This is a genomic window from Roseofilum reptotaenium CS-1145, from assembly GCF_028330985.1.
Lineage (GTDB): Bacteria > Cyanobacteriota > Cyanobacteriia > Cyanobacteriales > Desertifilaceae > Roseofilum > Roseofilum reptotaenium.
On sequence record NZ_JAQMUE010000070.1, the window covers coordinates 57,672 to 115,342 of the forward strand.

Annotated in this window: 48 protein-coding genes (2 of these 48 cut by a window edge); 27 read left to right on the forward strand and 21 right to left on the reverse strand. The window is 45.0% G+C overall.

Going from position 1 to position 57,671, the window contains the following annotated elements; translation table 11 throughout:
• The 9 genes from PN466_RS11600 to PN466_RS11640 form a co-directional block, all read left to right on the forward strand.
• A protein-coding gene (locus PN466_RS11600; RefSeq protein WP_271939796.1) for a GumC family protein crosses the window boundary here: on the forward strand, positions 1 to 1,222 show its 3' portion. 1,061 nt of this gene lie to the left of the window's left edge; only the last 1,222 of its 2,283 coding nucleotides appear in the window; the start codon falls outside the window, past its left edge; its stop codon occupies positions 1,220 to 1,222.
• A 153-nt stretch (positions 1,223 to 1,375) separates the two neighbouring features.
• Entirely contained in the window at positions 1,376 to 2,404 is a 1,029-nt protein-coding gene (locus PN466_RS11605; RefSeq protein WP_271939797.1) for a permease, read from the forward strand.
• A 9-nt stretch (positions 2,405 to 2,413) separates the two neighbouring features.
• Positions 2,414 to 3,196: a TIGR03943 family putative permease subunit gene (locus PN466_RS11610; protein ID WP_271939798.1), complete on the forward strand. Its 783-nt coding sequence runs from the start codon at positions 2,414 to 2,416 to the stop codon at positions 3,194 to 3,196.
• A gap of 19 nt (positions 3,197 to 3,215) precedes the next feature.
• Positions 3,216 to 4,721: a hypothetical protein gene (locus tag PN466_RS11615; RefSeq protein WP_271939799.1), complete on the forward strand. Its 1,506-nt coding sequence runs from the start codon at positions 3,216 to 3,218 to the stop codon at positions 4,719 to 4,721.
• Positions 4,722 to 4,856: 135 nt separating this feature from the next.
• A complete protein-coding gene (locus tag PN466_RS11620; protein WP_271939800.1) occupies positions 4,857 to 6,608 on the forward strand; it encodes a pentapeptide repeat-containing protein in 1,752 nt (583 codons plus the stop codon).
• Between the two features lie 151 nt (positions 6,609 to 6,759).
• Positions 6,760 to 7,218, forward strand: coding sequence for a hypothetical protein (locus PN466_RS11625; RefSeq protein ID WP_271939801.1), 459 nt, complete (start codon positions 6,760 to 6,762; stop codon positions 7,216 to 7,218).
• Between the two features lie 108 nt (positions 7,219 to 7,326).
• Entirely contained in the window at positions 7,327 to 11,205 is a 3,879-nt protein-coding gene (locus tag PN466_RS11630; RefSeq protein ID WP_271939802.1) for a hypothetical protein, read from the forward strand.
• Between the two features lie 78 nt (positions 11,206 to 11,283).
• Complete coding sequence (locus tag PN466_RS11635) at positions 11,284 to 12,030, forward strand: hypothetical protein (protein ID WP_271939803.1); 747 nt, start codon at positions 11,284 to 11,286, stop codon at positions 12,028 to 12,030.
• Between the two features lie 20 nt (positions 12,031 to 12,050).
• Positions 12,051 to 12,839 (forward strand): hypothetical protein, encoded by a 789-nt coding sequence (locus PN466_RS11640; RefSeq protein ID WP_271939804.1) that lies wholly within the window; start codon positions 12,051 to 12,053, stop codon positions 12,837 to 12,839.
• Positions 12,840 to 12,904: 65 nt separating this feature from the next.
• Here PN466_RS11640 and PN466_RS11645 read toward each other — a convergent pair whose 3' ends face one another.
• Entirely contained in the window at positions 12,905 to 13,390 is a 486-nt protein-coding gene (locus PN466_RS11645; RefSeq protein ID WP_271939805.1) for an ankyrin repeat domain-containing protein, read from the reverse strand.
• On the opposite strand from PN466_RS11645, the gene PN466_RS11650 reads away from it, so the two are divergent.
• The gene (locus tag PN466_RS11650) at positions 13,383 to 14,663 is read left to right on the forward strand and encodes a lipid-A-disaccharide synthase (protein ID WP_271939806.1); all 1,281 of its coding nucleotides are present in this window, start codon (positions 13,383 to 13,385) and stop codon (positions 14,661 to 14,663) included. The genes PN466_RS11645 and PN466_RS11650 overlap by 8 nt on opposite strands.
• Before the next feature lie 282 nt (positions 14,664 to 14,945).
• Here the strand turns inward: PN466_RS11650 and PN466_RS11655 are convergent, their stop codons facing one another.
• The 3 genes from PN466_RS11655 to mtnB form a co-directional block, all read right to left on the reverse strand.
• The gene (locus PN466_RS11655; RefSeq protein WP_271939807.1) at positions 14,946 to 15,503 is read right to left on the reverse strand and encodes a Uma2 family endonuclease; all 558 of its coding nucleotides are present in this window, start codon (positions 15,501 to 15,503) and stop codon (positions 14,946 to 14,948) included.
• A gap of 60 nt (positions 15,504 to 15,563) precedes the next feature.
• Positions 15,564 to 16,292, reverse strand: a complete 729-nt coding sequence (gene mtnC / locus PN466_RS11660; protein ID WP_271939808.1) for an acireductone synthase — start codon at positions 16,290 to 16,292, stop codon at positions 15,564 to 15,566.
• An 83-nt stretch (positions 16,293 to 16,375) separates the two neighbouring features.
• Positions 16,376 to 17,026 carry a methylthioribulose 1-phosphate dehydratase gene (gene mtnB, locus PN466_RS11665; protein ID WP_271939809.1) on the reverse strand — a complete coding sequence of 217 codons (651 nt, stop codon included), beginning with the start codon at positions 17,024 to 17,026 and terminating at the stop codon, positions 16,376 to 16,378.
• A 125-nt stretch (positions 17,027 to 17,151) separates the two neighbouring features.
• On the opposite strand from mtnB, the gene PN466_RS11670 reads away from it, so the two are divergent.
• Positions 17,152 to 17,652 (forward strand): hypothetical protein, encoded by a 501-nt coding sequence (locus tag PN466_RS11670; protein WP_271939810.1) that lies wholly within the window; start codon positions 17,152 to 17,154, stop codon positions 17,650 to 17,652.
• 221 nt (positions 17,653 to 17,873) lie between these two features.
• Complete coding sequence (gene leuS / locus PN466_RS11675; protein ID WP_271939842.1) at positions 17,874 to 20,432, forward strand: leucine--tRNA ligase; 2,559 nt, start codon at positions 17,874 to 17,876, stop codon at positions 20,430 to 20,432.
• A 107-nt stretch (positions 20,433 to 20,539) separates the two neighbouring features.
• Here leuS and PN466_RS11680 read toward each other — a convergent pair whose 3' ends face one another.
• Positions 20,540 to 21,226, reverse strand: a complete 687-nt coding sequence (locus PN466_RS11680; RefSeq protein ID WP_271939811.1) for an ankyrin repeat domain-containing protein — start codon at positions 21,224 to 21,226, stop codon at positions 20,540 to 20,542.
• A 354-nt stretch (positions 21,227 to 21,580) separates the two neighbouring features.
• Between PN466_RS11680 and PN466_RS11685 the strand changes: the two genes are divergently transcribed.
• Together PN466_RS11685 and PN466_RS11690 are read left to right on the forward strand one after the other, a co-directional pair.
• Positions 21,581 to 22,141 (forward strand): Uma2 family endonuclease, encoded by a 561-nt coding sequence (locus PN466_RS11685; protein WP_271939812.1) that lies wholly within the window; start codon positions 21,581 to 21,583, stop codon positions 22,139 to 22,141.
• A complete protein-coding gene (locus tag PN466_RS11690; protein ID WP_313898586.1) occupies positions 22,131 to 22,769 on the forward strand; it encodes a hypothetical protein in 639 nt (212 codons plus the stop codon). Before PN466_RS11685 ends, PN466_RS11690 begins: the two co-directional genes overlap by 11 nt.
• 9 nt (positions 22,770 to 22,778) lie before the next feature.
• On the opposite strand, the gene PN466_RS11695 is transcribed toward PN466_RS11690, so the two are convergent.
• From PN466_RS11695 to PN466_RS11705, 3 genes are all read right to left on the reverse strand, one after another.
• Positions 22,779 to 23,147, reverse strand: coding sequence for a hypothetical protein (locus tag PN466_RS11695; protein WP_271939813.1), 369 nt, complete (start codon positions 23,145 to 23,147; stop codon positions 22,779 to 22,781).
• A 153-nt stretch (positions 23,148 to 23,300) separates the two neighbouring features.
• Positions 23,301 to 25,100, reverse strand: coding sequence for a M61 family metallopeptidase (locus tag PN466_RS11700; RefSeq protein WP_271939814.1), 1,800 nt, complete (start codon positions 25,098 to 25,100; stop codon positions 23,301 to 23,303).
• 41 nt (positions 25,101 to 25,141) lie between these two features.
• A complete protein-coding gene (locus PN466_RS11705) occupies positions 25,142 to 25,825 on the reverse strand; it encodes a Crp/Fnr family transcriptional regulator (RefSeq protein ID WP_271939844.1) in 684 nt (227 codons plus the stop codon).
• 406 nt (positions 25,826 to 26,231) lie between these two features.
• Here PN466_RS11705 and rimO point away from each other — a divergent pair, with 406 nt between their 5' ends.
• The 3 genes from rimO to PN466_RS11720 all read left to right on the forward strand — a co-directional run bounded on the left by rimO (position 26,232) and on the right by PN466_RS11720 (position 29,580).
• Positions 26,232 to 27,554, forward strand: coding sequence for a 30S ribosomal protein S12 methylthiotransferase RimO (rimO, locus tag PN466_RS11710; protein ID WP_271939845.1), 1,323 nt, complete (start codon positions 26,232 to 26,234; stop codon positions 27,552 to 27,554).
• A gap of 94 nt (positions 27,555 to 27,648) precedes the next feature.
• Positions 27,649 to 29,085, forward strand: coding sequence for a DEAD/DEAH box helicase (locus PN466_RS11715; protein WP_271939815.1), 1,437 nt, complete (start codon positions 27,649 to 27,651; stop codon positions 29,083 to 29,085).
• Between the two features lie 42 nt (positions 29,086 to 29,127).
• Positions 29,128 to 29,580, forward strand: a complete 453-nt coding sequence (locus PN466_RS11720) for a hypothetical protein (protein WP_271939816.1) — start codon at positions 29,128 to 29,130, stop codon at positions 29,578 to 29,580.
• Between the two features lies 1 nt (position 29,581).
• Here the strand turns inward: PN466_RS11720 and PN466_RS11725 are convergent, their stop codons facing one another.
• From PN466_RS11725 to PN466_RS11735, 3 genes are all read right to left on the reverse strand, one after another.
• On the reverse strand, positions 29,582 to 29,917 hold the full coding sequence (locus PN466_RS11725) for a DUF4870 domain-containing protein (protein ID WP_271939817.1): 336 nt from the start codon (positions 29,915 to 29,917) through the stop codon (positions 29,582 to 29,584).
• 165 nt (positions 29,918 to 30,082) lie between these two features.
• Positions 30,083 to 32,050 carry a bifunctional serine/threonine-protein kinase/formylglycine-generating enzyme family protein gene (locus PN466_RS11730; RefSeq protein WP_271939818.1) on the reverse strand — a complete coding sequence of 656 codons (1,968 nt, stop codon included), beginning with the start codon at positions 32,048 to 32,050 and terminating at the stop codon, positions 30,083 to 30,085.
• Between the two features lie 41 nt (positions 32,051 to 32,091).
• The gene (locus PN466_RS11735; protein WP_271939819.1) at positions 32,092 to 33,648 is read right to left on the reverse strand and encodes a serine/threonine-protein kinase; all 1,557 of its coding nucleotides are present in this window, start codon (positions 33,646 to 33,648) and stop codon (positions 32,092 to 32,094) included.
• A 566-nt stretch (positions 33,649 to 34,214) separates the two neighbouring features.
• Here PN466_RS11735 and PN466_RS11740 point away from each other — a divergent pair.
• Complete coding sequence (locus tag PN466_RS11740; RefSeq protein WP_271939820.1) at positions 34,215 to 35,654, forward strand: RtcB family protein; 1,440 nt, start codon at positions 34,215 to 34,217, stop codon at positions 35,652 to 35,654.
• A 48-nt stretch (positions 35,655 to 35,702) separates the two neighbouring features.
• Here PN466_RS11740 and PN466_RS11745 read toward each other — a convergent pair whose 3' ends face one another.
• From PN466_RS11745 to PN466_RS11765, 5 genes are all read right to left on the reverse strand, one after another.
• Positions 35,703 to 36,401, reverse strand: coding sequence for a calcium-binding protein (locus tag PN466_RS11745; protein ID WP_271939821.1), 699 nt, complete (start codon positions 36,399 to 36,401; stop codon positions 35,703 to 35,705).
• A 150-nt stretch (positions 36,402 to 36,551) separates the two neighbouring features.
• Positions 36,552 to 37,034: a hypothetical protein gene (locus PN466_RS11750; RefSeq protein WP_271939822.1), complete on the reverse strand. Its 483-nt coding sequence runs from the start codon at positions 37,032 to 37,034 to the stop codon at positions 36,552 to 36,554.
• Between the two features lie 38 nt (positions 37,035 to 37,072).
• Positions 37,073 to 38,608 carry a circadian clock protein KaiC gene (gene kaiC / locus PN466_RS11755; protein ID WP_271939823.1) on the reverse strand — a complete coding sequence of 512 codons (1,536 nt, stop codon included), beginning with the start codon at positions 38,606 to 38,608 and terminating at the stop codon, positions 37,073 to 37,075.
• A 42-nt stretch (positions 38,609 to 38,650) separates the two neighbouring features.
• Entirely contained in the window at positions 38,651 to 38,953 is a 303-nt protein-coding gene (locus PN466_RS11760) for a circadian clock KaiB family protein (protein ID WP_271939824.1), read from the reverse strand.
• Entirely contained in the window at positions 38,953 to 39,831 is an 879-nt protein-coding gene (locus PN466_RS11765) for a response regulator (RefSeq protein ID WP_271939825.1), read from the reverse strand. Before PN466_RS11765 ends, PN466_RS11760 begins: the two co-directional genes overlap by 1 nt.
• A gap of 671 nt (positions 39,832 to 40,502) precedes the next feature.
• On the opposite strand from PN466_RS11765, the gene PN466_RS11770 reads away from it, so the two are divergent.
• Positions 40,503 to 40,703, forward strand: a complete 201-nt coding sequence (locus PN466_RS11770; protein ID WP_271939826.1) for a hypothetical protein — start codon at positions 40,503 to 40,505, stop codon at positions 40,701 to 40,703.
• On the opposite strand, the gene murG is transcribed toward PN466_RS11770, so the two are convergent.
• Positions 40,700 to 41,758, reverse strand: coding sequence for an undecaprenyldiphospho-muramoylpentapeptide beta-N-acetylglucosaminyltransferase (gene murG / locus PN466_RS11775; protein ID WP_271939827.1), 1,059 nt, complete (start codon positions 41,756 to 41,758; stop codon positions 40,700 to 40,702). The genes PN466_RS11770 and murG overlap by 4 nt on opposite strands.
• A 105-nt stretch (positions 41,759 to 41,863) precedes the next feature.
• On the opposite strand from murG, the gene PN466_RS11780 reads away from it, so the two are divergent.
• The 6 genes from PN466_RS11780 (at position 41,864) to PN466_RS11805 (ending at position 49,435) form a co-directional block, all read left to right on the forward strand.
• On the forward strand, positions 41,864 to 42,685 hold the full coding sequence (locus PN466_RS11780; protein ID WP_271939828.1) for a nuclear transport factor 2 family protein: 822 nt from the start codon (positions 41,864 to 41,866) through the stop codon (positions 42,683 to 42,685).
• A gap of 101 nt (positions 42,686 to 42,786) precedes the next feature.
• Positions 42,787 to 43,722 (forward strand): hypothetical protein, encoded by a 936-nt coding sequence (locus PN466_RS11785; protein ID WP_271939829.1) that lies wholly within the window; start codon positions 42,787 to 42,789, stop codon positions 43,720 to 43,722.
• 77 nt (positions 43,723 to 43,799) lie between these two features.
• Positions 43,800 to 44,660, forward strand: coding sequence for a prohibitin family protein (locus PN466_RS11790; protein ID WP_271939830.1), 861 nt, complete (start codon positions 43,800 to 43,802; stop codon positions 44,658 to 44,660).
• Between the two features lie 439 nt (positions 44,661 to 45,099).
• On the forward strand, positions 45,100 to 45,927 hold the full coding sequence (map, locus tag PN466_RS11795) for a type I methionyl aminopeptidase (RefSeq protein WP_271939831.1): 828 nt from the start codon (positions 45,100 to 45,102) through the stop codon (positions 45,925 to 45,927).
• Between the two features lie 310 nt (positions 45,928 to 46,237).
• A complete protein-coding gene (locus PN466_RS11800) occupies positions 46,238 to 47,647 on the forward strand; it encodes an amidase (RefSeq protein WP_271939832.1) in 1,410 nt (469 codons plus the stop codon).
• Positions 47,648 to 47,998: 351 nt separating this feature from the next.
• Positions 47,999 to 49,435: an alanine/glycine:cation symporter family protein gene (locus tag PN466_RS11805; protein ID WP_271939833.1), complete on the forward strand. Its 1,437-nt coding sequence runs from the start codon at positions 47,999 to 48,001 to the stop codon at positions 49,433 to 49,435.
• Positions 49,436 to 49,549: 114 nt separating this feature from the next.
• Here the strand turns inward: PN466_RS11805 and PN466_RS11810 are convergent, their stop codons facing one another.
• From PN466_RS11810 to PN466_RS11820, 3 genes are all read right to left on the reverse strand, one after another.
• Positions 49,550 to 52,045: an HD family phosphohydrolase gene (locus PN466_RS11810; RefSeq protein WP_271939834.1), complete on the reverse strand. Its 2,496-nt coding sequence runs from the start codon at positions 52,043 to 52,045 to the stop codon at positions 49,550 to 49,552.
• A gap of 290 nt (positions 52,046 to 52,335) precedes the next feature.
• On the reverse strand, positions 52,336 to 53,061 hold the full coding sequence (locus PN466_RS11815) for a hypothetical protein (RefSeq protein ID WP_271939835.1): 726 nt from the start codon (positions 53,059 to 53,061) through the stop codon (positions 52,336 to 52,338).
• 89 nt (positions 53,062 to 53,150) lie between these two features.
• The gene (locus tag PN466_RS11820) at positions 53,151 to 53,387 is read right to left on the reverse strand and encodes a Calvin cycle protein CP12 (protein ID WP_271939836.1); all 237 of its coding nucleotides are present in this window, start codon (positions 53,385 to 53,387) and stop codon (positions 53,151 to 53,153) included.
• 166 nt (positions 53,388 to 53,553) lie between these two features.
• On the opposite strand from PN466_RS11820, the gene PN466_RS11825 reads away from it, so the two are divergent.
• Positions 53,554 to 54,816: an FIST signal transduction protein gene (locus tag PN466_RS11825; RefSeq protein ID WP_271939837.1), complete on the forward strand. Its 1,263-nt coding sequence runs from the start codon at positions 53,554 to 53,556 to the stop codon at positions 54,814 to 54,816.
• Between the two features lie 20 nt (positions 54,817 to 54,836).
• On the opposite strand, the gene PN466_RS11830 is transcribed toward PN466_RS11825, so the two are convergent.
• Positions 54,837 to 55,895 (reverse strand): GGDEF domain-containing response regulator, encoded by a 1,059-nt coding sequence (locus tag PN466_RS11830; protein ID WP_271939838.1) that lies wholly within the window; start codon positions 55,893 to 55,895, stop codon positions 54,837 to 54,839.
• Positions 55,896 to 56,278: 383 nt separating this feature from the next.
• On the opposite strand from PN466_RS11830, the gene PN466_RS11835 reads away from it, so the two are divergent.
• Positions 56,279 to 57,671, forward strand: the 5' portion of a protein-coding gene (locus PN466_RS11835; RefSeq protein WP_271939839.1) for a PAS domain S-box protein. Its footprint extends 914 nt past the window's final position; 1,393 of the gene's 2,307 nt are visible here — the first part of the coding sequence; it begins with the start codon at positions 56,279 to 56,281; the stop codon falls past the right edge of the window.

Here is a 57,671-nt window from a genome sequence, read left to right on the forward strand (position 1 = left end):
ATTGATCCAGGAATATGCTGGGTTGCCCAACACGCAAGCAGAACGGGCGAGATTAGAACAACAGGTGATCTTGACCAAACAGTTTTATGACACGATTCAAGCCAAACTGATTGATGCTCAAACGGCTGAAGCGGAAACTGTGGGCAATTTAAATATTGCTCAACCTCCCAGACTAGGCGAAAAGATTACCCCTCCAGCCCCTTTACCCATTATGCTGCTCCTACCAGCAGGGGCAGTCGGGGGTATGATTTTGGGTGCAGGAGCCATCTTTGGCTTGGGTATGGTTTTAGCCAGCACTATGCAAACGCTGGAAGATATTCAAGCCTTTGTTACCGAGCGAGAAGTGCAAATTTTGGGGATTTTACCCTTTGTGGAAGAGTGGGATGGTTCTGGGGGAGAAGTTCCCATGATGCTCTCTCGCCATTCTCCCTATTTGGATAGTTATGAACGGTTCCGCTCTACCCTGCGGCAAGTGGAAGAAAAACCGAAAGTAGTGTTAGTCACCAGTTGCGATCGCCAGGAAGGAAAAAGTGTGACCGCCTACAATTTGGCGATCGCCTCCGCTAGAGCCGGAAAACGTACCCTCCTCATCGAAGCCGACTTACGCAACCCGTCCAATGCCGAAATCCTCAAAATTGTTCCCGATTCCAACTCCACCCTTGAACCTCTGCGCTACTATAGCCAAATTAGTGACTGTATTCGCCTGGTTCCCAATATTGAAAACCTCTACATGGTTCCCAGTTTTGGCCCCTATGAATATGCAGCCGCTGTGGTGGAATCAGCAGAAATGCGTCTTCTCCTCGAAGATGCCCGTAAACGGTTTGACTTTGTCGTCGTTGATGCTTCTGCCCTCAACCTCTGTAACGATCCTCTAATTCTAGAGCGCTATACCGATGGCATAATCCTCGTCACCCGTGCCGGTTATACCGTCAGTAACGATTTAGCCGACAAAATTGACCTCCTAGAAGATTCGGAAGACTACCGTTTATTGGGCGTTGTCATTAATGCAGAGGAAATGAATATTCAGCCCCTTCCTCCACCTCCAATCATCGAAACGCCTGACCTCAATAAAGAGGCTGACTCTGAACCGATCCTCAATGGTTATAAGGGAAGTTATCACTCTTATAGTAATGGTCATAACGGCCATAACGGTCGTAACGGTCATAATGGTAATGGCAAGACTCCCACATCACGACCTGGAGAAAAAAGCACAAAACCATAACCTCACCGAACCGGATGCAGGAACTCATTGGAGAAAGGATCAACAGGGGTTTGATATTCTATGAAGAATTTTCAGATACAATAACTGGGCAAACCCTTTCCTCCCATTTGATCCTGAAGGAGCGCTCTTCACCCATTTGAACCTTTGAACCCAATGACTCAGTTCAAAACTGCCTTTACGATTTTTTTAAGCCTCATTGTTGAAGCTTTTCCTTTTCTCTTACTGGGAGTCATCCTCTCTAGTGCGCTCCTGTTTTTTGTCGATGAGCGCAAACTGCTACAATTGATTCCCAAACAACCCTTACTCGGAGCGTTAGCAGGAAGTGCGATTGGCTTTCTGTTTCCGGTATGTGAATGTGGTAATGTACCCGTTGCTCGCCGATTCTTGCTTCAGGGCTTTCCCCCTTCAGTGGCAGTAGGCTTTTTGCTGGCTGCACCGACCATTAATCCGGTGGTGATTTGGTCAACTTGGACCGCCTTTCGAGACCAACCGGAGTTGGTCGTATTTCGGGTCATCTTTTCGTTGATCATTGCGACAGGAATTGCTTGGATCTTCAGTTCACAAGCTGATTTACGCCCTTTGTTGCAGCCGGGTATGGTGCGTTTAATGCCGGCTTGCGATCTTAAAGGCTCTGACTGGGATGAACAAAAAGATGAATCCTTGTCCCTCTTGGCATCGGGAACCTATATTATTGGCGAGCAAGGCAAACGGCTAAAGCTGGATGAGTCGAGTTGGGAAATGACCCAATTATCTCAGGATTTAGTCAAGCAGCCTTGGTCTTATCGCTGGCGCTTGTTTATGGATAATGCTCTACAGGAATTACGGGAGCTGGGGGGAGTATTAGTGATTGGCAGTGCGATCGCCGCTTTGATTCAAGTAGGAATGCCTCGCGATCTCATCCTAGCGGTAGGTACCGGACCTGTAACCTCAATTGTTGCCATGATGATTTTAGGGGCAGTGGTCTCGATTTGTTCTACTGTTGATGCCTTTTTTGCCCTCTCCTTTGCCTCCACATTTACCAGCGCTTCATTATTAGCTTTTCTGGTCTTTGGACCGATGATTGATATCAAAAGTGTAGGCTTGATGTTATCGATGTTCAAACCCAGGGCGATTATCTATTTATTGGTTTTAGCAGCCCAGTTAACTTTTGTGTTGACCTTTCTCTATCACATGGTTGATTAATTTTTAAGAATGATGAATCAATTCCGTTTGCCTCAGCGTTGGCTTCCCACCTTAGATGTGGTCACCACCGGATTATGGGGATTTTTATTAATCAAATTATGGGTCAGTGGAGAATTGAATTTACTGATTCACCCAGCCTACCATTGGCTGATCATTATTGCTGGAGTCTGTTTACTTGGACTCAGTGGAGTGAAGGGATGGCAACTGTGGAAGCATTACCAAAAAAGTTTGGTTGACCGTCCTCGAAATGCCGCCAATGTGAGAGAGCATGTGAGCTTATTACCCCAGAGCTTAAGCTGCTATCTGTTATTATTTACCGCCATTGTTGGTCTAACGGTTAGACCTCAAGCGTTTACTTCAGAAACGGCTTTGAAGCGGGGAGTTAATGATTTTATCCCGATTACTGAAATCACACCTCAGTCATTTACAAATGTGACTAAACCAGAGGATAGATCTTTGGTGGAATGGGTGAGAACATTGAATGTGTATCCTGAACCCGATGCCTATACAGGGCAAAATGTGCAGGTGAGTGGATTTGTGATTCACCCTCCAGATTTTCCGCCGGAATATGGATTAGTTTCTCGATTTATTATTACGTGTTGCGCCGCAGATGCTTATCCTATTGGTTTACCGGTCAAGTTTCCAGAATCTCGCGAAACCTATGCTCAAGATAGTTGGGTGGAAATTAAGGGAGCAATGGCGACTGAAGTTTTGAATGATAATCGCAAGTTGGTGATTGTCGCTCAGGAGGTGCAACCAATTCCAGAACCCAAAAATCCTTATAACTATTAATTAAAACATTGATGAAAGAATGAATATTCCCAACTATTTAATGGATTTTTACGTTGATAAAATCCAGCCAAAAGTCAAGGATTGGCAACCGCTCGATCGAGTTGTGGTCAGTGTAGTCAGTGTTCTTTTTGTCATCATGTTGCTTTTGATTATTACAGGCAGCAATGCGGCTCCTAGAGTGAGAGCTTTCACGTGGAATGATCAAGTCATTACAGCAAAAGACAAGGCATTTATCCTGCAATTTAGCCATCCGATGGATCGGGAAAGCGTAGAGAATAATCTTAAAATTGAACCTTCGTTATCGGGTAAAACGAGTTGGGCGGGTCGGCGGATGGCTTATACATTAAATAAACCTGCGCCCTATGGCACTCAATTCAAGATACAAATTGAAGGGGCAAAAGATCAATATTCTGATGTGAGAAAAGGGACCATAATTCAACCCTTTGTTGGTGAATTTAGAACTCGCGATCGCGTGTTTGTCTATATTGGCAATGAAAATGAAGAGTCTGGGCGCTTAATTCTGTATAACCTGACTCAGAATCATCTAGAGATTCTCACTCCTCCTAATCTAGTCGTGATGGACTTTAAGCCTTATCCCGATCGCCATCGCATCCTATTTTCCGCGCGAGATACTGAAGAAGCGGCTGATGAAATTATTGAGCAAAAACTCTACACAACTACTACAGGCTTAAAATCCGGGGAAAATGCGGGTATTGTGGATGAAGTTTTAAACAACGAAACCCATCAAAACCTGGCCTTTGATCTGTCTCCTGACGGTCAAACTATTGTGGTACAACGGGTGAATCGTGAAGATCCGAGCGACTTTGGACTATGGCTGATTCCAGAACAAGGAGACCCCTATCCCCTTGAAAATCAACCGGGAGGAGAGTTTTTAATTACTCCCGATTCCCAGGCGATTGCCCTGCTCCAAGGAGAAGGGGTTGCTCTCCTTCCCCTCTATCCGGATCAATCTGAATCGACGAACCAACCGTTAAATTTTCTGCCTAAATTTGGTCAAGTGCTCAGTTTTGCGCCAGATGGTTCAGCCGCTACAATGATCAAATTTAATCCCGATTATACGCGATCGCTCTATCTAATTACCAACCAAGGAACTGAAAAAGAACTGCTCAAAACCAATGGCTCAATTCGAGAATGCGAATTTGACCCTACCCAAACCACACTCTACTGTCTACTCTCCAAACTATTACCTGGAGAACTCTACCAAGAACTGCCCTATATTACTGCCATTAATCTAGAAACCACTGAGCAAATTCCCTTAATTGGTCTACCGAATCAACGGGACATCCAGATGAGTTTATCCCCTGATGGAGTGGCTCTTCTATTCGATCATAATCAAGCTGATATCCTAGAAGAATCACCTCCGCCTACCCCAGATAACTCACAGAACAATAACAGTAATCTTTGGATATTACCGATTATCGATGCTCAAAAACTAATGGAAGACCCCCAAATTAAGCCTGAAGTTCTGCCCTTAAAAGGCTTCTATCCCCAATGGTTACCTTAAGAAACTGATCCAATTGGGTTCTAATTTCCTCCTATGGTAAACCGGTTGAAAGTACACTAAGGGGGATTGGAGTAAAAGCTCCGGTCAATTCTAACCCGATTGTATTCCACTTCAGGGAACCCATCACCAGTTTTCATGGAAACACAAGAGCTACTCAATCGCTATCGACAAGGAGAACGGGATTTTGCCCATGTAGATCTCAGTGGAGCTAACCTCAGTGGTATGAATCTGCGTCAAATTGATTTGACTGGAGCAGATTTAACTGGAGCCAATTTAACTTGGATATCCCTTAACGAAGCTAATCTTACCGGTGCTTGTTTTCGACATGCTGACTTAAGTAATGCCGTTTTAACCAGTAGTCAGTTAAAGGGTTGTAATTGCAGTGGCGCTAATTTAACGAAGGCAGATTTACGGTTATCTCGAATGCAAGAGGCAGAACTCAATTGGGCAATCCTCACAGAAGCAGATTTAACGAGCGCAGATTTACAAAATTCCACCCTAGATCAAATTAATCTAGAGCGGGCAAAAATGACGAGTGTCAATTTAAGTAAAACTGAGTTAATGGAAGCGAATCTCCGTTATGCGAATTTAACGGGGGCGAATTTAACGGGGGCGAATTTACGGGAGAGTCACTTAGAGGAAGCGAATTTACGCAATGCCATTTTAGTTGAGGTGAATTTAACGGAGGCGAATTTACTCAACTGTTGTTTGCGATCGACTAATTTAACTGGGGCGGATTTACATCGAGTGATTCTGACGGGGGCAGATTTAAGTGATGCCATTTTGGATCAAGCAGATTTGAGTCGGGCAGATTTAGCGGGAGCTTATTTGCTGAAAACAAGTTTCAAGAATGCCCATTTATTGCGGACTAATTTAGAAGATGTTTATTTATTACAGGGTAATTTGAGTCATGCCAATTTACGCGGCTCTAATCTCAGAAGGGCGGATTTAAGTGGCTCTTATTTGAGTGATGCCAATTTGGGTGAAACTGATATGACGGATACGTTGTTACTAGAAACTCGATTAATCCGGACGATTTTAGATGGTGCAAATTTAAACGGTGCTTGTATTCAAAATTGGAAAATTGAGGGCGTTGATTTATCTAAGGTTGTTTGTCATTATTTGTGGAGACGGTTTAATTTTACGACCAAAAGTCCAGCTAGTCGCTATCCAGTCGATCGCAACTTTGAGCCGGGAGAACTGGGTCAAGAATATCAAGAAAGTAGCACCACGATTGAAGTATGGTTTAGTGAACCGCCCAATTGGGAGGTTTTGATCCTAACTTTGGCGGAGTTGCAACAGGAGAATTTGGAGTTGCACTTAACGATTGAGTCCTATGTCCCGATGGATCATCAGTATTTACTGCGATTATTGGCCAATCATGTAGTCAATGCCAAAATTATTTCTGAACAAATCCTAAATTTATATCCAGAAGTTAAAGAACGGTTTACGTTGTGTCGCCATCAATTGTTGGCGATGCTTAAGCATCCAAATTTACCGGTGTCTCGGCCAGTTGTGAATCAGAGTCCGCCCCCACCCCCTCCTCCTAAGCCGATGGCCGATCGCCAGCAGCAGTTGTATCAGGAAACCTCGAAGCAAATTAAGTCCATCCTGTTTTCACAAATGCCGGATCAGTTTGTGGATAATATCCAGCGGCTATTGAATTATTTGAAACAGGAAGGGATTGCCCTGGAGCAGCTCCAAAAAAAGGTGATTGTGTCAGCTATTGTGCAACGATCGCAGCAAGATGAAGCCTTTCGAGAGAGTTTGATTCAATGGGAAAAGAAGGCTTCTCCAGAAATGCGGGTTTCCATGATGGGGAAGTCGGTACGGGTGGCGATCGCGATTTTGTGGAAAAAGCAGAAACAAGACAATTCCTCCGAGTAGAAAGGCATCAAGGCGATCGCTCGATCGCCCCTCTATTCCCTGCCGATTGACGAGCCACCCCCTTGATCATTGATACTCAATCGCGGATAATTATTATAAAGCGGGCTAAAAAGCCTAATCAGAGACACAAAATCGATAGGGGGATTGAGTCATGGCAGCCAGTGATGACTTCAAAGCCGCGCTCAAAGCCGGAAAGATCAAAGATGCTCTACAAATCGCTCTGAGCGAAGCGATCGAACTCGATATTAAAACCTGGGTTGCCGATGGCGTTCACTATGAACGTACTGCTCAATCTCATCCCACTGACTCAACTACTCCAGAGCCTTCAACATCGGGTTATCGGATGCGTACTCGCATTAATATTGTTGAAGGCAAAATCGATACAGAAGTCGGGAGCCACTTTGTGGGTAATGGTCCTTATACCGAGCTAAAAGACTTTCACATGAGTCAAATAGACGAAAGCCGGGATATTCTGGAACAAAACTTAGATAATCTAGAGCAACTCTTTGCTATCTTGGCAGCAAGCATGAAGAAAATCTCTTCTGCTCAAGCCGCCCAACTCTCTAGCTCGAAATCATCTAACCTACTCAAGGGTCAGATGGATTCGTAAGAAGGGTATCAAACCTGTGCAAATTCAGATAGCATAGACAGAGGTTCAGGTTTGCTCAAGTGGGGTCGAGTATCGGCTTCCGGCATCGATTAACGAGGAACTATCATCATGGCAGCCACTGACGACTTTCGGGAAGCGATTAAAGCTGGGGAACTCCTTGAGGCTTTGAAAACCGCCTTAAGTGAATCAATAGAACTGGAAATCACTACGTGGATATCCTTAGCCGATCCTTATGGTGCCAACCCAGATGAGCAACCCGAAGCCCAGCCCGGTTATCGGATGCATAGCCGAATTAATATCGTTGATGGTGAAATCGATACAGAAGTCGGTAGCCATTTTGTTGGGAATGGGCCATTTACGGAATTACGAGAATTCCATATTAATCAGATTCGCTCCAGTCGGCAAATTATTAAACGCAATCTCAACAGTATTCAAAAACTCTTTGGCTTGTGGGCGGAGATGCAACAACAAGAGTTTGAGACGGTGGTTACTCATCTCGAAAGCGTAGCGGCTCAAGACACAGAGAGTAGTTCTTCCTCTTTAGAAGAAGTGGCAGAAGTGGAGTGGGAGGTAGCAGTCCCTCCAGTGGCAGAAACAGTAGAGGAAACCATCGAGGAAAAAGGCGATCGCCACCCAGAAACCTCCCCACCTCCATTAGAAGAACTAGAAGATGACTTTTTTGACTCCTTCGATACCCAGCCCACGGAAACCAAGCCCCAACCTCCCTCAGACCCCCTGGATGATATTTTTGGGGAAAATGAACCCGAATCGCCATCAGAGAGCCAAAAACAAACGGATCTCAGCCTAGAAACCATTGCTGCTGCTGCCGGATTTACAGCCGCCGCCGTTGCTATCACCTCATCCGCAGAAGCCTCTGAACCCGAAGAGCCACTCGCGCCAAAACCGCCCAATGAAGAGAGTAATCTTCTAGACATCGAATCTGAAGAACCTCTAGACGATGAAGAACAGGAGATCATGAGTGCCTTTGATGCCACCTACTCAGATTCTGTTGTATCAAATCTAGAAACAACTGAAGAAATCATTGATGCTGGGGCGATCGAAGAGCCTCCCTTAATTCCCATTGAAGACTCTCCCGAAATTGCCGAACTCGACACAGACTTATCCACTCCAACCCTAGATTCCGAAGAATCAGCAACCGATTCATCTTTCTCCAGTTTTGATACCGAAGAAGATGAAATTATGGCAGCCTTTGATTCTGACATAGATACTCAAGAATTAAGTACAGAAACTAACGACACAGTAGAAGAATCCGCTAATCTAACTCACTCAGAATTAGAAACTTTTCCAGTTATTGATGCAATACCATCAGAAATGGAAAGTTCCGATCTACCTATCTCGGAAATATCTGAAATCACTGAGTCCAACGATCAAGATTTCATCGGTATATTGGACGCAGATTCCGAAGGTACTGATTCTTCAAGCAATTTAGGACTAACCGGCCTGCAAGAATCCTCTGTTGAAAGTTTAGAACAACCCGAAGAAAGCTTATCGAATTTTGAATTTTCTGACGAAGATAATATTATGGCAGAATTTGATGCTCAATATGGAGCATCAATAGAAATCCCCACTGAATCTGCTGATGAAACCCCTTCTGAAGAATCCTTAGAAGAAGCGATTCTAGAAGAAATAGTTACTGAAAGCCAAGACCAAGAACAAGAGGAACCCTTTCCTACCTCAGAGGAATCATCCATAGGGAACGAAGAATTAGTGGAAACAGAAGAGATTTCAGAAACTCCTGCATTAGAGGAGTTTTTAGAAATGGAAGAACCTCCTTTGGCTAGTTTAGAAACGGAAGAACGGGTGGAAACGGAAGACAATCCATTTGCCAGTTCAGAGACAGAACAAACTTCAGAGGCTTCCCTATTGGAGGAATCTTTAGAAACGGAAGAACGGGTGGAAGTGGAAGAAGATCCATTTGCGAGTTCAGAAACAGAAGAATTGTGGGAAACAGAAGAGCTGTCAGAAACTCCCGTATTAGAAGAATCTTTAGAAATGGAAGAATTGGTGGCAACGGAAGACAATTCTTTTGCCAGTTCAGAGACAGAAGAATTGTGGGAAACAGAAGAACTGTCAGAAACTCCCGTATTAGAAGAATCCTTAGAAGAAGAACTGGTGGAAATGGAAGACGATCCATTCGCGAGTTCAGAGACAGAAGAACTGTGGGAGACAGAACAAACTTCAGAGACTTCCCTATTGGAGGAATCCTTAGAAACGGAAGAACGGGTGGAAGTGGAAGAAGATCCATTCGCGAGTTCAGAAACAGAAGAATTGTGGGAAACAGAAGAGCTGTCAGAAACTCCCGTATTAGATGAAGAATCTTTAGAAATGGAAGAATTGGTGGAAACAGAAGAAGATCCATTCGCGAGTTCAGAGACAGAAGAACTGTGGGAGACAGAAGAACTGTCAGAAACTCCCGTATTAGAAGAATCTTTAGAAGAAGAATTGGTGGAAGTGGAAGACGATCCATTTGCGAGTTCAGAAGAGGAGTTGTGGGAAGAAGAAACATCAGAGCCTTCTGCATTAGAGGAATCTTTAGAAGAAGAACTGGTGGAAATGGAAGACGATCCATTTGCGAGTTCAGAGACAGAAGAATTGTGGGAAACAGAAGAGCTGTCAGAAACTCCCGTATTAGAAGAATCTTTAGAAGAAGAATTAGTGGAAATGGAAGAAGAGCCGTTTGCTAGTTCAGAGGCAGAAGAATTGTGGGAAGAAGAAACATCAGAGCCTTCTGCATTAGAGGAATCTTTAGAAGAAGAACTGGTAGGAATGGAAGACGATCCATTTGCGAGTTCAGAAGAGGAGTTGTGGGAAGAAGAAAGATCAATGCCTCCGGCATTAGAGGAATCTTTAGAAACGGAAGGACTGGTGGAAATGGAAGAAGATCCCTTTCCTATGGCAGAAACAGAGGAATTATGGGAAGAAATTGAGGAATCTGAGTCTGCTACGTTCACGAGTTCTGAAGAGGATTCATCAACTGAAGATTTATGGCAAGAAGAAACAGAAACTGCTCCAGCTCAATGGGCTGAATCTTTGGAAGAGGGTTTAGGAGTAGGGGATGATCCATTTTCGAGTTCAGAAGAAGAGTTGCTATTAGATGAATCCCAAGAATCTTTATGGGAAAAAATCGAAGAAGCAGAGGGAGATCCGTTTTCGAGTGCGGATCAACAGCCTTTGGGAATTCCCGAAGCATCGGAGGAAGAAGAAGCAGAAATTTTAAGTGCGTTTGAAATGGATACGATGTCGGAGACGATTTGGAATGATATGAGTTCTTCTGAAGAAACTTCTGTAGAAACAGAAGCATTACTAGATGTGTTTGAGCCAGAGGAAGAAGAAGTACAAATTCCTTTAGATCTCCCCGACTTTTCTTCAGAGATGACTGAGGAGTATGGTGAAGCAGAAGAGACGGATGCTGATTTGTTAGATGTGTTTGGAGATACAGAGGAGCTAGATTTTCCACTAGGCGATCAGAGTAATGCGATCGCTGAAGATCGGGCAAGCGCTCAAGCTCTGAGCGATGCGAAGGCAATAGAGGAAATTGGAGCAGATATGGGCGATCTCTGGGAGGATTCGCCAGTGAGTCATACAGCACCGACAGTGGTGGAACCAGAGTTAGAAGGAATGATTGACGAATTTGCCCAAGAGGAGTTAGATTCCTTTGGTGAGTCAGTTCAAGATTCGATCTTGGATCACTCTGATGGATTAGAGGCGCTTTTATCTGAAGACTGGGAGAAGGAAGAGGAGATTACCCCTCCAGCTATCACAGAAGAACTGATGCTGGAGGAGGATGATGAGGTTGACCCCTTAGCTGATTTGTTTGCTGAGGAGGATGATGCTACTGATCCTTTTGCTGAGTCTCTAGACTTATCAGAGGGATCAACTCAACAAGAAGAGTCAGAACTCTTTGATGCTTTGGGAGACGATCCTTTTGCCGACTTAGAAGATCCTTTTGAGGAAAAGAAATCTTAGACTAAAGATTCTCTTTACTGCTCAGATCAAACCCAACCGAGTTAATCAACAACTTTATTCAATAGGAGTACAATGGTCATGCCTGATTCAACAGAAATAACACCTACCCAGAATGGGCAGTTGGGACAAGTGTCTAGTCTTCAACGCCGGTTTAGCGATTTTGTTGTCGGGTTAGGTGAAGTTCTCACCGATATGACTGCCCTAGAAGTCAATACGATGATAGTGTCACAAATTACGGGGAGCAAATTTGTGCCCCAGGAAGCCTATCGTTATATCTATGACATTCCAGAGAATGAAGGGGATGAACAGTATTTTTATCAGCGTCAAATTCCTCCAGCACTTTACCATCGCTATCATGGATTGCGTCGCAAATTGCTGATGGAGTATCGACAAGTCCTCAGTAATCCGACGAATGATTTATTTGATCCTCAAGAGCGACTGCCGAACCCAGATGATCCGAGTGATGAAGACAAACTACAGAATTTGCTCTCGAATGGTCGTTTTTTGCGAGGTTTGCGCAAACTGCAAGAACTGAAGTCAGCTTTAGATAGTCAAGATCTCAAGTCTGAATCAACAGATATTATCTATGCCCAAACAGTCATGCAACTTGATGGGGATATTATTAATCGATACCATGAGAAGTTACTCGATTTTGATCAGAAGGAATTGTTGATCCAAATCCATAATGAAGGGGTAAATTCTGGGGAACGGCAATGGCGCGGTTTGCTGGAGTTTATGGTCGAGATTGTGCAAAATATTCTGGAAAAAAGTACGGATGGACGGTTTAGATTACCGGCTGCCACGTTTGTTAATCCTAATCGGTAGATGAAACTCCAAAGGAGAGTGTGTTTAAGTTTATCCGAAATACGGTAGAGCAGGTTCGATCGCTGGTCAACCCGCCGCAAACTCCAGGAAGCTTGATTGCACCTTGTATTCGAGCGGAAGATGGGGAATTTGTGTTTTATCTGAATCCGTTGATGCTCCAACACATTGAGGGGGTGAGGTTGGGGGGCGATCGCCTGATCATCCCCCCTCGTCAATTGGCTCGCCTCTTGGTCGATCTTCGGGAGATGGTGGTTATTGATACGACATCTCAGGGAACCATTCAATCGGCCTTGACATTTAGAACCTTTTATGTAGGAAATAACACGAAAGAAGGCAAGTTTCTATTACGGACTGTGTTATCTCCAGATGGAGATCTGATCAACCAAGTCGGCCGAGAATTATTGGATAGACCAGAATGCTTGAGGGTGGTTCAAAGTCACAATTGGTTGATCAATGAACTGCTGAATTTCTTGCAATTGAGAACGACTCAATTGGTCGATCGCATTGCCTGGGCGATCGCCATGCTCACGATTTGGATGCCCAGTGCTATCTTGAGTATCAGAAACCTGCTCGTTGTTCTTCAAGATCCTGGGGTTCTCCAACAACTGCTGATCTCTGTGCTAATTTGGGTTGTTTTACCCGCAGTCATTGGGACATTGCTGGGTTTCCTTTTCCGGGAGTGGTTAATTCGGCGGATGATAAGTCTCCTTCCCCGGTTAAGTTCTTGGGCATTGCGAGAACTATTTACCTCGAAACCGACGTTAACCAAACGCATTGCTCAACAAATTTGGGGACAATTTGGGGTTTAGTGGGAATTAGGGAATGGGCAAGAGAGAAAAGGCAAAACTAGGTTTGACCTTTTCATGACCCAATTCTACTCCCCACCCTTAGAACGCAAGGTTTGCAGTAAGTTAACCATGTCGGTCTGCTTTTCCGCCGAAGCCCAAATCAGAGCGGTCCAACTATTCTTATCCTTAGCTTTTAAGTCAGCACCTTGTTCAACCAAGAGCGTCACAACTTCAGTGTGGCCTTTAGCAGCGGCAGCCATCAAAGGGGTGATACCCTCATTACTTGGAGTATTGGCATTAGCACCAGCAGTGAGTAATTGTTTTACCAGGTCTACATGACCCCCAGCACTCGCTTCCATTAACGGGGTCCATCCATCCTCATCTCCTTGATTGACATTGAGGTTGGCCTCAATTAACAGGTGTAAAATCCCCGTATCTCCCTGTTCAGCAGCAGTAATTAAAACAACGCTTCCTTGGTCATTTAATTCGGTTTGATCCCAGGTTTGAGTTAAAGTCTGTACTGTAGCGCGATCGCCGGCTTGGATCGCTTCAATTAATGAGGTTATGTCCATATCTGTGTCTGAATCTACGATCGATATTCTGATTCTCTCAAATGGGCCGGGAGAATTAACCACTTGGGTACGTCCGGTGGTCAAAGAAATTCGCCAGGCTCTAGGCGCGAACAACGAAAGGGTTCGCCTCTCTGTGGTGTTGTCCCCTTGTCCCCATGCCAGTGGTTCCGAAACCGAGATGGCAGCCTCTTTGCCAGAGGTGAATCGAGTTCAGGGGCCAGAAGATTTTATCCCCTTTTTATTGTGGGGGAAAACGGCCCAAAATTGGCAATGGAGCGATCGCGGTTTGGTGTTGTTTCTGGGAGGCGATCAATTTTTTACTCTCATGTTGGGCAAGCGGTTGGGCTATCGAACCCTGGTATACGCAGAATGGGAAGCCCGATGGCAGCCTTGGATTGACCGATTCGCGGTGATGAATCGCCAAATTTTAGACAAAGCACAACCCAATTTAGTCCATAAATTCACTGTAGTGGGGGATTTAATGGCAGACTCAGCCCAGTCGGTTTCGACATCCAAAAATCCGGTTGATGGGGAGTTGATTGCGGTATTACCGGGGTCAAAACCGGATAAATTACGGCCGGGATTACCGTTCTCATTGGCGATCGCCCAATTGATCCATCAACAGCGCCCTCAAACCCAATTTATCATTCCCGTTGCCCCAACCCTCGATATCGAAACTTTAGCCCTGTTTGGCGATCCTCAATTCAATCAGACCCTGCACTATTGGCCCACAGGAGAAGCTGAGTTAATTGAAAACAGGTCTCAACCGCGCCTAAAAACCCCTAGCGGTTTAGAAATCGATTTGTGGACTTCCTTTCCCGCGTATGAAATGCTCACCCAATGTCAATTTTGTATAACGACAGTCGGGGCAAATACGGCAGAATTGGGGTCTTTGTGCCTACCAATGATTGTATTATTGCCCACCCAACAGCTCGATGCGATGCGGAGTTGGGATGGTATTTGGGGAATGTTAGCCCATTTACCGGCTGTGGGTTCGAGTATTGCTAAGGTAATCAATAAAGTGATTCTGTTCTGGAAACAACGGCGAGGGGAATTATTTGCTTGGCCCAATATTTGGGCAAAAGAGATGATTGTTCCAGAATGGGTGGGACATTTAGAAGCCGAAGAAGTAGCCCAGCAAGTGATTGAGTATTTAGACCATCCCGAGCAATTACAGAAAATGCGCGATCGCCTAGCAAGAGTGCGCGGAGAGACGGGAGCGGCTGCACAGTTGGCTCAGATGGTTGTTGAGGAAGTGGATATAGAGCGCTAGGGAAGAAGTCATAGGCAAACAGCAGGCGATCTTCCTTCGCCTGTTTCTAGACGATCGCTGCGATCGTGCTATACAGCGCTTTGCTTGCATTATGGAGTACAAGACCGAATTCCCACAGCCATATCCTACAATCCTATTCCCCATTTCCTAGCGCAAAGCGCTATATAGCCATAAAAATCCCACAGAACGCGCCGACACCCGCCAGGACGTATGAGAACATTGGCTAAATGAAGGCCGAATTCCAGCGCTTAGGACTCTCCTACGACTGGAGTCGGGAGCTTGTCACAGAATTAACCAACTTAAAATTTCGGATACGGTTAACTCTAGATCAATTCCTTCTAGAACAGGCAGTTGTGCGTCAGTGGTAAACACCTCAATGCGTTGGTTTTCTCCGATTGCCCAAATACTTTCTTCTGCGGGATTAATTAACCATCCCAAACTTGTGCCGGATTGGGAACCATACAATAATTTATCTAAGGCTTGAGAGCTACTTTGGTTAGGGGATAAAATTGCGATCGCCCAATCGGGGTGAAGTTCAAAACGATTGGCAATTTTTCCGGTATCAGTTCGGGGGATTCTTTCCCAGCGAAACACGGCAATGTCGGAAACCATGGAACGTCTCCCAAAGGTACAGCGCAATTCGGGAAAAGCTCTAGCAATTTTAGGCGATCTCGCAACTCGGTTAATGACTTCGCACAATTCACCTTGGAGGAGGCTATGTTCACCTTGGGGCATGTTTTTTTCTACAATATTTCCATTAATATATTCTAGAGCAGGTTTAGTTTCTGGACGCTCTAGAAATTCTTCTAAGGTTAGCGATGGAGCGAGCGTTTGAGTCATCTGGGGTTAGGGTAGGGATGTTTTTTTATTGTAGCAAGTTAGCGTATTTTCTAAGTCCCGTTAGATGCCGTCGAAGGTTTGAATTGAAGTAAATTCTTGAGGATCGGTACTATAATTGCCAGGTCTTGAAGAGAATAGAGACTTCATACCGCTAGCACTAGCAGCTTGTAATTCAGCAACCATATCAGAAATAAAGAGAATTTTTTGGGGAGCGAGTTCAATGGTTTTGGCAATCTTTTTATAACTTTGAGATTCCATTTTTGATCCCGTTCGAGTATCAAAATAGCCACTTAAAAAAGGCGTTAAGTTTCCAATTTCTGAATAACGAAATAGGAGTTTTTGTGCCTGTACGCTCCCCGACGAGAAAATATAGAGTTTTTTGCCAGCAGCCAACCAACGTTCAAAAGCGGGTTTTACATCTGGGAAAATCTGCGCTCTAAGGGTTCCATTTCTATATCCCTGCTCCCAGATTTTACCCTGAAGAGACTTGAGAGCAGTAGACTTACGATCTGTAGCAATCAGGTAATAAATGTAAGGAACGGCAGCAATAGCTTCGGTACCAGTCCACTCTAGTATAGTATCTCCTTTTGCGCGATCGCTTTCATATTCCTGACGTAGCAGATTGAGGTCACCTTGCACTTCCGGTTCGCCACCGCGTTCTTTGAGAAAAACTTCTGCGTTATCTCTTGCAAAGGGAAATAAAACCTCAAAAACAAAATTCACAGGTGTTATTGTTCCCTCAATATCTAACAGCAACACCCTAACATTATCTCTAGCATTTTGTACCATATAGCATTTCCAAATGATTCCTTGAAACAACAGCGATCGGCTTCGTGAATATTACTAGCTGCAATTTTATTCCTATTGCTAAATTAAATCCCCAAGACAAGTTTGCGGTAAGTCACCTCGAACAAAAATTCTAAAATTTCCAGATGTCGTCGAGCGTGAAACAGAGTTTTTCCCCAAGTATACACCCCGTGGCCGGCTAAGAGAAATCCATAAGTACGAGGAAAGGAGGTTCCCTTCTTTCCATAGTGAGCATTAAGCTGGAGGTGAGAACCAACTATTTGGCTTAGTTGTTCCATATCTTGAGAGTTTGGCCAGATGGGGATACTAACAGTCGTTTCATGAGTAAGAATCCCCTCTAAACCCTTGAGCATTTCGTAACCCGTTAAGATTAGTTTCCCTTCAGACAAAAAGTGTTGTGACAAGATAGTATTAAAGACTGAATGGGCATGTATAACGGCTCCCGTTCCTGTTTCTCGGACAATTGTGAGGTGAAGTAAAGTCTCGGCTGAAGGTTTTCCCGTCCCTTTGACAACGACTCCAGCCTCGTTGATTTCCACTAAATTCTGCGATCGCACTAAGCCCTTGTCTATTCCGCTAGAAGTCATCAGCAACGTTAGAGGATCTCTCTGGAGGACTGCACTGAAGTTCCCTGCTGTACCGGTAGACCAACCCTTGCTATGAATATCTTTAATTACCCAGAGTAGGGCTTCGTGTAAATTGGGTGAATTTAGCATTAAGATTTTCCTCAGCTATTCTATAGCATTATTATACTTTTTAGACTTCAGTATGTGGGTAAATATTGACCTTTGAATTGAGATGTGATAAGATTATCAGGAAAATTTGTCAAAGACAGAAAAAAATGGATAACGACAATACATTAAGAGCTTCCCGTTGGTCTAACAAAGAACAATGGGGATGGTCTTATAACAAGTATGTAAACCTGGGAGATGCAGTAGATTTTTTAAAGGCGATTTTGCTTTGTACTAAAGGAGATGGTGTAATTAGCCCAGAAGAGCGGGAATGGGTACTGGGCTTTGCTGCTTCTCGAGAAATGCCCGCTTCAGTCATTGAAGAAGTGGAATCCTATACTGGTGATGAAGATATTACTGATGTTCTGGAACGCAGCCCAATCGTAGAGAATGGGAAAAAAGGCACGATTTATTGGGCAATAAAAGCTTGTAGTGCAGATAAAGAATATCCGGAATCGGAAAAACAAGCCATTCGGAAAATGGCAGGGTTGATGGGTGTTTCGGAGGAGGTTGTAAAGGAAATTGAGGCAGTAGTAATTGAAGATCATAATCTGAGGGATAAACGAAACTCTCTGGTGTATGGGAACAAGATATTTTGGGAGGATAACTAATACTTACTACATTGGGTGAATCTCAAGAAAGTAGCGGGTAAGGTGGGCAGGTAAAGAGCGATTATTTTGAAGAAAATCACTCTCTCCTCCTGCCCACCCTAATATGCCTAGACCAGCACTAACTGCTATATAGCCAGAAAAATCCCAGAGAACGGGCCGACACCTGCCAGATTGTGTCAAAATAGTCAAGTAGAATGAATGACCCCGCAGGAGTTGAACTCGTGGAATCTCGCTATAATCCAGTCAAAATTGAGGAAAAATGGCAACAAACTTGGGCGGAACAAGGAGTAGACACTACACTAACCGACCCAGAGAAACCCAAGTTCTACGCCCTTTCCATGTTTCCCTACCCTTCAGGAAACCTGCACATGGGTCACGTCAGAAATTACACGATAACGGATGTCATTGCCAGGGTCTATCGGATGCGCGGCTATCGGGTGCTGCACCCCATGGGATGGGATGCGTTTGGTTTGCCCGCAGAAAATGCGGCGATCGCCAGGGGCATTCATCCGGCAAAATGGACGTATGAGAACATTGGCCAGATGAAGGCCGAACTCCGGCGCTTAGGACTCTCCTACGACTGGAGTCGGGAAGTCGCCACCTGTTCCCCCGACTATTATCGGTGGACGCAATGGATTTTCTTGCAATTCTTACAAGCCGGTTTAGCCTACCAGAAAGAAGCCGCCGTGAATTGGGACCCGGTAGATCAAACCGTACTCGCTAACGAACAGGTAGACAGTGAGGGCTATTCCTGGCGCTCTGGAGCCAAAGTGGAGCGCAAACTGTTAAAACAATGGTTCTTGAAAATTACCGACTACGCTGAAGAACTCTTGCAAGACTTGGATAAGCTCACCGGATGGCCGGAGCGCGTGAAACTCATGCAAGCCAACTGGATTGGGAAATCCGTGGGCGCGTATCTCGAATTTCCCATTGTCGGACTCGATGAGAAAATGGCCGTCTTTACCACCCGTCCCGATACGGTGTATGGAGTCACCTATGTGGTGTTAGCTCCGGAACATCCCTTAACCCCGAAAGTGACAACCCCAGACCGACAGCAAGCCGTGACTGAGTTTATCCAATCCCTTGAGGGAGAAAGCGACATTGACCGCACGGCCGAAGATAAGCCGAAACGGGGTATTCCCACCGGAGGACAGGCGATTAATCCGTTTACAGGCGAAGAGATTCCCATTTGGATTGCCGATTATGTGTTGTACGAGTATGGAACGGGCGCAGTGATGGGAGTTCCCGCCCATGATGTGCGCGATTTCCAGTTTGCCACGCAGCAGCAGTTACCGATTAAGGTGGTGATTTCCCCGACTCAAGGGGAAGCACCGGAGCGCTTGAGCGAAGCCTATACCGAACCCGGCTATATGGTCAATTCGGGTATGTTTAACGGCGCTCCTTCAACCCAAGGGAAGCAGGCAGTGATTGATTATGCCCAAAGTCAAAGATACGGAAAAGCACGGGTGCAGTATCGGTTGCGGGATTGGTTGATTTCTCGGCAACGGTATTGGGGCGTTCCCATTCCCGTTGTTCATTGTCCCAATTGTGGGACGGTTCCGGTTCCCGACGAGCAACTCCCAGTACGGTTGCCGGAGGATGTGGAGTTTACGGGGAAAGGGAAGTCCCCATTAGCACAGTTAGAAGATTGGGTGAATGTCGATTGTCCCACTTGCGGCACTCCGGCGAAACGGGAAACGGATACGATGGATACGTTTATTGATTCGTCGTGGTATTTCTTGCGCTATCCCGATGCTAAGAATGATAAGGCGGTATTTGATTCGGCGAAAACCAATGATTGGATGCCGGTGGATCAGTATGTGGGCGGGATTGAACATGCGATTCTACACTTATTGTATTCTCGATTTGTGACGAAGGTTTTGCGCGATCGCGGTTTAATCAATTTTGACGAACCCTTCCAACGGTTGCTCACTCAAGGTATGGTACAAGCTCTAACCTACAAGAATCCGAATACCGGTAAGTATGTTCGAGTCGAGCAAATTGAGGATATCAATCAACCAACCGATCCGAATACCGGTGATTCTCTAGTCACTTCCTATGAGAAAATGTCCAAATCCAAATATAACGGTATTGCTCCCTTAACCGTCTTGGGCAAATACGGCGCAGATACCGCACGGATGTTTATCCTCTTCAAAGCGCCCCCAGAAAAAGACCTCGAATGGGATGATGCCGATGTTGAAGGACAATTTCGCTTTCTCAATCGGGTTTGGCGGTTAGTCATGGAGTTTGCAGAATCTGCTTCTGAAGCAGAAGCTGCTAACACAAAAGACGAAAAAGATCTCCGTCGCGCCATTCATACCGCGATTAAAGAAATCACCGACGATTTAGAAGGGGATTATCAGTTTAATACCGCCGTTTCCGAGATGATGAAACTCAGTAACGCCCTCAATGATGCCTCTTGCAAATCCTCTCCCGTTTACGCTGAAGGCATTAAAACCTTATTGCTCCTCCTCGCACCTTTCGCTCCCCATTTAGCTGAAGAATTATGGCAAGCCTTGGGTTATCAAGAGTCCATTCACCGTCAATCTTGGCCCCTTGTTGATGAGAGCGCCTTAGTCGTCGATGAGATTACCCTCGTGATTCAAATCATGGGTAAAACACGGGGTACAATTGAAGTCTCCGCTACCGAAGATCGGGCACTTTTAGAACAATATGCCCGCGATTCCGAAGTTGCCCAACGCTATATTGAGGGTAAGGAAGTGAAGAAAGTGATTGTGGTTCCCAAGCGCAATTTGGTTAACTTTGTGGTGTCTGGTTAAAGGGAATATTCAGAGTAGGTTGGGTTGATGTTGGGTTTCACTGCGTTCAACTCAACCTACATTAACTGGATGTGGTATAATCTATCCCGAAGACTCAGCAATCCATACTATTCTTTAATAATACCTGAAATTGTGTTGTAAGCAAATTCTTGTTCTTCTTCATTGGAAACTAGAGGACATAGATAATCGTAGATATCTTGATGACCATTGATAGCAGCTAAACCCAAAGCACCTGTAAAAGGCGATTCTTCATTGATGATATTTACATTTGCTCCCGCTTCTACTATTAGTTTTACTAAATCAATATCTCCTTTTCTTGATGCTGCCATTAAAGGAGTTTCTCCCCATTCAAAGATTATATTTATATGAATTCCTAGGTCAATCAAAATGCTCACAATCTTTTCGCTGCCTCCCCAAATAGCATGGTTTAATACATAACTCAAGTCTCGTTTAGAAAAATTTGAACTCAAAGAGTTAACTAAGTGTTGAAATATATCAACCTCTCCTAAAATAGCAGCTACATCGAGAGACATAAAAATGTATTCATCTCTAATTTTTGGATTGGATATTGCCTGAAGTAAAATTCCAATTATTCTTTTATCTCTTAAATGAACAGCTTTTTGAACAGTATTAAGAAACCCGTCAAACTGATCATCATAAACCTCATAAGCCCATTTCTGCAAATTACACTCTTGTTCTATTATTGTTTGGATTCTTTGCAGATTCCGATTTTTGACAGCTTCATAAAGTTGGCTTTGTTCGGTTGTGAAGTTTTCCATATCTAATATATCCATATCTAATATAATGACTATAACCCTGGAGATAAAATAACGTTAGTTTTGGTTAAGCTAAAACCCTTATTCTCTCGTTGGCTACAATTCCCATTCCTTCATCAAATTAACTGCAACATGCCCTTAAGCAAAACTGACGTTAACATAATGCCGTTCATTGGTTATCAAAACCTCGCAATGGTTATCCAAGCTTTTAAATTAATTTATCAAGAGCATCATTTTATTCTATCTTCTGAGTTTACATTAAGCCATTAGTTCAAGCAAAGGTTTGAAATTCTTTTAAAAGAAGACATCGTTGATAATTCGGAAACCGCTATTTACGACAACCTAACCGCCCCCATTTTAAAGGAGGATAAAATGACGATCATAGCTCCAGAAATTGCCCATTTCAGCGTTGAAGAATACCATCAAATGATCGAAAGTGGCATATTCAAGGAACGCAGAGTAGAATTGATTAATGGACTAATCATAGAAATGTCTCCTCAAGGCACAGAACACACTTATTTTGCAGAAAATTTGGCGAAAAAACTGGAACAGCTAATTGCAGGACGAGCCTATGTTCGAGAAGCTAAACTCATTACTTTATCGACATCGGAACCCGAACCGGATATTGTGGTGGCAAAGTTGCCGCGATCGCAATATATCGACCATCACCCCTTTCCCCAGGATATCGAGCTAGTCGTTGAAGTATCCAAAGCAACTCGAAGTTACGATATGTCAGCGAAAAAAGCCCTCTATGCTCAAGAAAATATACCAGAATATTGGATTGTGGATATTAACTCTAGAACCGTAATGGTTTATCGCTTTCCTCAAGGTAATGACTATCGAGACAGGCAAGATTTTTCAGTAACAGAAGAAGTCTTTCCCTTGGCATTTCCCGATCTTTTAATTCCTGTATCTGATATTTTTGCTCTTTGATATTGCAAGGAGAAAAACAATGCCTTTTACTGGTTATAAAAACCTGGCAATGGTTATCCAATCTTTTGAGTTGATTTACCAAGAAAATGATTTCATTCTCCCCTCTGAATTTACCTTAAACGATTACTTCAAGCAACGGTTTGAAATGCTTTTAACAGAAGGCATCGTTGATAATTCAGAAGCTGCTATTTGCGAAAACCTTATCGCACCCATTTTAACTGAGGTTTGGTTCGCTTATAAAGAAAGCTGGTTACTGTGGAGTCATCAAAATTTAATCTACGATGAAGATTTATCAGGAGTACCAGATTATATTCTGGCGCATAAATCTCCTCTGGGCAAGATTATTTTTGAGAACCTTTTTTTTGTCGCCATAGAAGCCAAGAAAGATGATTTTACTGGCGGTTGGGGGCAATGTGGGGCGGAAATGGTGGCTTGCCAGAAAATTAATGGGATGCCGGGACAAACGATTTTTAGCATAGTCTCCAATGGCAAAGTGTGGGAGTTTGGGAAGTTGAACGATCGCGCATTCACCAAGAACCTCAAATCTTACACTATTTACGATTTAGAACGATTATTCAACGCCGTTAATTACGTTTTTGAGCAATGTCAATTACAAGTTAACCCGTAAGCAAAACACTTAATTATCATTGCGTCGAATCAAGTAACGGACTTCTTCAAGGAGAATATTAAAACGCTCGTCATTTTCCGCTTGACGTTGTTTCATTTCTGCTTGCTGTTTTTCCATTTCCGCTTGACGCTGTTCCATTTTAGCTTGACGTTCTTCCCTTTCAGCTTGACGTTCTTCCATCTGTTCCATATGGCGTTGATGTTGAGCCGCAACTTGTAAGAGTGCCTGTGAGGTAATTCTCAAGCCCTCTACACTATCTTTGACCTCGCTAATGCTTTCCCGTAGCTCACTGATACTTTCTCGCATACTTTCGCGCATTTCACTCACGCTCGAAGAGAGTTCGTCGAGCATTTCATCAGTCCATCGCACAACTGCCATTTTTTTTGTTCCTTTTTGTTTTAGGCTTGTTTCTATTCTAATACAGCTCTAATACAGTGCTTCGTGTATATGTTTCGGACTTCGTCCGAAACGTGCGGTAGAAGGGTAATGGGTAATCGGTAATGGGAAAACCATTTTTCACACAGGATTCACTTATCCCCCGTTGCTAAAGACAGTTTTCAAAGGCACTCCTAGCCACCCTTCAAAGTTTTTCAGTTGCAGGGATAAAGGATTAGGTAAAGGAGTCAGATAATAAGACGTAGGCTTAGGTTCGGCTAAGGTGACGGTTACAGTTTTGAGTTCATCTCCATGGAAGAGAGTTAGGGTCATCGAATCTCCAGGATTATAATCTTTTAAGCGATCGCTCAAGTCATCTGCACTGACTCGCAACCCGTCTAAGGCTAATAGCTCATCTCCCGGATCAATGCCGATAGTATAGGCAGGAGAATGGCTCTCGACATATTTAACCCGATTCCGTCCCTGTTCCGCTCTAACGGTGATTCCTATGTGGGGAATATCGGGGGATTTAATTTCAGCTTTGAGTTGTAAACCAAAGGGTTTCAGATAAGTGTTAAACGCCAGATCTTCGGTGGTATCGAGGGCTTTATAGAAGAAGTCTTCTAAGGACATATGGGCAACGGATTCAATGGTGGAGAGCAGTTGCTGCGGGGTATAACCGGTTTCCGTTTTGCCAAAATTGTCCCACATTTGTGCCATCACATCATCGAGCGATCGCCGGTTTTGATGATGAGCGCGAATCATTAAATCGAGAATCAAGGACACCAACTCGCCTTTGAGGTAATAGGACATTTGATTATTACGGCTATTGGCATCGGAGCGATAGAGCTTAATCCAAGCGTCAAAACTCGATTCATGTAGGGGTTGAATCCAACGACCGGGGGTATTTTGATAGCGGGTGATTTCCTTGCTCAATTCGTTCAAAAAATGTCGAGCGTCATAAATGCCTGCTCGCAAGGGAATTACCAGGTCATAATAGGAGGTTGCTCCTTCACAAAACCACAGAGATGAGGTATAATTTTCTTGGGTGTAGTCATAGGTTTCTAGTCCGCTGGGGCGCAACCGTTTGACATTCCAAAGGTGGAAAAACTCATGGGCAACCAGTTGCATGAATGAGGCGTATTTTTCCCGTTCGCGAAAACTAAAGCGGTCGAAAATCAAAGAGCAAGAATCTTTGTGTTCGAGTCCGCCTCGACTGCGAGCCAGGTGGAGGATAAAAAGATAGCGATCGTAGGGGAGTCCGCCAAAGAGTTCGGATTCAACTTCAATAATTTTTTCAATATCATTAATGGCACTTTCTGCGGGAAGATTTCCTTGGCCCCAAACGGCTAATTCATGGGTTTTGTTTAGGGTTTGGAAATAATAGATAGCATGGGTTCCAATTTCAAAGGGGCTATCGAGGAGGTGATCGAAGTTGTTGGCTTGAAAAATAGCACTCTCTCGCCCAACTTTCGGGAGGGCAGTACTAATCTTCCAAGTCGTATCCGGAACGAGGATTTTTACCTGAATGGGTTGTTGTTCCATGCCAAGTACCTGGAAAAACAGGCAAGTCCCATTAAAATAGGCATGGGAGCTATCTAAATGGCTGGTGCGAACGGTGAGTTCATTGGCATAGATGCGATAAAACACGAAAATATCTGAAGTATTTTCTGTCTTAATTTGCCAATGGCTTTTACTCTTTTTGTGATAAACCAAAGAACTTTGTTCTAAGTCATGAACTTGAAATTCTTGTAAATTCTTAGCATATTCTCGAACCAAGTATGAACCAGGACTCCAAACCGGAAATAGGAGGTCAAGGTGGTCAGCTTGCCAACCGGAAATACTGAGGGTAACGTCATAGAGGTGGTTGCTCGGCTGGGGCATAGCCACTTGATAGGCGATCGCCACTTGATGCTCATCAGAGCGCGTCGGTTGAGGGATAGAGGTTTGAGTCATAGTCGTTAAGAACAGATAAAGATAGACATCAGGAAATTGAATTAACCCATTCCGGCTAAATGTTTGAGTTGCTTTTTGTTAATTAAACACAATCGGTTTTCTTCAGTATGGATCGCAATCCATTTTTTTTCTTGCAACTTTTCCATAATTTTCTGAGTTTCTTGTAAGCCGATATCCGAGACATCCGCTAAATCTTGAAAGGCAACATTAAAAATGACTACTCCTCGTTGAGTGTCGAGTCCATACTCTTCGGCTAACCGAATCAGAGTATTGGCCAGTTTAACGGCAGGCGGTTGGTTTCGCAGTTGAAAGCGAACATTATTTTGCCGCAGACGGCGAACCATCAACTGCAACATGCGATGATGGAGCTGGGAATCATTAAACAGAGCTTGAATAAATCGCTGGGCTGATACGCTCATCAAGGTAACCGGACAAAGGGCAATAACATCAGTGGAGCGGGGAGATTCATCTAAAATCGCCATTTCTCCAAAAAAGTTACCCGGGCCGAGAACAGCGATCGTCATATCATTTTTATCCGACAGACGGCGGACTTTGACCCAACCCGATACAATAAAAAACACCGCATTTCCCCAAGCATCTTCCATTAACACCGCTCGTTGGGCAGGATATTCATGCTCTTGGGCAATAGACAATAGGCGATCGAGGGTCTCCGGGTTGGCGGTATTGAATAGGGGAAATCGTTCACTAAATTCTTCAGTAGTCAACATGAAAGGTGTTGGTGTTAAGCTTAACGGAAGGGGTTAGAGGTAGACCCAGGGGTGGGGAAGGACAGGATGGAGTTGACTGCTGATTGGCTAAATTGGGCTAGAGACAATCTGAGTAGCAGTCGTTCTATCCTAATTAATTCTATCGGTTGGTGGGCAGCACGAGGCGATGGAATCAAGTATGAGGGGTCGCCCAGATTATCTAAAAATGTGTAGGAATGTTGCAAAACTTCAAATTTGCGCTAGGATAATCCTTAAAGTCGCCGTCAAGGGCCGAGGACAACTCATTGAGTGGATCGAGCGGCACAAAAGCGGTGCATTTCCAACAGGTGAGAGACAACAGCAAAGCATTTTTGGCTTTACCAGCTTAGTCTCAACCGAAGCGATCCACTGAATGAAAAACTCCATGGGCAATAAGCCAACAATTGCGATCGCCCACTTGGGCTGTGAAAAAAACCGAATTGACACCGAACATATGCTCGGTTTGCTCGTTCAAGCAGGCTACGGCGTTGATTCAAACGAAGAGTTAGCCGATTATGTCATTGTTAACACCTGTAGTTTTATCCAAGAGTCTCGACAAGAATCGGTTCAAACCCTCGTCGAACTAGCAGAGGCTGATAAAAAAATTGTGATTACGGGCTGTATGGCCCAACACTATCAAGAAGATCTCCTCGATGCCCTACCGGAAGCGGTAGCAGTCGTCGGAACAGGGGACTATCATAAAATAGTGGAGGTGATGGAACAGGTGCAAGGCGGCGATCGCCCGATCGCAGTTTCCGCCAATCCAACCTACATCGCCGATGACCAAACCCCTCGCTATCGGACAACCACCGAAGGGGTTGCCTATCTGAGAATTGCCGAAGGATGTGATTATAAATGCGCGTTTTGCATCATTCCCCACTTGCGTGGAAAGCAGCGATCGCGCCCCATCGAATCCATCGTTGCTGAAGCCCAAAAATTAGCAGATGAAGGGGTTCAAGAACTCGTCTTGATTTCCCAAATTACCACCAACTATGGAGCCGACCTTTACGGGAAACCCCAACTGGCTCAACTGCTGAGGGCACTTGGACAGGTCGATGTTCCTTGGATTCGGATGCACTATACCTATCCGACTGGCTTTAGCCCAGAAGTAATTGCCGCTATCCGAGAAACCCCCAATATTCTGCCTTATCTCGATTTACCTCTGCAACACTCCCATCCAGATATTCTTCGGGCTATGAATCGCCCTTGGCAAGGTCAGGTCAACGACCAAATTATCGAAAACCTGAAACAAGCGATCCCTAACGGAGTCTTCCGAACCACCTTTATTGTTGGTTTTCCGGGTGAAACCCAAACCCACTTCGATCACTTGTGTGACTTTGTAGATCGTCATCAATTCGATCATGTTGGCGTATTTGCCTTTTCTCCCGAAGAAGAAGCCCCCGCTTCTGGCTTTGACAACCCGGTTCCGGAACCGGTCAAAGAAGAGCGCCGCAATCACCTAATGGAGCGACAACAACCCATTTCCCTGAGCCGAAATCAGGCTGAAATCGGTAAAACCGTCGATGTGCTGGTTGAAGGAAGTTTCCCAGACACCCAAAATTTAATCGGTCGCTGTGCCCGATTTGCTCCAGAAGTCGATGGTGTTGTGTACGTCAGACCCCAAGGAAATTCGGAACCCCTAGGAAAACTGATTTCCGTCAAGATTACAGATGCGGATGCTTATGACCTCTATGGCGATCAAGTTTAGAACCAGACCTCAACTGCGATCGATAACTGTCCCATGGCTGTGTAAATTACGCTGACATCGGACTTAAAATTTCCACTCATATTAAGGAGTATTAATGACTGTTTCATTTCAAGAACTCGGAATTTCTGACAATCGTGCCCAATACCTAGAAAGCATTGGGTTTGTTGAACCCACAGAAATTCAAACCAAAGCCATTCCCCATTTGCTTCAGAATCAAGATGTGGTTGGCCAAGCGCAAACGGGAACGGGTAAAACCGCGACCTTTGCTCTGCCGATTTTAGAGCGGCTCAATCTTGAACAGCGCAACCCCCAAGCTTTAATTCTGACCCCAACGCGGGAATTAGCTGAACAAGTCCGCAAAGCCATTCGCGATCTAACCGGAGATAAACGGATTCGGGTGACCGCTATTTATGGTGGGCAGTCCATTGAGCGCCAGATCCAACGGCTCAGAAGTGGAGTGCATATTGTAGTAGGAACCCCAGGACGGGTGATCGATCTGCTTGAGCGCAAGGAGTTAACCCTCCAAGACCTCTCTTGGGTGGTTTTGGATGAAGCCGATGAAATGTTGAATATGGGCTTTATTCAAGATGTGGAGAAAATCCTCTCCCAAGTGCCCACAGAGAGACAAACGGCCTGTTTCTCCGCTACCATGCCCCCCTCTATTCGTAGTTTAGTGCAACGGTTCCTGAAATCGCCGATTACGGTAACCGTTGAACAACCCAAAGCTGCTCCGGTTCATATTGAACAAATTGCTTATATGATTCCGCGCGGATGGACGAAACAACGGGCACTGCAACCGATTCTGGAAATGGAAAGCCCGGATTCAGCGATTATTTTTGTGCGTACTCGTCGCCAAGCGGCTGAGTTGACCAGTCAACTGCAATCGGCTGGCTATAGTGTGGATGAGTATCATGGGGATTTGAGCCAATCCCAACGGGAGCGCTTAATGACTCGCTTCCGCCATCGCCAGGTGCGTTGGGTCGTGGCAACTGATATTGCAGCGCGAGGCTTGCATGTGGACGACCTGTCCCATGTGATTAACTACGATTTACCGGATAACCTGGAAAATTATGTCCACCGGATTGGGCGGACGGGACGCGCAGGTAAGGATGGTACGGCGATTTGCTTGGTACAATCCTTTGAGCGCCGTAAACTGACTCAGATTGAACGGTATATTCGTCAACGGTTAACCGTGAATCGGATTCCAACTCGCGCCCAGATCGAGGCTCGTCATATTGACCGTCTGCAAGATCAAGTCAGTGATGCCGTAACTGGGGAGAGAATGGCTTCATTCTTGCCTTTAGTTGCCAGGTTGAGTGAAGAGGGCTATGAACCCCATGCGATCGCCGCTGCTGCTCTGCAAATGGCTTATGATACCACTCGTCCCGCTTGGACACAAACCGACTATGATGCCACGGAAGATGATGTTAAATACAGCACTCCCAAGCCGAAGCTGGCTAAACGGAATCGGAATGCATCTTCCATGCGTGATAAGCGCGAAGACCGGGTTGGAGCGAGTGAGCAATCCTAAACCAGCAGTTCAGTAGTCACAGTACAATCAGGGAGGCTTAGGTTGAAAATAGTTCAGAAGCTACCCTGGCCCTCCCTGGCCATCTTATTAATTTCTTATACCAGTTTTGCGGCAGCCCTGCCCCCTCTGAATTGGTTAGATGAACCTCCGTCATTCTCGGCGGAGGTTCGTCTTTGGATTCTGGCAACCCTATTAGCTCTGAGTTTTACGGCTTTGCTCACGGCTCCTTTACGGCAACTCAAAGAGGGGATGGTGAAGGGATTTCAAAGTGATTTAGGGTTATTGTTAGGAGTGGTGACCCTGGGCTTTTTCTCTGTGTTAATTTTATCCCGAATTCATGTGTTTTATCGGGGCTTTGTCCTGCTGTGTTCGGGGGCATTGGCTCGCCTAGATTTACAAACGTTAGGGTTTACGGAGTGGCAAGCCTTTTTTATTTTAGCCATCACCTCTGTTTTAGGCTTAATCGTGGGTTGGATGATGGCCTATTTGAGTTAATTTAGAGCAGGCGAAAGATAAAGGGATAGCGATAGGATGTTTCGGGTTGGCTTAGGCAATGGGTGATCGCCAAAACCGGTAAGATCACACTCATAATTTGCAACAGTCCCAACAAAGGCCAACCAATTAACACAATGGTGAGTACGCCAAAAATGATTTCGTATAACCAGACATTAAAGTGGAAATTGAGAGACTCTTTGGCATTCTGCTTGACCACAGGATCGTCGGAGATCACAGAAATGGCGATCGGTACTCCCACCGAAACCCACAATAAACTAAAGAAAATAGAGCCTTGACACAGAGCAGAAAGTAACTTGCGCTTATCTGGATCGTACATTATTCTCTCCACTGACTTGAAGTTCTATATTCATAGTAATCAATGCCCTCAATCAGCTTCCATACGGATTACCGTCTGCTCATGAAGGATGAGACTCAGTTGTAGGGGCGAAAAATTTTTCGCCCCTACAGATCAAAGAAAGATATTCCCATTACCGATTACCCATTACCCTTCTGCCGCGCGTAGCGCTACCCGAAAGCCAAACGTATTACCTCGATAGTTCGCCCACAACATATTACGATGAGCCGAACGGCAATTGAGCAACTGATTACTCCAAGAACCCCCACGTATGACTTTTAATTCCGGTTGATCGCCAGATAACCAAGATTCTCCGTTATTGGGTGCAAGATTGTAGGTGTTGTGCCAGTGGTCATTGCACCATTCCCAGACATTACCATGCATATCATACAAACCGAATCGATTAGGGTTAAAACTTCCGACTGCCCTAGTTTTAAGCTCTCGTTCTGAGGGATTAGGCAGTTTGTAATTGGCTAAGTCAATGGTTAGCGTTTCACCAACATGAAATGGAGTTGTACTTCCGGCGCGACAGGCATATTCCCACTGAGCTTCTGAGGGTAAGCGATAGTTTCGTCCAGTGTGGGAAGAGAGTCTCAAACACAATTCCTGTACTTCATCCCAGGAAATTTGTTCAACAGGTAAATCATCTCCTTGGAAATGAGATGGCTTAGATTCTAAGCGAAGGTTGATTTGTGGAAAAGAGGCGACTCTATGCCATTGGGCCTGGGTAACCTGAAATTTCCCTAAATAAAAGGGAGCAACTGTGACTAAATGTTGGGGACTTTCATCAGATTCTTGGTTGTCTTCATCCCCAGGAGAACCCATAAGAAAGGTGCCTCCGGGTATAGAGACCATTTCTAAACAAACTCCATCCCCTAAGTCTTCTTGAAAGGATTGGGCTTGGTAATTCTGGCGCTCAAGGAGTTCTCCACAATGATTAACAGTAACGACTTCAAAGTTAAATGTTGAGCATTTTGGCAGTTCATGATTAGAGAATTTTTGTAAGTCCTCCTCGTGCTGAGAAATTTCTGTGGGATCATCAGGGTTAGTCTTGGCTGGCGATAATTCAAACTCCGGTGCAGTTAAGTCAGAATTTTTAACGACTTCAAAGTTAAACGTTGAGCGTTTTGGAAGGTTAGACACTGGAACAGGGGATAAATTTAGTTCGGTAATGAGTGTGGGATTATCTGGGGCAATGGCAGCAGGAAAAATAGGATGGGTTTCTTCAGGTTGCGAGTTTCTGAGGTGATTGGATTCAGCAATCGGAGGAACTGTGGAAATCAAGGGAGATGAGAGGGAGTTTATGGCTTCTAGGGCTTCTGCTCCGTAGGAATAGCGATCGCCGAAATGATAGCAGACCATTTTCCCTAAAACTTCCTCGAACTCCTTCCTCACGGAGGCGAACTGTTTCCATAATATCTCTTCAGTCTCCGGGTCTTTCGGGAGTTCGGGCAAAGATTTTCCCGTTAAGGCTTGAATCGCCATGACTCCCACGGCATAAATATCACTACTGAACTTCGGACGACCGATCGCCTGTTCGCTAGGCATGTAATTGGGAGAACCGATAATCACCGATACGGGAGTCTGGGACGTTCTTCCAGTCAAAGGGTGAACCTGGGAAAGGGTTTGCTTAACTGCACCAAAATCAATCAGAACCAGTTGGTTATCGAGCGATCGCCGGATAATATTACTCGGTTTTAAGTCTCGGTGAATCACTCCCTGTTGATGAACAAAATCCAAAGGAGTCAAAATATCTCTTAGAAAGGCGATCGCCCGATCTTCCTGCCAGGGTTGTCCCTCTCGAATCTCAGAGGCTAGTTCATGACCCTGAATATACTCTTGAACTAAGTAAAACTCCTCCTGTTGTTCAAAAAATGCCAACAAACGGGGAATTTGGGGATGTTCTCCCAACCGTTGTAAGATTTGAGCTTCGGTTGTGAACAACCGCTTGGCAACTTTTAGAGCATCCGGGTCATCCAATTGGGGTTGGAGTTGCTTAACCACACACAGAGGATGACCAGGAAGGTGATGATCTCTAGCCAGAAACGTTTTGCCAAACCCCCCTTGACCGAGTTCTTGCTCAATTTGGTAGTGACCTGCTAACACTTGTCCCATAACCTGGGGTGTTGTTGATGAAATACTCGATCTAGAATAACCTAATTTTGCAAGTCACTCAGATGGTACTGAACCATGTTCTCTAAAACGGACTTAATGGCTTTGATAGGTGCAATTTCGCCATAGATAGAAATGGTGACCTCATCGATCGTATTAGGGCGCTCTGAGAACACCTGAATGACTTGTGCCAAAATAATCTCTAATCCCTCCATCACAGGGAATCGATTCGCGCCAGTTCCCAGTAAAGGAAACACCAGACTTTGAAAGCCATCTTGATTTGCAGTTTCTAAGCAGTTTTTTACGGCTTGCTCTATAATTGCTTCATGAATATTTTTAGAAAAAACTGCCATGTCATAAGCGAAATTGATGACTGCTGCATGATAAATCTTCTCTGCCCATAGGTAACCTGCGGTTGTAGCTGCGATCTCGCCTAATTTTAAAGGTTGCAATTTTTGGGCTTCTTTATATACTTCAATTCCGCCAATAGAACGAATTTGTTTAGAAACACCTGCCCCCATAGTTAAGCAAGTATCATCTGAACTAACAATCACATCAGCCGTCAGATTAGTAATATCTCCTTGATAGAGTTTGATCGATTTACCTTGTACGCCTAATTCACAAATCCATAACCCTCCCCATTCATCGCGTTGATTGATCGGTTGAAAGGTCACTGGTTGTGATGATTCTGGACGAATAGAAGCAGAAAAAGACACAACGGTGGGAGAGTCAGGGGAAACGGGTTCCGCTTTGGGCATCGGAGAAGGAGGGGAAGTCGGGGAAATAGAAAGGGAATTGACGGCTTCTAGAGCTTCTGCGGCGCAGGAGTAGCGATCGCCAAAATGATAGCGTACCATCTTCCCTAATACAGCCTCTAACCCTGAACTCACGGATGCCAATGGTTGCCAAAGAATCTCTTCAGTCTCCGGATCTTTCGGGAAGTCTCTAGGCAATACTCCCGTTAGGGCTTGAATCACAATAATCCCCACCGCATAAATATCACTGCTGAATTTCGGGCGACCGATCGCCTGTTCGCTGGGCATGTAATTGGGAGACCCGACAATGACCGATAAGGGAGTCTGGGAGCTTTTATCCATTGAAGGGGTTAATTCTGAGAGGGTTTGCTTGACTGCGCCAAAATCAATCAGAACCAATTGGTTATCGAGCGATCGCCGGATGATATTACTCGGTTTTAAGTCCCGGTGAATCACCCCCTGTTGATGGACAAAATCTAAAGACATCAAAATATCTCTTAACAGGGAGATCGCCTGACGTTCATCCCAGGGTCTACCCTCTTGAATCTCCTGCGTTAGCTCATGACCCTGGATATATTCTTGGACAAGATAAAACTCCTCCTCTTGTTCAAAAAATGCCAACAACCGGGGAATTTGGGGATGTTCTCCCAAGCTTTGTAAGGTTTGAGCTTCCGTTTTGAACAAGCGCTTGGCGACTTTCAGAGCATGGGAGCCGTGCAATTGGGCTTTAAGTTGCTTGACCACACACAGAGGATGACCCGGGAGGTGATGGTCTCTAGCCAGAAACGTCTTGCCAAACCCCCCTTGACCCAATTCTTGCTCAATTTCGTAGTGACCGCCTAACACTTGTCCTATAGCTTGGGGTGTTCTTGATGCAATACCCCATCTAGGATAGCTTAAAATGATTAACAGAATTAGAACAGTTCTACAGTGATTCTCCTAAACCCAAATCGTAAATTGACCGGGTACAGTGCGGAAATTAGCCGCACTCAACTCGATTGTTTTCAAAAGCAAGAGAACAACGGAGGGGCATTTACTCTAGGGATAAAATTGCTTTGTAGAGGCCTTCTAACTAACTTCTGGCTTGGCTGGGGGAATAGTTACTCACCCAGTAATACGCATCTTTGATACCTTTCTAATTCTATGTTATCCCCGATCGCGCAAGTTGGGAACTGTGGCGATCGCCTGAGCTTGAGTTCAAGGATTACCCTCTTTGTCGCTTGGGAAATTTGCCGATTCACAACATATTGTGCTATCAAATCAGAAGATGTGCTGGATCTGTAAAATGCACATTTCTACAACCTCTCTAAACTCCTATGAGGTGTAGTGAGTCTAAGGTTTGACTGCGGCTGCTGAACCTCAGTCAAGATCCCTTCAAAACAAAACACCATTGAGTTTTTGACTGGTATCTTATGCAGCCAAAGAATATTTTGCGTCTTCTGCGAGCATTGGCTCGGCAGGGACTTGATGTGCAATACAATCATCAATCCTACTCTGTGCGTTGGAGTGACTCCTGCGATACCCCGATCGCTGAAGTTCTGTTACCCGAAGATTTTCCCGTTGAGGTAAAAGCACTTAAGCAACTGGCCAATTTAGCAACAGTCAAACATCCGGCTGGAGGATGGGTGAGTCGTATCTGTGCCACCCCTGATTTTCACCCAGGTGATGCTGGGGTAGCCATTGGTTCTGTGGTAGAAACATCAAGGCAAGTGATTCCTGCTGCTGTCGGATCGGATATCAACTGTGGAATGCGGCTTCATGTAGCCGATCTATCGGTTGAACAATTTTTAGCACAGCGCGATCGCTTTGTTGAACTCGTTAAAGGAGATTTCTTTTTTGGTAAACGCGATGTTACCATGACTGCCCAAGCGATGCAGGCTCTGTTTCAATATGGAACCATTGGCTGGTTAGATACCATGCTCGATCAACCAACAGGAACCATTGTCCAATCGGACCTCAACCAACTAGCCAGTGAGATCGATCGCATCTTTCTCCAGGGTTCGATGACCGGCCATCTTCGCTGGGCACCAGAGGAATTAGTTCCGGATACAGGACAAGTTCGAGATGGTGGACTGGCAACCATTGGCGGTGGCAATCACTTTGTCGAGGTGCAGTGGATCGATCGCATCGAAGATCGTCAACTTGCCTATCAGTGGGGAGTTCGCGAAGGACAACTTGCTTTTATGGTTCACTCAGGTTCTCGGAATGTGGGTAAATATATTGGTGGGATATGGCGCGATCTCGCCCAAGCATTATGGAGAGAAGATCTTAAATATCCCAAATCCCGATTGTTTCCCCTCTCATCAACCGCTCATCCAGAAGTCGTTGCTGATTACCTACAAGCAGAAGCAACAGCCGCCAATTATGCTTTTGTCAATCGTCTACTGCTTGCAGAACTGCTACGATTACGGTTGCGCCAAGTATATGGCGATCTCGATATCCCCTTGGTATACGACTTGCCTCACAATATCACCCTTTCTGAAGGCCAAGGCTGGGTGACTCGTAAGGGGGCATGTCCCGCTCATGTCGGTCAGCCCGTCATCATTCCCGGTTCAATGGGTACACCATCCTATCTACTCGTCGGTTTAGGAAATCATGATTGGTGTTGTTCAGCGTCCCATGGGGCTGGCAGAGCACGTTCTCGCTTTGATTTAAACCGCAAGGGAAATCAGGAAAGCGAGGATGAGTTGGGGTTAACTGGGGTTGATTGCATTACACTGCGGGAAGAACGACGGATTGAAGAAGCCCCTGCTGCCTATAAACCGATCGCACCTGTCATTGATGCTCAGGTACAGGCTGGCCTAGTGCAAGTCGTGGCTCGTATGCATCCAATTCTGACATTTAAGGCTTGATTTCGGTTGAGAATTGAAGCTCAAGGGGTTTAGGGGCGATCGCTCTCCCTAAACCCAAATTGTAAATTGACCCGGTACTGTCCGGAAATTGGCCGCACTCAACTGGGTCGAATTAACCCCTTCAACAATGACCAGAAATTCCCCGGTTTGCATATCCTGAATAATCGTCTGATTGCCACTTCCCGGCGAGATATTCAAATCCTCAAAGCGCAAACCATTGGTTAAACCAATCAGATCTTCCCCCATACGGAAATCTGTAAATACATCCGCATCTTCCAAGCGACGGCCTCCTGTCGTGCGAGCATTCGGAGTCACAGAGGCACCAATAACAAAAATATCGTTGCCTGCGCCTCCAGTTACCGTATCGCTGCCATTATCACCATAGAGAATATCATCCCCAAAATCCCCGAATAATTGGTCATTTCCTTGACCTCCTCGGAGGATATCATTTCCCTGTCCCCCATAAATCTGGTCTTCATCGCGGTTTCCATTGATCTGATCGTCTCCTCGGTTACCAAAAATGCGATCGTTATTTTGCCCCCCAAAGATCACATCATTCCCTTGGCCACCAAAAACCACATCATCGCCTCGATTTGCTGAAATCAGGTCTACGCCTTGGTTTCCATAGATTTGATCGTTATCATCAACACCATAGAGGCTATCATTACCCTCCAAGCCTACAATCAGATCGGAAAAGGGGGTTCCACCGAGAAAATCATTGAAAGGGGTTCCTGTAATGGTTGCCATAGATATACCTCCTCACTACCAACAGCGATCGCGGATCACCCTTGCATAATCGCAAGTCTAGGGGGAATTTGTCCAGAGAAACGAAGAAAGTCTAATCTTTCAGTCAATAGACTCGAAAGGAAAGAAGAAAACCCGGTTTCCTTACATTACCTATTGCCTGACACAGTGCAAGAACTCACTCAGGCTTTCATAGACTGATTCATGGGTATATTCATCATCCGGGTGAGCCGGTTGGCCAGGTTGTTGAAAATAGGGTTTTTCTTGATACAGTTGACCCCAACGAAAATCTACTTGCTTGACCAATTCATACAGTAACTGTTCATTCTCTAAAATAGAGATAATCATCTCCTCAAGAGCACGTAATGGATCGTCTAAATGTTGACTCACTTTTGCTTCATCCAGGGTGACCCAGGTTTGTAAAACCGATTGCAAACAGCCGGATGAATCAGATAAATGATTAACAATAAAGCGATTAATTTCAGTGGACGCTTGGACTAATTTAGGAATGGGAGATTCTCCTTTTAAAAAATCTCCCCCTTCTCGACCAATGAGTTCGGCTAAGGAAAACTCGTGTCCAGCACGAGCATCCTGTTCGATTTGACGGTCTTGTTCCGATTGATTGGGAGTAGTCATAATAACAATCTTCTACGATAGTTCATGAGGTTGAGTATTTAGCTAAAATCAATCCCTTGATCGAATAAACCCGTGAGGCGATCGACTTCACTTTGAGCGATATACATGGGATTTCCTGCTAAAATACCAGTTACATTGCGGAAGGGTCTACCAATATGCATTCCTTCCCCATCAATAGAAAATTCACGAATATCTTTATCATGCATCGACCCGCGCATTTTTAAGACGGTCAGTCCCCGTCGCATTTCTCCATACATTTCCACATATCTCAATAAAATAATGGAATCTGTAATCGTGGAAATATGCGCTTCCGTGATCGAAGTTCCTCCCACTAAAGTGGGTGTCGTTGAAGTAAATAATCCAGCGACCTCTTGTTTTTTAATAAAGGAGGTCAATCCAATAATAAATTCCCGAAATCCTTTCAAGCTAGAGACCCGCTCTAGGGCAGAAAGACTATCAACGGCGACTCGATTAGGCTTAAATTCTTCAATCGTTGCTTTCATCTGGATCAGATGATTATCTAAACCTGTAGTTTCTGGATAGCGACAGACCACTCGGAGGAGTCCTTCTTGCTCCATTTTCTGGAAGTCAACTCCCCATCCGATGGCATTGCGATACAGTTGTTCACGGCTTTCTTCAAAAGCAAATAAGAGACAGCGCTCATTATTCTGAAAGCCACCAACCATAAATTCAGTGACCATTAAGGTCTTACCGGTTCCAGTAGCTCCAGAAACTAGGATAATTGAATCGCGGAAAAATCCACCTCCGCACATACGATCGAGTTCCGGACTACCGGAGGTAATGCGAATATTAGAAGAGCGCTGTTCCAGTTCAATCGCTGATAGGGGAATAATCGTAATTCCTTGTCTGGGAATAATCGTAAATGGGAATTCCCCATTCTGGTGTTCTGTTCCTCGATACTTGAGGATTTCAATGGTACGGCGGCGTTTTTCCTCAGACAGAACATTGCGGAGAATGACCACATTATCAGCTACAAATTCTTCTACACCATAGCGACTAATTTCACCATATTCTGACGTGCGCTCGGCAGTCAGAATCGAAGTCACTTCTAACTCTCGCAACACAGAAGCAATCTTAAACAAGTCACTGCGAACTTGTGCATTATCACTTAAGTGGGAAAAGATCGCTCCCAAAGAGTCCATTGATACTCTTTTGGCTTTATATTTACGGATGGAAAACTCGATCCGGGCTAATAATGCACCGAGATCGTATTCCCCACTGACAATGGGTTTATCTCCGGGTTGGGGAGAGGCATCGACAAAGGCCCATTGACGGTTTTCTTCCCATTGCTGAATTTTCCAACCAAACCCGCGCATATTCTTACGGATTGCTTTTGGGGGTTCTTCAAAGGTAATAAATATACCGTTGTCTCCCCGTTTAATCCCTTCGGCGAGAAATTGGGTGGCAAATACGGTTTTTGCACTCCCTGCTGTTCCCACCACAAGGGTGGCCCGATTTTTTGGTAGCCCTCCTTGGGACAGAAAGTCAAATCCGGGAATACCGGTTTCAAGCTTCTCAATTGCATCTGAGTCTGGATAGTTGTCTACAGTCATTAACGGTAGTTTGATTAATTAAGGATGTAATAGAAAAGAATCTCAGGATTCTTTTCTATTATTGTCCCTCTTCTCTGGAATCAAATCTAGTCCTAAAAGAACTGTATCAGCATTGGACAGATCGCCAATAATCCTTTGAATGGGTTGGGGCAGTTGCTTAATCAGGGTAGGAGTAACTAATATTCGTTCCATTTCTGCCAATTCGGGTTCTTCTAAAACATCAATTATTTTCAGTTCATATTGATCTTCGAGTTGAGTATTACAAATCTCTATAAGATTGGCGATCGCTCGTTGAGATTTCGGCGTATTCCCAGTAATATAGAGTTTGAGTAAATAGTAGTGCATTACGGTTTCAAGTTTTGGTAATTTTTGGTGACGTTTAACTTACTTAAGCCAATAAAGTACTTCCGATAGTAAGAGGCTAAGTAACCCATTAATTCTAAAACCATTAATCGTCCTTCTGAAACATAGGCTTGCGCTTTGACGGGATTGGTTTGTTGGGTTTTCTCTTTCAAAACTTGAGTATGAATATCAACCACATCTCGAGGAGAGGCTTTTAAGAATCCTAGCTGTTCTCCCATATTTCGCAGTTTCTCAGAAATGTTATGTTCAACTCTATAAGCCCTTTGTTCCATAGACAAGTCCATTAACTCTCCATATTCTTGCACAATTTCTTGAAAAATTTCGGGTGACGATTCTCGTAACAGGTATAATCCAAAAAGTTTAGCAGTGATCTGGGTTTGGCCTGTATCAGCGATATGTCTGAGTCCCAATATTTCTTGTTCTTGAAGTCGTTTTAATTGATTTTGCTGTAAAACTTGGAGTTGGCGTTTTTGCTCGATCGCTAATCGTAGGGAATAGACTAAGAGCTTACTATCGATTTGATCTTTGATTAAATATCCCTGTGCCCCCAATTGTAAACATTGAACCCGCAGAGTTTCATCTCTGTTTTCCGTAAATACCACAGTGGCAAGGTAGGGAAATTCCTGTTGAGAGTCCTGTAGGGTTTCCATAGCTTGACTATCTGGGGAATTGAGAGAGATTAACAGAACATCAAAGTGTTGTTCTGAGAGCTGGGCGATCGCGTCTTCTAAGTTATGATAAAACTCTATTTGAAACTCAAGACCCCATATGGCCGAACTGGGAGCCTCATTCAACAACCGATCGACTTGAGTATAATCTTCTGTCTTATTGGTGACCAATAAAACTCGATAAAGTATCATAACTTAACCTTCTATACCCACAATTCAGAGATAGATAAGATTAAACCCATGAAGAAATGTATAGTTTGATTTGAGTTTTCCAAGAATTCCCCCCAGATTATGATGGCTTTCCTGTCAATGTAAATATTTTTTTCGGATTTTATCAATGGATTTAGCTCGTACTATAATATAACACCTATACAATAGGATGAGCATAAGTATAGTCAATTCGTTGCCTCGATCGCCACTTAAATCCAAAACAGCCACTCCAGTGAACCCGAAGTCAAGTAATGCGCATCAATCTCCGTGTTTGCAGTGTCGATCCTCTATCGCAAACATCTAAGGATTTGATATAACGCTCCCCTTCTCTGATATACGATTAGGCAATCCGTGGTAATCGGTAGGTGTTAGACAGGTGTCTTAACATATATTCATGAGGCTTTGTTACGATTTACGTGGCTTTGCGGAACCTGGAACTCTCAGTCCGTAGGTTTTCAATACAATTACGTGTATTTATGTGAAGTGAATCCTCCAAAAATCTCAGAAAGTTTAGGGGAAACTAGCACATTTGGTGAATTTACGGTTATCATGATCAAATCTTAATAAAACCTAAAGCCAATACATTGATGGCAGGTTAGTTAAGGGAACACACAGCCATCAGGTCATCTACCATTAAAGGAGTCAAGCGTCTTATGTTAATTCGAGAGATTGTTAACCAAAGTCTAACTCTGGGCTATCTGAGCGTGGAAGCTGAAGAACAACTACGAACTAACCTCAGCCACAAGTACGATGTGGAAGACTTTCGAGCGTTCATGCAATTGCAATTCGCGATTATGAACGGACAAGTGAAGCAGGAAGCTCGCGAACGGTTTTTGGTTGGAGTCATTCACTAAATCATCTTAATGATCAATTGGGCTAACTGCTCGGCACTGTCGCGTACAGCAAGGGAACCCATCGCTTCTGCCATCTTCTCTAGGGTTTCTGGAGATTGGAGTAATTGAGAAACGGTTTGCTTTAAAGTTTCAGCCGTGAGTTGTGTTTGCTCAAAGACTTGAGCTGCTCCCGCTTGGACGAAAATCTGGGCGTTATAGGTTTGATGATCGTCGGCAGCATAGGGATAGGGAATCAGTAGTGCCGGAGTTTTGGCGATCGCCAATTCCGTCAATGTCCCTGCTCCAGCGCGACTAATGACTAAGGTGGCTCGATGGAGCAAAGCGCCCATATTCTCGTAAAAAGGTAGGACTACATAGTGCGGATGCTGAATATCCTGAGCTTGAGGATCGTTATTTCCAGTTAAATGTACCACCACTACCCCCCGATCTAACCAGTCTTGCACCGCTTCGCGCACTCGTTGATTCACTGCAACTGCCCCTTGAGATCCACCCATTACAACAATTACAGGCGAATCTTCAGGAATATCTAAAGTTAAGGGTTGGGGATTGAGAAAATCAGCACGAACGGGAGTCCCCATAGAGAGGACATTGGCTTTTTTAAGATATTTTTTAGCCTCTTCAAATCCTACAGCGACGTTCGTACACCAGGGAGCTAGAAACCGCGTCACTTTACCCGGTAAGGCGTTAGACTCATGGAGGATAACGGGTAAACCGAGCGAGCGCGCGGCAATAATCACAGGAGCAGCAATATAACCCCCTGTGGTAAACACTCCTTGAAATTGCCCCGTTTTCAATAACCGACGACAGACTCCAATGGAACTTACCAACCCTTGCAACACTCTCAGACTCTTGAAACTCAAGCCTCCTTGAAAGCCTTCAACGGCGATCGTATGTAGAGGATATTGACTAGGGACTAACTGAGTTTCCAAACGGTTGGGAACGCCCAACCATTCAATATGGCAGTTCTGAAGTTGCCCAGCAACAGCCAGCGCGGGAAATAAATGCCCACCGGTTCCACTAGCGGCAATTAAGAGTCTTAAGGGTGAATCAGACATGAAAGGGCTATAGGATATGAATCAGGTACTCTAGAGTTATAGTAATGATTATTTTCCCATAGCGGGTTCAGTAAGTATTGAATTGGTAAATAAATGAGCGATAAGATGACGAATTCTGTTTCCAGTCACCAGAGACGAAGGGCAACATTACCCGGTAGTCGCCTCTGGGCTACCCTGCTTTTGAGTATATCGATCGCCAGTACTGGGGGCAACCTCGGAGTACGAGCTGCTGAAACGGTACCCAACGAGTTAAAACAGGTGATCGAGCAAATCGACAGTAATGCCAGTCAACAGAATCTGCAAGGGGTTTTATCCTTTTACGATCGCCAGTTCGAGAGTGAGGATGGCTTAACCCACTCTAGCCTGGCAGAAGTGTTATCAGGATTTTGGCAAGAGTATAGCCAGATTCGCTACAGCACCAACATCGAATCTTGGGAACAGGAAGGAAATGCTTGGATCGCCGAAACGGTAACCACCATACAAGGGAAGAAAATGATGATGGGGCGATCGATGGATATGCAATCTGAAATTCGATCGCGACAACGGTTAGAAAATCAAAAGCTAGTCTCCCAGGAAATCCTCTCAGAACGCACCATTTTAACGGCTGGAGAAAATCCACCTACCGTTGATTTTCAACTACCGGAACAGGTTTTAATTGGACAGCGCTTTACGTTAGATGCGATCGTTCAAGAACCGTTGGGAAATAATGTTCTCTTAGGAGCAGTCCTAGAAGAACCCGTCAGTGCAGATAATTATCTGGAATCAGAATCCATCGATTTGGAGTTACTCTCGGCTGGCGGTTTATTCAAATTAGGGACTGCCCCCGTTATTCCCGAACCCAGATGGATTTCAGCAGTCTTAGTTCGTGGGGATGGCATTACCATGATTACTCAACGTTTACGAGTCGTAAAGTCAATGCAAAATTAACAATTAATCCTTAATAATGGGTTGAAGGGTGGGAAAATGGGGGACTGGGGGAATGAGCAAATTGCCAATTACCAATTACCAGCGTGAAACGCTTAATATCTATGTCTCAGTTCAAAGTTGATGTATGGGGGATAGTATTTGCTAGTTTAATTGGGGTTAATCCCACGTTAACAGACCAAGCATTACTTGTACCTGTACTCGCTCAGGATATCCCCATTAATTCTAGTGAAGTTCAAACTGTTCCACAATTTTTAGTGGATGCCGTTCGTTGGGATCTTAGCATTGAATTAGGCATACATCCCGATCGCCTGTCCTTGGTTCAAGGGAGTCGCCAACAATGGCCAGATACCTGTCTAGGATTAGCCCTTCCTGGGGAATTTTGCGCTCAACAAATCATTCCTGGATGGCGTATTGTGCTGTCTGATGGGTCTCGCAGTTGGGTGTATCGTAGTGATGTTCAAGGACAGATTCGGCGACTCGAAACCACGCCCCAAGAAATTACTTTCCCCCTATTTTTACAGGATATGGTCTTAAAAACAGTTGCTGAAGAATCCCAACAGCCCATTGATTCTTTAGCCTTTCAACAAGCCATACCCCAAACTTGGCCGGATACTTGTTTAGGGTTAGGAGGCAATAATTGCACCGCGATCGCCATTCCGGGTTGGCAAATCACGGTCATCAGTGATACTCTAAATCAAACTTGGGACTATCGTACCAATCGAGATGGCTCGATTATCCGGCAAGCGATCGATCGATCCTCTGCTGGAACTCCTGAACTTGAAAGATTACCGGAATCTGTTAGACAAGCCGTTTTAAAAGATTTGGCTCGTCGCCGACGACTCCCCCTGCGTACAATAGAGATCGTAAACGCTACACCTGAGATTTGGTCAGATAACTGTTTAGGACTGCCCTTTTGGAATAGTGAGTGTGAAGAAGGAGAGCTAGACGGATGGCGTGTAGTCGTGAAAAATTCTCGTCGCAGTTGGGTGTATCGCACCGATAGTCAGGGCGAGATTGTTTATCCAGAAAATAATTAACAATTTAATCATTAACAATAGAGCAGAAAGCGCTGTAAGATAATCGAGGCAAGACTCTAGATTATGAGGAAGTTATCATGACCAGAAGTCAATCAGACATTGGCGTATCCGGAATTCTGTTTGGCATTATTGCAGCATTGATCATTTTAATTGGTGCAAACAGCTTTGTGATTATCAATCCCGGTCAGGCTGGGGTTTTAAGTATTTTAGGGAAAGCCAGAGATGGGGCACTCCTAGAAGGGATTCACTTCAAACCCCCTTTAATTTCCAACGTTGATGTTTATGATGTCACCGTACAAAAATTTGAAGTTCCGGCCCAAAGTTCCACCCGTGATTTACAAGAATTAAGCGCTAGTTTTGCCATTAACTTTCGCCTCGATCCCCTGAAAGTTGTCGAAATTCGCCGTACCCAAGGAACCCTACAAAATTTGGTTTCTAAAGTAATTGCACCCCAAACCCAGGAATCATTTAAAATTGCGGCAGCAGTGCGAACCGTAGAAGAGTCGATTACCAAACGGACAGAATTAAAGCACGATTTTGATATCGCCTTGGATCAGAGACTAGAAAAATATGGCATTATTGTCCTCGATACCAGCGTAATTGACCTGGCCTTTTCTGCTGAATTTGCCCGTGCAGTAGAAGAAAAACAAATTGCCGAACAACGGGCGCAACGAGCGATTTATATTGCCCAAGAAGCTGAACAAGAAGCCCAAGCGGATGTGAACCGGGCGAAAGGGAAAGCCGAAGCTCAACGGTTATTAGCAGAGACATTAAGGGCCCAAGGGGGTACATTAGTACTGCAAAAAGAGGCGATCGAAGCTTGGAGAGAAGGAGGGGCACAAATGCCTAAAGTTTTAGTCACTGGAGGTGAATCGAATTCGGGTATCCCGTTTTTGTTTAATCTCGGTAATCTGGAACAAACGGCAGATGTTCAGTAAGCCTTCTAGAATTTTATAGTTGATTCAATTAACACTGAGACACTCTAAGAGAGTCTACAATGACGGTATATGTAGGGGCGAAAAATATGCAAGCCCCTACAAAAATGTCTCACTGTTATTTGAATTGACTATAATCCATTAAAACTCACCCTTGAAAAGTGTTACAGCGCTTTGCTTGCTTCATGAGGTACAGTCAGAAAAATCTCCCTCAATCCCCCGATCTTTGGGGGACTTTTAGGGGGGGTTGGGGAGATAAAGACCGACCACACAACAGCAAAAACTGCTATAGCGTTTCTCTCTTCTATGAGGTACAGCTTGAAGCTTTATAACATAAGCCATACAAGCTATTGCCTATTGCCTAGCCTGAAGCGCTATATATGCGTTGCATTCTCTTTATATTGTTAGGTTTTTGTTTTCAATTGGGTTACGAACAACGAACATGAATATTTTTGCTAAACTCTTCTCTCAACCTGTAATGAAACCGCTTTTCGGTCAACGGAATCGAGGTATCGAAATCAAGTCAGAACCCGAAATCGAGATCATGCGAACCAGTGGAAAAATTGTGGCGACGGTTCTCAAAGAAATTGCTGAAATTGCTGAACCGGGGATGACCACTGCCGATCTCGATGCCTATGCAGAACAACGGATTCGCCAGATGGGTGCAACACCAAGTTTTAAGGGATATCATGGCTTTCCGGCTTCAATTTGTGCCTCGGTTAATCATCAAGTTGTTCATGGCATTCCCTCCCGTAAACAAGTCCTAAAATTGGGGGATTTGCTGAAAGTAGATACGGGCGCTTATTATCAGGGTTATCACGGTGATTCGTGTATTACGATTCCCATGGGTAAAATTCCAGACTCAACCCAAAAACTGATGGAAGTCGCAGAACAAGCTCTCTATGAAGGCATAAAACAAGTAAAACCGGGGAACTCGCTGCTAGATATTGCCGGTGGAATTGAAGATTATGTAAGACCTCATGACTATAAAATAGTTGAAAATTATACGGGTCATGGGGTGGGGCGAAACTTGCATGAAGAACCAGCGGTATTTCACTTTCGCACCGATGCCCTACCCAATGTGAAACTGCGTCCAGGAATGACATTAGCGATCGAACCGATTATCAATGCCGGTTCAAAAGTGACTCGTGTTTTACCCGACCAATGGACTGTCGTGACTGTAGATAATACCCTGTCTGCCCAATTTGAGCATACAGTTTTGGTGACCCAGGACGGTTACGAAATTCTCACCGATCGCACCCTGTTGTAGGATATGGAGGGATAACACGGAGAGTAAGTCACAAACATTTAAGGATTTGATATTAGACCTTAATGCAGTACCGGCTATTGCCTATTTCCGATAAAAAACCCCCAGCTGTTAAGAACTGGGGGCGAGATAGGAATCAGGGTGCATCTATTAACTTCTGTTCCCCTAGATAAAACCTCGCTCCGGATAAAATAAAAACTGGATGTCATCAAAGAAAGGGACAATTGGCAAACTGGCCAAGCGATCGCCGCAATAACCGAAACTCCTTTTCATAATAAAGAATGTTCTCATCGAGATCTTAACCCTAATCATAATGAACTCAACCGACCTCGCCTTTACCCCAGCCACAGAACAAACCCAACTGATCCGCAGCAAACAAATTTCTCCCCTAGAATTAGTCGAACTCTATCTAGACCGCATCGCCACTTATGACGGCCAACTGGGTAGCTACTTTACCATCATGGCAGAAGAGGCGATCGCCGATGCCAAAGCCAAAACCGAAACCCTAGCCCAAAACTCCAGCGATCTGCCCCCATTCTTCGGCGTTCCCATCTCCGTTAAAGACCTCAAACGAGTTAAAGACGTGCGCTGTTGCTTTGGAGTCGCTAGCTTAAAAAACGAAATGGCTACCGAAGATGATGGTGTTGTCACCAAACTACGGCAAGCTGGATTTATTCTCCTCGGTAAAACTGCCACCTCCCAACTCGGTTCCATGCCCTTTACCGAACCCCCTGGTTTTCTGCCCACCCGCAACCCCTGGAACTTAGACTATACCTCCGGAGGCTCCAGTGGGGGCGCTTCCTCTGCCCTAGCTGCTGGCCTATGTCCCATTGCCCATGGATCGGATGGTGGGGGTTCAGTACGGGGGCCAGCCGCCTGTTGTGGAGTGGTGGGTTTAAAACCCTCGCGAGGGAGGATTTCCTCCGCTCCTATAGGTGATAGTCTCCACGGTTTAGGAACCAATGGTGTTTTGGCCCGCAATATTGCCGATACGGCCGCCTTACTTGATGCCATGAGCGGTTATGTGACCGGAGACCCCTATTGGTTCCCCGAGGCTTCCATTCCTTTTGCCCAAAGCTACCAAAAACCTCCATCTTCCCTACGAGTTGCCTTTAGTCCAAACTTATCTGATTTTGCTCAAGCTAGTCCAGAATATCAACAAGCGGTCACCGATACCGCCAAGGTATTAGCCGATCTCGGTCATCATGTGGAAGAAGCGTGTCCTGTAGTTTCCGATCTCCAAGAATCCTTTACAACGATTTGGCAGTCTGGAGTAGCGGCTTCTGGTTTACCTCTGGAACTGTTAGAGCCGATTAATCAATGGTTAGCCTCTCGCACCATTAACGCTGGGCAATATCTGCAAGCCGTAAGGGAAATGCAGAGAATTAGCCGACGGATAGTGGGATTTTGGGATGACTATGATGTCTTATTGTTGCCCGTTTATCTCCATCAGCCTATTAAAGTCGGAGAATGGGCAGGTTTAGACCCCACTCAAATCTTTGAAAAGGTCAGCCATTGGGTCGCTCCCTGCCCCCCGTTTAATGCGACGGGACAACCGGCGATCGCTCTTCCTGTAGGATTTGGCGATCGGGGTTTACCCTTGAGCGTGCAACTGGTGGGAAAACCAGGCGCAGAAGCTACACTCTTGTCTTTAGCTGCTCAGTTAGAGCCGATCTACAACTGGGGTCAGTATCGCATACCCGATCTTAAAATGGATTCTTAGTATCGATCGGCTGCTGGTCATAGGTCATCAGGAAGGGCAGAGTGTTAACGTTAACCCATCTATAAAATCGTTTTAGGAATTACGTTTCGGTTTCAGAAGAGGATAAAAGTGCGAACCCAATTGTAGACCTGGATACAGTTATGCCCTCTATTTCAAGTTAAGGTCTACAAAATATTGACAGAAAGTAGATCATTTTAATCTAAGTGTTATCGCATAGAATGCATCTTGGGGTTGAGTCAGTCACCTTACGGGCTATCACCCTGGTTTTTTGTGTATTCATGCTCTCAAAAGTTCTAGCACTGTTGGCTAAATCTGATCTCCTCGGTTCGTTTAATATGAGGCTATGAAACCGTGTTGAGCTTTTTAAATGATTTAATTTGGGGCAAAATTTTAGTCGTTGTCTTAGTCCCAATTGGTCTTTATTTTTCCATCCGATCGCGCTTTGTTCAGTTTCGCTATTTTGGGCAGATGTTGGGCAATCTCCAAGATGCCTTTGCTAAAGAAGAAGGACATCTGAGTTCCTTTCAAGCCCTTGCCCTGAGTGTAGCTGGACGGGTTGGAGGGGGCAATATTGCCGGGGTTGCTGTTGCCATTACCCTAGGCGGCCCGGGTGCAATTTTTTGGATGTGGGTTATTGGGATAGTGGGTATGGCCACTAGCTTTTTTGAATGTATGATTGCCCAAGTTTTCAAAACGGCTGAACCGGACGGTTCCTATCGCGGTGGCCCAGCATATTACATGGAACGGGGTTTGAAACAGCCTTGGATGGCGGGTATCTTTTCTATACTCTTACTGGTCACATTTGGCTTTGGGTTCAACGCAGTTCAGTCCTATACCGTAGCCACCTCTTTTCAAGAAACCTTTGGTTTAAATCCAAATATCACTGGTTTTGCTCTCATGGTAGTTCTAGGGATAATTATTTTTGGGGGTGTAAAGCGTATTGCTGAGGTTGCGGAGTACGTTGTTCCCTTTATGGCCATCGGATATTTCCTCCTCGCTCTCTTTGTAATTGTGACTAACTTGGGGCAAATTCCCGCCGTATTTACCACCATTGTGCAGAGTGCATTTGGCGTGAAAACAGCGATCGCCGGAGGGGTGGGAACCACCATCATGTACGGCATCAAGCGCGGCTTATTCTCCAATGAAGCCGGTTTAGGTAGCGCTCCTAACGTAGCGGCGATCGCCTATGTCAAACATCCCGTAGAACAGGGCATTGTCCAAGCTCTCAGCGTCTTCATCGACACTCTGATCCTCTGTTCCTGCACCGCATTCGTGATCTTGCTTTCTTCGGTCTATGAACCGGGTAACGATACATTAGGAGGGGTCACCCTCACTCAACAAGCTATGGCTGAACATATTGGTTGGTGGGGTCAGGCTTTTATCACCATTTCTCTATTCCTGTTTGCCTTTACCTCCATCATTTATAACTACTACTTGGGCGAGAATAGTCTCAACTTTTTCAGCAACGAAAATAAGACCCTATTCAATGTCTTTCGAGTTTTGACCTTGACCCTAGTGATCTGGGGGGCAGTGCAAGATTTGGGTACGGTCTTTGGCTTTGCAGATGTCACCATGGGACTCTTAGCCCTAGTTAATTTAGCGGCTCTATTGCTGCTCTCTAATGTTGGGTTTGCTGTCCTCGACGACTACGATCTGCAAATAAAAAATGGACAAACGCCTGTCTTTGTCGGCGATCGCTTTGCCAGTCTGGCTATTGACCCCCAAGCCTGGGTTTCTGAAGCCATAGCTTCGAGTGGTCTAGAAGCTGCCGATCCAGAGCTTTCATAGCCCATATAAACTGGGCTATCCTGGAGAAAATGTGCCGTGAAAGGTTAGTCTTCTCTAACCTCTCATGGCAAGTAATAAAGAGTAAACAGCGTAAACCTAATTTTCCCTATTCCCTTACTTAGGTAGTGCCCCTTTAGGATAAGCAATTCGCTTATGATTAAACTGTTGCCAAACACGAACAAACGTATCCGCAATTATGGGCATTTCCTCACGCTTCAAACCAGAATCAACCAACTGATGATCTTGCCATCTCGCTCTGAGAATTTTATTCACCATCCCTAAAGCCTCTTCATAGGTGGCTTCTTTGAGCGATCGCAAGGCAGCTTCACAAGAATCGGCTAACATCACAATACCCGTTTCCCGTGATTGGGGAATCGGCCCTGGATAGCGAAAATCCTCTTCCTTCACAATTACACTCGGATCAGCCTCAGCCATTTGTTTGGCTTGATAATAGAAAAAGGCAATTAACATCGACCCTTGATGTTCGGGAATAAAGGCCTGTATCGCTTTCGGTAGGCGATACTGTTTCGCCAATACCAAACCTTCACTCACATGCTTCTTAATAATTTCTGCACTTTTCCAGGGGTCTTGAATCTCATCGTGTTTATTCGGCCCACCCATTTGATTTTCAATAAATCCGAGGGGATCGTGCATCTTACCAATATCATGGTACAGGGTTCCAGCACGGACTAGCTCACAATTGCCCCCCAGGTTACGAGTGGCCGCTTCTGCGAGGGTGGCAACAAATAAAGTATGTTGAAACGTTCCAGGAGCTTCAGCCGCTAACCGTTGTAGCAGGGGACGATTAGGGTTAGAAATTTCTGCCAAGCGCACCGGAGTGACCAAATCAAACAAATGTTCCAGATAGGGACTCAATCCTAAAGCAGCAATACTCGAAGCTAATCCTCCCAACCCTTGCAGAGCAGCACGAGTTAACAGAGGTTGCCAAGTAATTCCCGGAATAGCAGTTTGAATTAGAGTGACCACCAAATAGGCAAACCCTTGGGTTAAACCGACTCCTATCCCCAAAACAGAAGCTTCTTCACGCGATCGCATCCGGCCCGCCATCATTCCAGCTAAGATCCCTCCAGCAGCACTGGCTAACCACTGATTCCAAATCACATCCATACCAATTGGCAATACAGCAGCCGTCAAACCGACTACAGTCGTGGCGATACTAGAGCCATAAAAGCCTCCCAACAATAAGCCAATTCCCGATAGGGCGATCGACGGTAACTTAAGGCTAACCAACAAGGGAGACGTTAAGGTCAGCAAAAGGATCAGAATTCGGTCTCGTTGACGCATTCCCGGATGAACCCGCCTTGCCACGATCCAAAAAACGGTCACTGAGCCACCGATCAGCAAAGCATAAGCACTTAATCCTTCCCAATTAATCTGACGCTGGCTTAATTCAAAATGGTCAATGAGGACAAACTGTTTGTCAGAAATCTTATCCCCTTTACTGACAATTATTTCCCCCTCATGCACCTGATACTCAATGGGGGGGAAAGCCTCAGCCGCTTTTTCCGCCAAGCGGTTGGCTTCTTCTTTATCATGAATGAGATTATGTTGTCCCTTCAGAACGGTATGGAGCGTATCCGAGGCAAACTTCTGTGTTTCTGGGGGCACTAAATCTTGCACTTGCAGGGCGATCGCCTGTTGCAATTGTCGCTCTGGCAGACCTTCAGCCAGACCTTGGGTCAAAATCCGCTCCAGACTTCGCTTGACACCGGTTTGGGTCTCTTCCCAAGTGGCAGCACTCCAATCAAATAAAGCAGGAGGATACAAGTTGATACTATTGTCGGTCTGTTGTATCTTCAGTTGATCTGCAGCCAATTCATAGTTATTCCGGGACTCAGAAATCTTAAATACAAGATTTGCCCAGTCACTGGCTGAACTCTGTTGTTTCACACTTTGCAATTGGGCGATCGCCCCCTGAAGTTGGGGATTCAGCACCAGTGGATATTGAAGATCACCTGGAGAATTATTCGTGCTAGACGGTTGTTCCGCTTCCTGTTGTGCCGTTTCTTCTACAGGAAACATTTGGAGGATTTCTAGAATTTGTTGCCATTGGCTATTCGAGAGTTGGCGTAAATAGCGCTGCGTTTCTACAGGCAATAGGGAGTCCTCCACATAAGGAAATTCACCCGTTTGCCGCCGCCAATAAGCCCCAGGAGCCAATAAACTCGTTAGAGTATTCTGAAGTTCTTGGTTTAACTCCAAATTAATTTTCAGTACCGTATAGGAACCGCTACGGATTAATTTTCGCCGATTTTCCGTTTCCTTTTCATCAATCACCTTTTCTGTGCGCGGAGTAATGATGGTTTCTGGAGCTAACGTGCCCGGTCGCAGTTGGGGCGCGCTGTAGAAGCGATAACCGAAAGAACTGGTTACTGAAGCAACGGCAACCACAAAAAAAGCCGTAGGGGGAATTTTTTTGACTGATATTTGGCGAGCAACATTCTGGGGTGGATAAGCAACATCAGTCCCTGGTGTTTTCTCAGAAAGGGAAGAGGCTTTGTATCCAGGTTGGCATTGTTTGGGAGCATTGGTGATGTACATTCGCCACCATTGGTCTACCCGTTTACTCAGTGCTTGCAAAGATTTCATTGTGGCACCCAACTCAAATTGGCTACAGGGTTTTTGATCTGGCCACAGTTAAATGGGGCCAAGACAATACTCCAGTGGGTTTGGTTTAAGCTCGTTTTGCTTACTCCTTCCTAGTTATTAGGAGAATTTAGCACATCTTTAGTGTCTTTCAATCTAGACTATCTTAGCGTGACCCGATCTTTTCTGGATCGCTCCTGGATCGGGAGTCGGGGGTGGAGAGATCCTCCAGACACTCTAAAGATGGGGATACGGGGATCGGGAAAATCCCCAACTATCGATTACCAAAATTTTTAATTTTTAATGGAGACTAGATCGGCTCCTGACCAACTGGCGAGCAGATGGGCGCTGAGGGTATTTAAGGCTTTGATCCCATGGGGCCAAGGTGTTTTGGAATTTTGAATTTTCTCTGCTAAGAAAATTTGCCAGGGTAGGGGAATGCCGAGACGAGTTTGGTAAGTTCCGCAGAGGGTTGCAGCAATACGACTGCTCAGGAAGGGTTGTTGGGGATTTTGCTGGGCTAGGGCGATCGCCCCTGGAAAAGATTCAGAACTCTGTACAAAGCTCTCTAAACCCTGAAGCAGGGCAGAGTGAGCGGGCAAATTATCTAAAGCATTGGGTTTAACCTGGGCTAAGTGAGATCGCCCATCAGCGATTAATTGATGCGGAGTGACAGAGCCTTCAACCAAGGCACTGAGGCTGATCGCGATCTGTAAACCCAGGATTTGGCAATTTGAAGATAACTGATAGTGGTCGGCGATCGCTTGCCAATTTTCCACCAAGGACTCTCGGTTTTCATGGAAATACAGGGATATCGGTATAATCAAGCCAGTTACTTCCCAAGGCTGGGCAACGGGCAGCGCCTGGAACCTTAACATGCCCTGTTGACTAAACTGTTGACATCCTTGAACCACCAAAGTTCCCCAAACAGAATCCGAAATCGGGGAATGAGAATCAGCGATCGCCGCGCCCCAGAGTGCGCCCTGAAAGCGGCTAGATAATGGAGTGGTGATGTGCATCAAAAATTAACCCTTTCAACGAAAAGGCTGAGTGAAAGGGGTCACTCAGCCTCATAATAATGATTTACCCAAGACTCAGATCTAAGGGTTTAGTCCTCATAAATCCGACATTCAGCCGCATCGGGATTATTATCACAATATTGTTCAAACCCAGTTTTGGGCTTGACTTGCTTTTGGTGAGAAGCTTCTGCTTGCAGTTCTTCAACCGCATCCCAAGCCGCAGCACATTCAGGTGAGTTAGCCCCTTGTGCATCACAAACGGCACGAGCTTCAGTTAACTCTTGGTCAATTTTCTCTTCCATCTTCGATTGGGTGTTGTTCGTCATAAGATAGGGTTCTAGATTTTCAGTAAGTGTTCTTCAAGGATACGTTAAACCACTCGGCCCGTTTCTGCACTATCCTAACAATTCACAATCGAATCTGAACGAAGGGCACATATTAATTTAATATTAAAACAGGTTTACACAACAGGGGAGTCGAAGATTGGAGCAGATGCAATGGGCAAATGCCTTATCTACCCGTCCATCTCTGGAGGCTGCGATCTCTGAAGTTGTCGAAACAGTCCATCGACAAATGCCCGAACCTGCCTCTATTGCGCTAGTCTTTATCTCGTCTGCCTTTACCAGCGAATTTTCCCGCTTAATGCCCTTGCTGCAAGAAAAGCTCAACACCAGAGTGTTGATCGGCTGTGGAGGTGGAGGGATCATTGGGATGGTCTCTGGCGAGACTCCTGAAGAATTTGAAGATCAAGCGGCCTTAAGTTTGACTTTAGCCCGATTGCCGGGTATTCAGGTCAATGCCTTTTACATTGATACCGAAGAATTACCCGATCTCGATGGCCCTCCCGATCCATGGGTGGAGTTAGTGGGGGTATCTCCCGAACGCCATCCCCATTTGATTCTCTTGGGCGATCCGATGTCCCCTGGTTTGAATGATTTGCTTCAAGGTTTAGATTTTGCCTATCCCCATAGTCTGAAAGTGGGGGGGTTGGCTAGTTCAAGTCCGGTCAATCAAGGCAGTAGTTTATTTTATAACTACGAACTCTATAGCGAGGGAATCGTGGGTTTAGCCCTGAGTGGCAACATTGCCGTAGAGACGATTGTAGCTCAAGGTTGCCGTCCCATTGGTTCGATTTATCAAATTACCAAGGCTGAACGTAATATTGTTTTAGAATTGCAAGAAGAAGAAGCTAGTGGATTTCAGGGCGGTAAAACTGGGGTTCCCTTGGAAATTTTACGCGAAACTGTGGCTAACTTAAGTGAAGAAGACCGGGAGTTGGCCCAAGATTCCCTGTTTGTAGGCGTGGCAACGGATAGTTTTAAGACTGAGCTGGAACCGGAGGATTTTTTAATTCGCAATTTGTTGGGGATTGATCCCAGGATAGGTGCTTTGGCGATCGCCGAACGGGTGCGAATTGCTCAACGGATTCAATTTCATCTGCGGGATGCTTTAGCCTCCCAAGAAGAGTTACGAACTCTATTGGAGCGATACCAGCAGCAATTAGATCAGCACACTGGGGGCAAGCTGTTCTTGTCATCAAGTTGTCCTTCCAAAGTGGGTGCTTTAATGTTTACCTGTTTGGGGCGAGGAGAACAACTGTATGACGAGCCGAATGTTGATTCAGGATTATTTCAGAGATACTTTCCATCGATTCCCCTGAGTGGTTTTTTCTGTCAAGGTGAGATTGGCCCAGTGGGTGGTAATACGTTTTTACATGGATATACATCTGTGTTTGCCATTTTCTATCAACCCTAGAGAGGAGCCAGACAGCACAGTTACAAGGAGTACTCACTGGGTTCATCGGATTCTTCCAGGCGATCGCGACCTTGTTCTTTAGCTCGGTATAATCCTCGGTCAGCCGCTTGAATCAGTTGTATTGCTGAACAGTTGTCTTCTGGAAAGGCACAGGCAATGCCTAAGCTGAGGGTAATATAGTCGCTGACCTCAGATTGAGCATGGGGAATGTGTAGTTGCCTGATTTCGTGGCGAATATTTCGGGCTACAGCGATCGCTCCAATTGCATCGGTTTGAGGTAGAATCACCGCAAATTCTTCTCCACCGTAGCGAGCGACTAAATCTTGGGGACGACGGACGGCTCTCTGAATACCTTGGGCAATCTCTTGTAAGCAGCGATCGCCCTGAAGATGGCCGTAGCAATCGTTATAGAGCTTAAAATAATCCACATCCGCCAGAATCAAGGATAAGGGAGTTTGGGCCCGTTTCATTTGTCGGACTTCCCTCTCCAAAGTTTCATCAAAGTAATGACGGTTTGCTAGCTGGGTGAGGCGATCGATACCTGCTAACCGTTGCAATTCTTGATTGGCATCGGTGAGTTCCTGAAACTTTTGAGTTTGTTCCCACCAGCGTTTCACCCGTTGTACTAGGAGCGTGCCATGAATGGGTTTAGCAATCATATCGACAATGCCCAAATTCAAGGCTTGAGTGACCCAATCTGGATCATCTAGGGAATGGAGCATAAAAATCCCTGGAGTCTCGGAGGTCGTTTTGGCATACCACAAGGTTTGCAACTGTTGACAACAGGTGAGGCTATCGCCATCGGAGAGTGAACCATCTAATAAAATAATATCTGGCTCCGTTTGTTGAGCTAGGCGTAACCCAGCTATTGCTCCATCCACTTCAGTGACGGCGTAGCCTTGATTGCTCATCAGGGTACGGATCTCAGAGCGTAGTTGAGGATCTGCGGCGATCGCCAATACCCTGGGAGGGTTAGCAGCATAAGGATTGCCCCGTCCTCCAGAAATTAATTCAAAGGGGCTGCCAGGTACAGGAAATTTGATTGGGGATGAATGATGAGAATCAATAGAAAATAGCATTTCCAAATCACTTGAACTCTACTATTCTACTATCGAACATCCCTTGAAGTTTCTCAGTGATAGAGCTATGGAAAGAGGGTGATAGTACCTAAGTTCTGTGAGTGACTGAGCTAAAGCCTCGTAAGTGAGCGCGATCACGCCCTGAAAATGCCAATATAGAAGGAGTGAGAGTTCATGCTAGGGAGTGATTGCCCGTGGATGAGTTGCGAGTTGAGGAGCTTGAGCGCTTAAAGCATCGGGTTCGAGAATTAGAGGCAGAAAATAAAGTTCTACGAAGAAGGTGTAGGGATCTTTATTGGGGTGAGGGGAGAGCTGCAAGATCCGTAAGCAAGAACCTTGAGTCAGAGCAAGAAGTCGAGTCTGGGGTTCAAGAATCCAGGGTTGTGTTAGATAAAGAAATGCAGATGCGCTCTATTTTTCAGGCGATGCAGGATGTTGTTTTGGTTTTGGATGCCGATCTTCAGGAAATTGAGGTCATTCCGACCCATCCGATGATGTTCGCCCATCCTCAGTGGGATATTGTCAATCAGACTTTGGAGTTGTTTTGGGATGGAGACCAAACTGAAATTTTTCGCAGTCAAATTGAGCGATCGCTTGCCCGTCAGTATCCTGTAACGTTCGAGTATAGTGTGCGCCAAGGCAATCGAGATTTATGGTTTACGAGTCATATTTCACCGATTTCTAAGACTTCGGTCGTTTGGGTAGCACGGGAAATTACAGATCGTAAGGAGGCAGAGCTGCGACTTCAGAATATTCGGGAACAGCTCGAGATGATTGTGGAGCAGAGAACAGGAGCACTGCAACGGTTGAATGCTGAGTTAGAGCAGCGAGTACAGGAGCGCACAGCCCAGTTACAGGAAGTCAATGAGCAGTTGCGTCAGGAAATTGGCGATCGCCACCACGCTCAGGAGGAATTGAGGCGCTCTAAGCAGTTGTTGCAATTGGTGATGGATAACATTCCTCAATTTATTGTTTGGAAAGATTTACATTCGATGTATTTGGGCTGTAATCGGAATTTTGCCCAGTTAGCTGGGTTATCTACCCCAGAAGAGATTGTGGGGAAAACGGATTATGATTTGTTTTGGACTCGCGACGAGGCCGATTGGTATCGACAGGGCGATCGTCGAGTCATGAATCGCAATCACCCAGAATACCATCGAATAGAAAGCAAGCTGAAAGAAGATGGCACTCGTTTATGGATTGATACCAATACGATTCCTCTCCATGATGCTAAAGATCAAGTAGTAGGAATTTTGAGAACCTATGAAAATGTTACCGAACGTAAGCAAATTGAAGAACAATTACGATTAACTCAATTTACTCTCAATCGCCTAGGCGATATCGTAGTCCTGATGTCTACTGAGGCACAATTGTTTTATGTGAATGACTCAGCTTGTCGAACATTGGGATATGAGCAATCGGAGTTATTAAATCTGAAGTTTTATCAAATTGATACCTTCTATTCTGCTGAAAGTTGGCAAGATCGTTGGCATGAATTACGTCAGTTAAAATCTCTAACCTGTGAATCGATTCTTTGGACAAGCAGTGGTGTGCCGATTCCCGTAGAAGTGCGGATGAATTATTTAAAGTTTAATGGTAAAGAATATAATTGTGGAATTTTTCGAGATATTTCCGAACGCAAAAAAGCAGAGGAAGCACTGCGGGAAAGTGAGGAACGATTTAGAGCAATTTTTGAGCAGGTCGCTGTGGGCATGGCAATTGTGACTTTAAATGGGCATTTTTTCCGAGTCAATCAGAAATTTTGTGATATTCTTG

Coding starts and splice junctions, on each gene's coding strand:
- PN466_RS11605 (WP_271939797.1), top strand. CDS start 1,376: ATGACTCAGTTCAAAACTGCCTTTACGATTTTTTTAAGCCTCATTGTT.
- PN466_RS11610 (WP_271939798.1), top strand. CDS start 2,414: ATGATGAATCAATTCCGTTTGCCTCAGCGTTGGCTTCCCACCTTAGAT.
- PN466_RS11615 (WP_271939799.1), top strand. CDS start 3,216: ATGAATATTCCCAACTATTTAATGGATTTTTACGTTGATAAAATCCAG.
- PN466_RS11620 (WP_271939800.1), top strand. CDS start 4,857: ATGGAAACACAAGAGCTACTCAATCGCTATCGACAAGGAGAACGGGAT.
- PN466_RS11625 (WP_271939801.1), top strand. CDS start 6,760: ATGGCAGCCAGTGATGACTTCAAAGCCGCGCTCAAAGCCGGAAAGATC.
- PN466_RS11630 (WP_271939802.1), top strand. CDS start 7,327: ATGGCAGCCACTGACGACTTTCGGGAAGCGATTAAAGCTGGGGAACTC.
- PN466_RS11635 (WP_271939803.1), top strand. CDS start 11,284: ATGCCTGATTCAACAGAAATAACACCTACCCAGAATGGGCAGTTGGGA.
- PN466_RS11650 (WP_271939806.1), top strand. CDS start 13,383: ATGTCCATATCTGTGTCTGAATCTACGATCGATATTCTGATTCTCTCA.
- PN466_RS11645 (WP_271939805.1), bottom strand. CDS start 13,390: ATGGACATAACCTCATTAATTGAAGCGATCCAAGCCGGCGATCGCGCT.
- PN466_RS11655 (WP_271939807.1), bottom strand. CDS start 15,503: ATGACTCAAACGCTCGCTCCATCGCTAACCTTAGAAGAATTTCTAGAG.
- mtnC (WP_271939808.1), bottom strand. CDS start 16,292: ATGGTACAAAATGCTAGAGATAATGTTAGGGTGTTGCTGTTAGATATT.
- mtnB (WP_271939809.1), bottom strand. CDS start 17,026: ATGCTAAATTCACCCAATTTACACGAAGCCCTACTCTGGGTAATTAAA.
- PN466_RS11670 (WP_271939810.1), top strand. CDS start 17,152: ATGGATAACGACAATACATTAAGAGCTTCCCGTTGGTCTAACAAAGAA.
- PN466_RS11680 (WP_271939811.1), bottom strand. CDS start 21,226: ATGGATATATTAGATATGGAAAACTTCACAACCGAACAAAGCCAACTT.
- PN466_RS11685 (WP_271939812.1), top strand. CDS start 21,581: ATGACGATCATAGCTCCAGAAATTGCCCATTTCAGCGTTGAAGAATAC.
- PN466_RS11695 (WP_271939813.1), bottom strand. CDS start 23,147: ATGGCAGTTGTGCGATGGACTGATGAAATGCTCGACGAACTCTCTTCG.
- PN466_RS11700 (WP_271939814.1), bottom strand. CDS start 25,100: ATGACTCAAACCTCTATCCCTCAACCGACGCGCTCTGATGAGCATCAA.
- rimO (WP_271939845.1), top strand. CDS start 26,232: ATGGGCAATAAGCCAACAATTGCGATCGCCCACTTGGGCTGTGAAAAA.
- PN466_RS11715 (WP_271939815.1), top strand. CDS start 27,649: ATGACTGTTTCATTTCAAGAACTCGGAATTTCTGACAATCGTGCCCAA.
- PN466_RS11725 (WP_271939817.1), bottom strand. CDS start 29,917: ATGTACGATCCAGATAAGCGCAAGTTACTTTCTGCTCTGTGTCAAGGC.
- PN466_RS11730 (WP_271939818.1), bottom strand. CDS start 32,050: ATGGGACAAGTGTTAGCAGGTCACTACCAAATTGAGCAAGAACTCGGT.
- PN466_RS11740 (WP_271939820.1), top strand. CDS start 34,215: ATGCAGCCAAAGAATATTTTGCGTCTTCTGCGAGCATTGGCTCGGCAG.
- PN466_RS11745 (WP_271939821.1), bottom strand. CDS start 36,401: ATGGCAACCATTACAGGAACCCCTTTCAATGATTTTCTCGGTGGAACC.
- PN466_RS11750 (WP_271939822.1), bottom strand. CDS start 37,034: ATGACTACTCCCAATCAATCGGAACAAGACCGTCAAATCGAACAGGAT.
- kaiC (WP_271939823.1), bottom strand. CDS start 38,608: ATGACTGTAGACAACTATCCAGACTCAGATGCAATTGAGAAGCTTGAA.
- PN466_RS11760 (WP_271939824.1), bottom strand. CDS start 38,953: ATGCACTACTATTTACTCAAACTCTATATTACTGGGAATACGCCGAAA.
- PN466_RS11765 (WP_271939825.1), bottom strand. CDS start 39,831: ATGATACTTTATCGAGTTTTATTGGTCACCAATAAGACAGAAGATTAT.
- PN466_RS11770 (WP_271939826.1), top strand. CDS start 40,503: ATGTTAATTCGAGAGATTGTTAACCAAAGTCTAACTCTGGGCTATCTG.
- murG (WP_271939827.1), bottom strand. CDS start 41,758: ATGTCTGATTCACCCTTAAGACTCTTAATTGCCGCTAGTGGAACCGGT.
- PN466_RS11780 (WP_271939828.1), top strand. CDS start 41,864: ATGACGAATTCTGTTTCCAGTCACCAGAGACGAAGGGCAACATTACCC.
- PN466_RS11785 (WP_271939829.1), top strand. CDS start 42,787: ATGTCTCAGTTCAAAGTTGATGTATGGGGGATAGTATTTGCTAGTTTA.
- PN466_RS11790 (WP_271939830.1), top strand. CDS start 43,800: ATGACCAGAAGTCAATCAGACATTGGCGTATCCGGAATTCTGTTTGGC.
- map (WP_271939831.1), top strand. CDS start 45,100: ATGAATATTTTTGCTAAACTCTTCTCTCAACCTGTAATGAAACCGCTT.
- PN466_RS11800 (WP_271939832.1), top strand. CDS start 46,238: ATGAACTCAACCGACCTCGCCTTTACCCCAGCCACAGAACAAACCCAA.
- PN466_RS11810 (WP_271939834.1), bottom strand. CDS start 52,045: ATGAAATCTTTGCAAGCACTGAGTAAACGGGTAGACCAATGGTGGCGA.
- PN466_RS11815 (WP_271939835.1), bottom strand. CDS start 53,061: ATGCACATCACCACTCCATTATCTAGCCGCTTTCAGGGCGCACTCTGG.
- PN466_RS11820 (WP_271939836.1), bottom strand. CDS start 53,387: ATGACGAACAACACCCAATCGAAGATGGAAGAGAAAATTGACCAAGAG.
- PN466_RS11825 (WP_271939837.1), top strand. CDS start 53,554: ATGCAATGGGCAAATGCCTTATCTACCCGTCCATCTCTGGAGGCTGCG.
- PN466_RS11830 (WP_271939838.1), bottom strand. CDS start 55,895: ATGCTATTTTCTATTGATTCTCATCATTCATCCCCAATCAAATTTCCT.